At 70.0% G+C, this 57,341-nt stretch carries 49 protein-coding genes and 1 pseudogene (1 of these 50 running past the window's edge); 29 read left to right on the top strand and 21 right to left on the bottom strand.

Annotated elements, in window-relative coordinates:
• Nucleotides 1-569 carry the 3' portion of a choice-of-anchor K domain-containing protein gene (locus tag Q0C38_RS19165; RefSeq protein WP_291298728.1) on the top strand. 184 nt of this gene lie to the left of the window's left edge, so only the last 569 of its 753 coding nucleotides appear in the window; its start codon lies beyond the left edge, outside the window; it ends in the stop codon at nt 567-569.
• Between the two features lie 73 nt (nt 570-642).
• Here the strand turns inward: Q0C38_RS19165 and Q0C38_RS19160 are convergent, their stop codons facing one another.
• The 5 genes from Q0C38_RS19160 to Q0C38_RS19140 form a co-directional block, all read right to left on the bottom strand.
• The gene (locus Q0C38_RS19160; protein ID WP_408870049.1) at nt 643-1,086 is read right to left on the bottom strand and encodes an acyl-CoA thioesterase; all 444 of its coding nucleotides are present in this window, start codon (nt 1,084-1,086) and stop codon (nt 643-645) included.
• An 11-nt stretch (nt 1,087-1,097) separates the two neighbouring features.
• Nucleotides 1,098-2,321: a cell division protein ZapE gene (zapE, locus tag Q0C38_RS19155; RefSeq protein WP_291298732.1), complete on the bottom strand. Its 1,224-nt coding sequence runs from the start codon at nt 2,319-2,321 to the stop codon at nt 1,098-1,100.
• 52 nt (nt 2,322-2,373) lie between these two features.
• Entirely contained in the window at nt 2,374-2,970 is a 597-nt protein-coding gene (locus Q0C38_RS19150; RefSeq protein WP_291298727.1) for a cytochrome c, read from the bottom strand.
• A 2-nt stretch (nt 2,971-2,972) separates the two neighbouring features.
• Nucleotides 2,973-4,181: a sorbosone dehydrogenase family protein gene (locus tag Q0C38_RS19145; protein WP_291298726.1), complete on the bottom strand. Its 1,209-nt coding sequence runs from the start codon at nt 4,179-4,181 to the stop codon at nt 2,973-2,975.
• A gap of 215 nt (nt 4,182-4,396) precedes the next feature.
• Entirely contained in the window at nt 4,397-5,620 is a 1,224-nt protein-coding gene (locus Q0C38_RS19140) for a PQQ-dependent sugar dehydrogenase (RefSeq protein ID WP_291298725.1), read from the bottom strand.
• 340 nt (nt 5,621-5,960) lie between these two features.
• Here Q0C38_RS19140 and pqqA point away from each other — a divergent pair, with 340 nt between their 5' ends.
• The 7 genes from pqqA to Q0C38_RS19105 all read left to right on the top strand — a co-directional run bounded on the left by pqqA (nt 5,961) and on the right by Q0C38_RS19105 (nt 10,665).
• On the top strand, nt 5,961-6,056 hold the full coding sequence (pqqA, locus tag Q0C38_RS19135) for a pyrroloquinoline quinone precursor peptide PqqA (RefSeq protein ID WP_291298724.1): 96 nt from the start codon (nt 5,961-5,963) through the stop codon (nt 6,054-6,056).
• A 66-nt stretch (nt 6,057-6,122) separates the two neighbouring features.
• Complete coding sequence (gene pqqB, locus Q0C38_RS19130; protein ID WP_291298723.1) at nt 6,123-7,043, top strand: pyrroloquinoline quinone biosynthesis protein PqqB; 921 nt, start codon at nt 6,123-6,125, stop codon at nt 7,041-7,043.
• On the top strand, nt 7,040-7,831 hold the full coding sequence (gene pqqC / locus Q0C38_RS19125; protein WP_291298722.1) for a pyrroloquinoline-quinone synthase PqqC: 792 nt from the start codon (nt 7,040-7,042) through the stop codon (nt 7,829-7,831). The genes pqqB and pqqC overlap by 4 nt, the downstream gene beginning before the upstream one ends.
• A gap of 1 nt (nt 7,832) precedes the next feature.
• Nucleotides 7,833-8,108 carry a pyrroloquinoline quinone biosynthesis peptide chaperone PqqD gene (gene pqqD / locus Q0C38_RS19120; protein WP_291298721.1) on the top strand — a complete coding sequence of 92 codons (276 nt, stop codon included), beginning with the start codon at nt 7,833-7,835 and terminating at the stop codon, nt 8,106-8,108.
• Nucleotides 8,105-9,214 (top strand): pyrroloquinoline quinone biosynthesis protein PqqE, encoded by a 1,110-nt coding sequence (gene pqqE, locus Q0C38_RS19115; RefSeq protein ID WP_291298720.1) that lies wholly within the window; start codon nt 8,105-8,107, stop codon nt 9,212-9,214. Before pqqD ends, pqqE begins: the two co-directional genes overlap by 4 nt.
• Nucleotides 9,211-9,642, top strand: a complete 432-nt coding sequence (arfB, locus tag Q0C38_RS19110) for an alternative ribosome rescue aminoacyl-tRNA hydrolase ArfB (protein ID WP_291298719.1) — start codon at nt 9,211-9,213, stop codon at nt 9,640-9,642. Before pqqE ends, arfB begins: the two co-directional genes overlap by 4 nt.
• A 72-nt stretch (nt 9,643-9,714) precedes the next feature.
• Nucleotides 9,715-10,665 carry an NAD-dependent epimerase/dehydratase family protein gene (locus tag Q0C38_RS19105; RefSeq protein ID WP_291298718.1) on the top strand — a complete coding sequence of 317 codons (951 nt, stop codon included), beginning with the start codon at nt 9,715-9,717 and terminating at the stop codon, nt 10,663-10,665.
• A 4-nt stretch (nt 10,666-10,669) separates the two neighbouring features.
• On the opposite strand, the gene Q0C38_RS19100 is transcribed toward Q0C38_RS19105, so the two are convergent.
• The gene (locus Q0C38_RS19100; protein ID WP_291298717.1) at nt 10,670-10,882 is read right to left on the bottom strand and encodes a hypothetical protein; all 213 of its coding nucleotides are present in this window, start codon (nt 10,880-10,882) and stop codon (nt 10,670-10,672) included.
• Nucleotides 10,883-11,225: 343 nt separating this feature from the next.
• Between Q0C38_RS19100 and asnB the strand changes: the two genes are divergently transcribed.
• Nucleotides 11,226-13,154 (top strand): asparagine synthase (glutamine-hydrolyzing), encoded by a 1,929-nt coding sequence (asnB, locus tag Q0C38_RS19095; RefSeq protein WP_291298716.1) that lies wholly within the window; start codon nt 11,226-11,228, stop codon nt 13,152-13,154.
• Here the strand turns inward: asnB and Q0C38_RS19090 are convergent.
• Complete coding sequence (locus Q0C38_RS19090; protein ID WP_291298715.1) at nt 13,138-14,229, bottom strand: GNAT family N-acetyltransferase; 1,092 nt, start codon at nt 14,227-14,229, stop codon at nt 13,138-13,140. The two genes, asnB and Q0C38_RS19090, sit on opposite strands and share 17 nt — an antisense overlap.
• 162 nt (nt 14,230-14,391) lie before the next feature.
• Between Q0C38_RS19090 and Q0C38_RS19085 the strand changes: the two genes are divergently transcribed.
• From Q0C38_RS19085 to Q0C38_RS19025, 13 genes and pseudogenes are all read left to right on the top strand, one after another.
• Complete coding sequence (locus tag Q0C38_RS19085) at nt 14,392-15,192, top strand: YdcF family protein (protein ID WP_291298714.1); 801 nt, start codon at nt 14,392-14,394, stop codon at nt 15,190-15,192.
• A 70-nt stretch (nt 15,193-15,262) separates the two neighbouring features.
• The gene (locus Q0C38_RS19080; RefSeq protein ID WP_291298713.1) at nt 15,263-15,961 is read left to right on the top strand and encodes a response regulator transcription factor; all 699 of its coding nucleotides are present in this window, start codon (nt 15,263-15,265) and stop codon (nt 15,959-15,961) included.
• A 41-nt stretch (nt 15,962-16,002) separates the two neighbouring features.
• Complete coding sequence (locus tag Q0C38_RS19075) at nt 16,003-17,658, top strand: stimulus-sensing domain-containing protein (protein ID WP_291298712.1); 1,656 nt, start codon at nt 16,003-16,005, stop codon at nt 17,656-17,658.
• Between the two features lie 6 nt (nt 17,659-17,664).
• A complete protein-coding gene (locus tag Q0C38_RS19070) occupies nt 17,665-18,174 on the top strand; it encodes an HPr kinase/phosphorylase (RefSeq protein WP_291298711.1) in 510 nt (169 codons plus the stop codon).
• A 571-nt stretch (nt 18,175-18,745) separates the two neighbouring features.
• The gene (locus Q0C38_RS19065) at nt 18,746-19,156 is read left to right on the top strand and encodes a PTS sugar transporter subunit IIA (RefSeq protein ID WP_291298710.1); all 411 of its coding nucleotides are present in this window, start codon (nt 18,746-18,748) and stop codon (nt 19,154-19,156) included.
• 101 nt (nt 19,157-19,257) lie between these two features.
• The gene (locus Q0C38_RS19060) at nt 19,258-19,521 is read left to right on the top strand and encodes an HPr family phosphocarrier protein (protein WP_291298731.1); all 264 of its coding nucleotides are present in this window, start codon (nt 19,258-19,260) and stop codon (nt 19,519-19,521) included.
• Entirely contained in the window at nt 19,511-21,376 is a 1,866-nt protein-coding gene (ptsP, locus tag Q0C38_RS19055) for a phosphoenolpyruvate--protein phosphotransferase (protein WP_291298709.1), read from the top strand. The genes Q0C38_RS19060 and ptsP overlap by 11 nt, the downstream gene beginning before the upstream one ends.
• 53 nt (nt 21,377-21,429) lie before the next feature.
• Nucleotides 21,430-22,698 carry a glucose-1-phosphate adenylyltransferase gene (gene glgC / locus Q0C38_RS19050; RefSeq protein ID WP_291298708.1) on the top strand — a complete coding sequence of 423 codons (1,269 nt, stop codon included), beginning with the start codon at nt 21,430-21,432 and terminating at the stop codon, nt 22,696-22,698.
• A 2-nt stretch (nt 22,699-22,700) separates the two neighbouring features.
• The gene (glgA, locus tag Q0C38_RS19045) at nt 22,701-24,125 is read left to right on the top strand and encodes a glycogen synthase GlgA (RefSeq protein ID WP_291298730.1); all 1,425 of its coding nucleotides are present in this window, start codon (nt 22,701-22,703) and stop codon (nt 24,123-24,125) included.
• Nucleotides 24,118-24,750, top strand: a complete 633-nt coding sequence (locus Q0C38_RS19040) for a D-sedoheptulose 7-phosphate isomerase (protein WP_291298707.1) — start codon at nt 24,118-24,120, stop codon at nt 24,748-24,750. The genes glgA and Q0C38_RS19040 overlap by 8 nt, the downstream gene beginning before the upstream one ends.
• A gap of 168 nt (nt 24,751-24,918) precedes the next feature.
• A pseudogene (locus Q0C38_RS19035) lies at nt 24,919-25,841 on the top strand (IS630 family transposase).
• Between the two features lie 457 nt (nt 25,842-26,298).
• Nucleotides 26,299-29,784 carry a carbohydrate-binding domain-containing protein gene (locus Q0C38_RS19030; protein ID WP_291298706.1) on the top strand — a complete coding sequence of 1,162 codons (3,486 nt, stop codon included), beginning with the start codon at nt 26,299-26,301 and terminating at the stop codon, nt 29,782-29,784.
• A gap of 55 nt (nt 29,785-29,839) precedes the next feature.
• On the top strand, nt 29,840-30,916 hold the full coding sequence (locus Q0C38_RS19025; RefSeq protein ID WP_291298705.1) for a GNAT family N-acetyltransferase: 1,077 nt from the start codon (nt 29,840-29,842) through the stop codon (nt 30,914-30,916).
• A 50-nt stretch (nt 30,917-30,966) separates the two neighbouring features.
• Here the strand turns inward: Q0C38_RS19025 and Q0C38_RS19020 are convergent, their stop codons facing one another.
• Nucleotides 30,967-31,368, bottom strand: a complete 402-nt coding sequence (locus Q0C38_RS19020; protein ID WP_291298704.1) for an IS5 family transposase — start codon at nt 31,366-31,368, stop codon at nt 30,967-30,969.
• 516 nt (nt 31,369-31,884) lie between these two features.
• Here Q0C38_RS19020 and Q0C38_RS19015 point away from each other — a divergent pair.
• On the top strand, nt 31,885-32,775 hold the full coding sequence (locus Q0C38_RS19015; protein ID WP_291298703.1) for a class I SAM-dependent methyltransferase: 891 nt from the start codon (nt 31,885-31,887) through the stop codon (nt 32,773-32,775).
• Nucleotides 32,772-33,896: a glycosyltransferase gene (locus tag Q0C38_RS19010; RefSeq protein WP_291298702.1), complete on the top strand. Its 1,125-nt coding sequence runs from the start codon at nt 32,772-32,774 to the stop codon at nt 33,894-33,896. Before Q0C38_RS19015 ends, Q0C38_RS19010 begins: the two co-directional genes overlap by 4 nt.
• A 149-nt stretch (nt 33,897-34,045) precedes the next feature.
• Here Q0C38_RS19010 and Q0C38_RS19005 read toward each other — a convergent pair whose 3' ends face one another.
• The 5 genes from Q0C38_RS19005 to xrtA form a co-directional block, all read right to left on the bottom strand.
• Nucleotides 34,046-34,750, bottom strand: a complete 705-nt coding sequence (locus Q0C38_RS19005; RefSeq protein WP_291298701.1) for a PEP-CTERM sorting domain-containing protein — start codon at nt 34,748-34,750, stop codon at nt 34,046-34,048.
• Between the two features lie 229 nt (nt 34,751-34,979).
• Nucleotides 34,980-35,699 carry a PEP-CTERM sorting domain-containing protein gene (locus tag Q0C38_RS19000; protein ID WP_291298700.1) on the bottom strand — a complete coding sequence of 240 codons (720 nt, stop codon included), beginning with the start codon at nt 35,697-35,699 and terminating at the stop codon, nt 34,980-34,982.
• Between the two features lie 273 nt (nt 35,700-35,972).
• A complete protein-coding gene (locus tag Q0C38_RS18995; RefSeq protein ID WP_291298699.1) occupies nt 35,973-36,737 on the bottom strand; it encodes a PEP-CTERM sorting domain-containing protein in 765 nt (254 codons plus the stop codon).
• Nucleotides 36,738-37,014: 277 nt separating this feature from the next.
• The gene (locus Q0C38_RS18990; protein ID WP_291298698.1) at nt 37,015-37,791 is read right to left on the bottom strand and encodes a PEP-CTERM sorting domain-containing protein; all 777 of its coding nucleotides are present in this window, start codon (nt 37,789-37,791) and stop codon (nt 37,015-37,017) included.
• Between the two features lie 152 nt (nt 37,792-37,943).
• The gene (xrtA, locus tag Q0C38_RS18985; RefSeq protein WP_291298697.1) at nt 37,944-39,476 is read right to left on the bottom strand and encodes an exosortase A; all 1,533 of its coding nucleotides are present in this window, start codon (nt 39,474-39,476) and stop codon (nt 37,944-37,946) included.
• 344 nt (nt 39,477-39,820) lie between these two features.
• On the opposite strand from xrtA, the gene Q0C38_RS18980 reads away from it, so the two are divergent.
• The gene (locus Q0C38_RS18980) at nt 39,821-40,516 is read left to right on the top strand and encodes a PEP-CTERM sorting domain-containing protein (protein WP_291298696.1); all 696 of its coding nucleotides are present in this window, start codon (nt 39,821-39,823) and stop codon (nt 40,514-40,516) included.
• Between the two features lie 26 nt (nt 40,517-40,542).
• Here the strand turns inward: Q0C38_RS18980 and Q0C38_RS18975 are convergent, their stop codons facing one another.
• The 8 genes from Q0C38_RS18975 to Q0C38_RS18940 form a co-directional block, all read right to left on the bottom strand.
• On the bottom strand, nt 40,543-41,748 hold the full coding sequence (locus Q0C38_RS18975; RefSeq protein ID WP_291298695.1) for a TIGR03087 family PEP-CTERM/XrtA system glycosyltransferase: 1,206 nt from the start codon (nt 41,746-41,748) through the stop codon (nt 40,543-40,545).
• A 5-nt stretch (nt 41,749-41,753) separates the two neighbouring features.
• Nucleotides 41,754-42,806: a FemAB family XrtA/PEP-CTERM system-associated protein gene (locus Q0C38_RS18970; protein ID WP_291298694.1), complete on the bottom strand. Its 1,053-nt coding sequence runs from the start codon at nt 42,804-42,806 to the stop codon at nt 41,754-41,756.
• Entirely contained in the window at nt 42,803-43,639 is an 837-nt protein-coding gene (locus tag Q0C38_RS18965) for an XrtA system polysaccharide deacetylase (protein ID WP_291298693.1), read from the bottom strand. The genes Q0C38_RS18970 and Q0C38_RS18965 overlap by 4 nt, the downstream gene beginning before the upstream one ends.
• Nucleotides 43,640-43,662: 23 nt before the next feature.
• A complete protein-coding gene (locus Q0C38_RS18960) occupies nt 43,663-44,694 on the bottom strand; it encodes an AAA family ATPase (protein WP_291298692.1) in 1,032 nt (343 codons plus the stop codon).
• 298 nt (nt 44,695-44,992) lie between these two features.
• The gene (locus Q0C38_RS18955) at nt 44,993-46,750 is read right to left on the bottom strand and encodes a TIGR03016 family PEP-CTERM system-associated outer membrane protein (RefSeq protein ID WP_291298691.1); all 1,758 of its coding nucleotides are present in this window, start codon (nt 46,748-46,750) and stop codon (nt 44,993-44,995) included.
• Nucleotides 46,751-46,784: 34 nt separating this feature from the next.
• Nucleotides 46,785-47,828 carry a P-loop NTPase gene (locus Q0C38_RS18950; RefSeq protein ID WP_291298690.1) on the bottom strand — a complete coding sequence of 348 codons (1,044 nt, stop codon included), beginning with the start codon at nt 47,826-47,828 and terminating at the stop codon, nt 46,785-46,787.
• Complete coding sequence (locus Q0C38_RS18945) at nt 47,825-49,369, bottom strand: XrtA system polysaccharide chain length determinant (RefSeq protein WP_291298689.1); 1,545 nt, start codon at nt 49,367-49,369, stop codon at nt 47,825-47,827. The genes Q0C38_RS18950 and Q0C38_RS18945 overlap by 4 nt, the downstream gene beginning before the upstream one ends.
• Nucleotides 49,370-49,393: 24 nt before the next feature.
• On the bottom strand, nt 49,394-50,017 hold the full coding sequence (locus Q0C38_RS18940) for an XrtA/PEP-CTERM system exopolysaccharide export protein (protein WP_291298688.1): 624 nt from the start codon (nt 50,015-50,017) through the stop codon (nt 49,394-49,396).
• A 613-nt stretch (nt 50,018-50,630) separates the two neighbouring features.
• Here Q0C38_RS18940 and Q0C38_RS18935 point away from each other — a divergent pair.
• The 4 genes from Q0C38_RS18935 to Q0C38_RS18920 all read left to right on the top strand — a co-directional run.
• Nucleotides 50,631-51,980 (top strand): exopolysaccharide biosynthesis polyprenyl glycosylphosphotransferase, encoded by a 1,350-nt coding sequence (locus Q0C38_RS18935; protein ID WP_291298687.1) that lies wholly within the window; start codon nt 50,631-50,633, stop codon nt 51,978-51,980.
• Between the two features lie 25 nt (nt 51,981-52,005).
• A complete protein-coding gene (gene prsK / locus Q0C38_RS18930; protein WP_291298686.1) occupies nt 52,006-54,171 on the top strand; it encodes an XrtA/PEP-CTERM system histidine kinase PrsK in 2,166 nt (721 codons plus the stop codon).
• A complete protein-coding gene (prsR, locus tag Q0C38_RS18925) occupies nt 54,168-55,640 on the top strand; it encodes a PEP-CTERM-box response regulator transcription factor (RefSeq protein ID WP_291298685.1) in 1,473 nt (490 codons plus the stop codon). The genes prsK and prsR overlap by 4 nt, the downstream gene beginning before the upstream one ends.
• 13 nt (nt 55,641-55,653) lie before the next feature.
• Nucleotides 55,654-57,341: tetratricopeptide repeat protein (locus Q0C38_RS18920; protein WP_291298684.1), on the top strand; the 1,688-nt coding region annotated here is incomplete at its 3' end.

Raw genomic sequence — 57,341 nt, 5'->3', positions numbered from 1 at the left:
GCTGGGGCGACGACGACACCCGCAACTCCAACGGGCTGACGCGTCCGAGCACACTCGTCGCGAACAACGTGAGCTGGAGCTCGGCGCTGCCGGCGAACGACGTGACGCTGGCGAGCCTGACGTGGTTCAACTCCTCCACGCTCAGCAGCAGGACGCCTGACGATTTCAACGTCACCTACAACCTCCTGCTCGACTTCTCGACGCCGAACACGGTGGTGCTGGCCGAGGATTTCCCGGTCGCGATCACGAACACCAACAACCCCGCCGGCGACGAGGTCGATTTCGTCATCTCGACCAACATCTCGCAGCTTCTCGCGACGATCAACGCAGCCCTCTCGCCGTTCAGCCTGATCGCGAGCGACCTCAGGTTCCAGCTGCAGGCAGGCTCTCACGGAAGCTTCAACGCCGTGAGCGGCGAGTGGTTCAACCCGGAGAAGAAGACCTCGACGCTGCTGTTGACGGCCGATGTCAGCGCCGTCGCCGTTCCCATCCCCGAGCCCGCGACGCTCGCCCTGCTCGCCGCCGGCCTGCTCGGGCTCGGCTTCGCGGCCCGACGCCGCCGCGCCTGATCGCGCGACGCCTGGCGTGATTGACGAGGGCGGCCCCACCGGGCCGCCCTTTGCATGTCAGCTCCCCAGCCCGTCAGCGGGGAACAGGCCTCGGCGTGCCGTTCTCCTCGAGGGCGACGAAGGTGAAGGTCGCCTCCGTCACCCGCTCATGACGCTCCGCCTCGCGGTGGCGGCGCCAGGCGCTGATCCGGAATCGGAGCGAGGTGCGGCCGATGCCGATCAACTCCGCCCACACCGCCACCTCGTCACCCACCTTCACGGGGCGGTGGAAGGTCATGGCATCGACCGCCACCGTCGCCACACGCCCCTTCGCTGCCCGGCCGGCCGCGAGCCCGCCGGCGAGGTCCATCTGCGCGAGCAGCCAGCCGCCGAAGATGTCGCCCGAGGGGTTCGTGTCGGCCGGCATCGCCAGGGTGCGCAGCGTCGGCTCTCCCCCCGGCGGCGTGGTGGGCGGCGTGGTGGGCGGCGTGGCGGGTGGCGTGGCGGGTGGCGTGGCGGGCGGGGAGGGTTCGGCCATGCGCGCGGTCCTCAGGTCAGGTGGGGCAGGGCGAGATAGTCCTCGCTCTGCATCTCCATCAGGCGCGAGGCGGTGCGCTGGAACATCGCCGCATTCTCGCCCCGCTCATAGAGCCTGTCGGGGATGTCGGCCGCCGAGGCGATCAGCTTCACGCGGTGCTCGTAGAGCGCATCGACCAGCGTGATGAACCGCCGCGCGCGGTCGAAATTCGCCGGCGACAGGCGCGGGATGCCGTCGAGCACGAGCGCGTGCACGTGGGTGGCAATGGCGAGATAATCGGCTGGCCCGAGCGCGGCACCGCAGAGCACGTCGAAATCCGCCCGCGCGACATGCCCGCGCGCGAGCGGCAAAGTGACGCGACGGCCGAGCACGTCGAGCGTCAGCGGCCCCGCTTCTCCCTCCTCGCCGGTCTCGGCGAAGGCGAGCTCGCCGAAGGCGCGGCCGAGTGCCGCATCGGCCCGCGCATCGGCCGGCGCCCACCAGGTGCGCATGCCGAGGATGCGGTCCCGACGGTAGTCGCGCCCGCCATCGAGCACGATCACCTCCAGCCGCTCCTTGATCACGGCGATGAAGGGCAGGAACCGCTCGCGCTGCAGCCCGTCCCTGTAGAGGTCGTCGGGCACCGTGTTCGAGGTGGCGACCACGACGACGCCGCGCGCGAACAGCGCCTCGAACAGCCGGCCGAGGATCATCGCATCGGTGATGTCATGCACCTGGAACTCGTCGAAGCAGAGCAGCACGGCCTCAGCCGAGATCCTGTCGGCGAGCAGCGGGATCGGGTCGGCCACACCGGGGCTCTGCCGGGCGACGTGGAGCGCTGCGTGCACCTCCTGCATGAAGGCGTGGAAATGCACCCGCCTGCGCGCGGCGATCGGGGCTGAGGCAAAGAACAGGTCCATCAGCATCGACTTGCCCCGGCCGACGGAGCCGACGAGGTAGAGGCCTTGCGGCGCGTCCATCCCGTCCTCGCGCACGCGGCGCTGGCGCGCCCCGTCGGATCGGCCGAGGCCAAGCCGCGCGCGGAAGGCGGTGAGCAGCCCGCCCGTCTGCGGGGCAGCGGGCGCGTAGCCGGTCAGAGCGCGCCAGAGGCCCTGGAGCCGCTCGGCGGCGAATTCCTGCGCCGGGTCGGGCAGGAGTTCGCCGCTCGCGACCTTGGCGCGCCAGGCGGCCAAGGGACCCGCTGGCAGCGGCCCTGCGGCGGCACTGACGGTCTCGGGTGGGGCGCTGGCATCGATCACGGGCCAGCGCCTTATCCCAACATCGCCCGCGCGGCAAATCGGGCCGGTGTCAGCGCTGGATCGCGAGATAATGCGCGAGGTCGGCCAGGTCCTGGCCGGAAAGCCCGTACAGGGCGGCGTTCATCGTCGTGTCGGTGCCGGTGCGGCGCTGCGCCTGGTAGTCCTGCATCGTGTGCAGGAGAAAGTCCTCCCGCTGGCCGGCAAGCCGCGGCATCTGGTTCTGCCCGGTATAGCCGGGCAGGTGGCACACGCCGCAGCGATGCTGGACGGAGAGGGCCGCGCCACGCGCGGCCTTCGCCGCGTCGCGCTCCGGCTGATCAGCGTGGGGCGGGTCGGTGTGCGGCGGCAGGGCAGCGTAGTGGGCCGCGAGGTCCTCGACGTCACGGTCGGTGATGCCCTCCATCGCCGCGTTCATCGCCGGCACCGCGCGGATGCCCTCGCGGAACAGGACCATCTGCAGCGTCAGGAACACCGGCGGCTGGCCGGCGAGAGAGGGAACCAGCGGCGTCGTGGAATTGCCGTCGGCCCCGTGGCAGGCAGCGCAGGGCGCGGCGAGGCTTGCCCCGCGCGCGGCATCGGCCGCCGCGGCGGGAGGTGGGACGAGAAGGGCCGCGGCAAGCGCCGCGGCCCCGAGAGTATCACGCACGATCACTGGCGGCTGATGCGGTAGATCGCGCCCATCTGCTCGTCGGCGACCAGCAGGCTGCCGTCGGGCATCTGCTGGAGGTCGACGGGCCTGCCATGGAACGTGCCGGCGTTGGCATCGAGGAACCCGGTCAGGAACGGCTCCACCGCCGTGACGCGGCCCTGCGCATCGAGCTTCGCGACGACGACGTCGAAGCCCGACTTCGTCTCACGGTTCCACGAGCCGCGGCGCGCGATGAAGATCTGGTTCTCGTAGGCCGCGCCGAAGCCGTTGCCGCGATAGAAGCGCATGCCGAGTGCCGCGGTGTGGGGGCCCAGCATCGCGGCGGGCTGCTCGAACTCGGAGCATGCGCGGGCGGGCACCGCCGGATCGGGCCAGGTGCCGACGCAGAACGGGAAGCCATGGTCCTCGCCGGCGCGGCGGACGCGGTGCAGCGTATCCTCCGGCACGTCGTTGCCGGCCCAGTCGCGGCCGTTGTTGGTGGCCCAGAGCTCGCGCGTCACCGGATGGAAGTCGAAGCCGACCGAGTTGCGGATACCGCGGGCCTCGATGCGCCGGCCGGAGCCGTCGGCGTTGAAGCTGACGAGCAGGGCGAAGCGGTCACGGTCGAACTCGCAGACGTTGCAGGGCACGCCGACGTTCGTATAGAGGCGCCCGTCAGGCCCGAAGGAGGCGAACTTCCAGCCGTGATGCTCCTCGGTCGGCAGGCCGAACGCCGCCGTCATCTCGACAGGCGCGCCCGGGCTGTCGAGCTTGCCCTCGATCCCCTCCCAGCGCAGCACGCGGTTGATGGCGATGACGGTGAGCGCGCCGTCCTTGAAGGCGATGCCGTTGGGCTGCGTCAGCCCCTGCGCGATGGTGCGCACGCGGCGCTGGCCGCCCTCGTCGGTGATGGCGTAGACGCGGCCGATGACGCGGGACCCCACGAACACGGTGCCGCGATCGCCGACCGCCATCATGCGCGCGCCAGGCGCGCCATGGGCCCAGAGCTCGACCTTGAAGCCGGCGGGCACGCGCAGCTTGTCGACCGGGACCTGGTCGGGCGGCGTGACGGTCAGGCGCGGGGCGTGCGGGGCGAGGTTCGGCGCCATGCCGCTGCCCTCGCGGCCCTGCGCCCATGCGGGGACGGGTGCCTGGGCCAAGGCGGGCGCCGCCATGGAAACGAACAGGGCAGCGCAGAACGCGCGGCGCATCGATGGAGTGGGGGGCATCGTTTCTCTCCGTTGGTCTGTTGGCCGACCCGTCCTGGGGGGCAGGGGAAGCGGCACCTGAACGCTGCCGCCGACGGGATGCTGCGTCAACCTCCGAACGGCTCGCCCAATGGCGGTACCGCAATGCCCCGCAACGAACAGCGCGCAACGAAACCGTGAAAAGAAAAAGGCTGGGCGTCGCCGCCCAGCCCTTTTCATCTCACAGCCGGATTCAATCAGTTCGTTGCGGCAGCGGGTTCGAGGCGGAACACGCGGCCGTGGATCTCGTCCGTCAGCACATAGACGAAACCATCGGGGCCCTGGCGCACGTCGCGCACGCGCTGGCCGATGCGCATCGATTCATGCGTGGTCACGACGTTGTCGCTGTTGACCACGATGCGGCGGATGTCCTGCGTGGCAAGCCCGCCGGCGAAGATGTTGCCCCGCCAGTTGGGGAACTTGTCGCCGGTGTAGATCATCAGGCCCGAGGCGCCGATGACGGAGGGTTGCCACACGAGGACCGGGTCGACCATGCCGGGAGCGGAACGCTGCCCGGTGCCGACCTGCGCCGCCCCGGCATAGTCGCGCCCCCAGGTGACGACCGGCCAGCCGTAGTTCGCGGCGGGCCGGATCAGGTTCAGTTCGTCCCCGCCGAGCGGGCCGTGCTCGGTCGCGAAGATCCGCCCGTCGGGGTGGACCGCGAGGCCCTGGATGTGGCGATGCCCGATCGAGAACACCTCCGGCCGCGCGCCCTGCCGCCCGACGTGAGGGTTGTCCGGCGGCGCGGTGCCGTCATCGCGCAGGCGCACGATCTTGCCGATATGGCTGTTGAGGTCCTGCGCGTTCAGCCGCGCCAGCCGGCCCTCGACCATGACCGGCGGGTTGCCGGCGTCGCCGATGCCAAGGAGCAGCGTGCCATCCGGCATCCAGGCGATGCGGCCGCCGTAGTGCTGGAACTCCGGCTTGCCCTGGCTCACCTCGAACAGGACCTGCAGGTTCGACAGGCGCTGGCCGTCGAACGTGGCACGGGCCAGCCTCAGGCGGTTGTCGGCCTGCGTGCCGTGCGCGTAGGTGATGTAGAGCAGGCGGTTCTGCGCGAAGTTCGGATGCGGCGAGACCTCGAACAGGCCCGACTGGAAGATCAGGCCCCGCTCGGCCGCCACGAGCACCGGCGGGGTGCCGGCGATGGGCGTCGGGTCGAGCCTGCCGTTGCGGATCGCGCGCAGCCGCCCCGGCCGCTCCGTCACCAGGGCCGTGCCGTCGGGCAGCCAGGCGATCGACCAGGGATGCTCGAGCCCCTCGGCCACCGCGACCTGGCGGTAATCGAAGTTCAGCAGCGGGTCGCCAGCCGCCTGGAATGTGGTCGGCTGGGCCGCAGCCTGGCCCTGGGCCTGGGCGAGCGGCGACGTGCCAGCGAGCAGCGCCGCCGCGAAGGCGGCGCCTAGGAAGACGGGGTGCATTCTATGATCTCTCCCATTCGTTGCCCCCGGGGTTGGTTGGGTGAACCACACCGGGTTATGCCGAGCGTGCAACAACTGTCGCGTGCGCTGCAATGGGAAAGTGGCGCGGGCGACCGCTCCATCGCACTGATGCAACAAAAACGTCTTCTTCCAGCCGGCAGCAGTCATGACCACCTGGCGTGACGCGCAGTGTTCCACCCGCCAAGTATAGATCACGACCTCGTGCGCAGGTTCCCCGCGCCAGCCGCGCTTGCACTGCCGCCCCCATCTCGCGTCTGGCGTGTCGCGCCGGGATCGCTATATGCTGTACGCGCGGCGAGAGACCGCGAGGGAGAACACGATGACTGAGACCTGGGAAACCCCGGCCTTCGACGAGATCCGCATGGATGCCGAAATCGGCTCCTACGCGGACGACTTGGCCGAAGACCGCGACTGATCCTGCCCTGGCGGCGCGTGGCCCTGGGCGAAGCCTCGAGCCACGCGCCGCCGGAGTTTCCGCATCATGCATGTTCGTGTTCTCGGCTCCGCCGCGGGGGGAGGATTCCCGCAGTGGAACTGCGCCTGCCGCCTCTGCCGCGGCGTGCGCGAGGGCACCGTGCGCGCCACACCGCGCACGCAGGAAAGCACCGCCGTCAGCGCCGATGGGCAACGCTGGGTGCTGCTCAACGCCAGCCCCGAGATCAGAGGCCAGATCGAGGCCTTCCCCGGCCTCCACCCCAAGGCGCCGCGCCACACCCCGATCGGCGCCATCGTGCTGACCAACGGTGACCTCGACCACGTGCTCGGCCTGCTCAGCCTTCGCGAGAGCCAGCCGCTTGCCGTCTACGCCGCGCCGACCGTTCGGCAGGGCTTCACCGAGGGCAACAGCTTCGCCCGCACGCTCGCGCGGTTCCCCGGACAGGTGACCTGGCGCGACATCACCGACGAGGGCGAGATCGCTCTCGCCGACCCTGAGGGAGCGCCGCTGGGCATCACCCTGCGCGCAGCCCCTGCCCCGAGCCGCCCGCCGCCGCACCTGAAGGGCCATGTGGCCGACGATCCGCTCGAGAGCATCGGCATCGCGCTGACCGAGGCCGCGACCGGCAGGCGCATGGCCTACATCCCCGGCACGGCGGCGATCACGCCACCGCTCCGCGCCCTGATGGACGGGGCGGACGCGGTGTTCCTCGACGGCACGTGCTGGACCGATGACGAGCTGATCACCCAGCGCCTCGGCACGGCGACGTCGACGAGCATGGGCCACGTTCCCGTCGGCGGGCCCACCGGCAGCATCGCCACGCTCGCCGGCCTCGATGCGAAGCGGCGCGTGCTGATCCACCTCAACAACACCAACCCGCTGCTCGACGAGGACAGCGAGGCGCGACGCACCGCCCGCGACGCGGGCTGGGACGTCGCGCATGACGGCATGGAGATGGTGCTGTGACCGCAACAACCGATCCGCTTCGCCCGCCCCTGCCGGCGGAGGAGTTCATCGACTGGCTGCGCCGCGAGGGAGCGGCCCGCTATCACGACCACCACCCGTTCCACCATCGCATGCATGCCGGCACGCTCTCGCGCGACGATATCCAGGCCTGGGTGCGCAACCGCTTCTATTACCAGACGCGAATCCCCATCAAGGACGCGCTGATCCTCTCGAAATCCGAGGACCCCGCTTTCCGCCGCATGTGGATCCGCCGCATCCGCGAGCATGACGGCGACGCCGAGGGCGAAGGCGGGCTCGCGCTCTGGCTCAGGCTCGCCGCCGGCGTCGGCCTCGATGCCGAGCGGGTGCGCAGCTGCGCCGACGTGCTGCCGGGCGTTCGTTTCGCCTGCGACAATTACGTGGCCCTGGTGCGCGAGCGCACGCTGCTCGAGGCCGTCGCATCCTCGCTCACCGAGTTCTTCTCGCCCGACATCATGAGCCGCCGCATCCTGGCGTGGGAAACCCACTACCCCTGGGTCGACCCGGACATGATCACCTATTTCCGCAACCGCGTGCGCCAGGCGAAGGTGGACAGCGAGGAGGCGATCGGCTTCGTCGTGCGCCACGCCGACAGCTACGCCAGGCAGCAAGCCTGTGTCGCGGCGTTGATCCGCAAGACCGAGATCCTGTGGCACCTGCTCGACTGCGTCGCACTCGACCAGGGGCGGAAGGCAGGTGCGGCGATGGACACCGCGCCGATGGACACTGCGCCGATGGACACTGCGCCGATGGACACTGCGGCCGAGTGAGATGGCACCCGATGCCAAGCCACGCCTCGCCCCGCGCGCGCGGCTGCGCGAGGACCGGCAAACGGGGAAGCTGCTCCTGCTCTACCCCGAAGCAGGCCTCGCGCTGAACGCCACCGCGGGGGCAACGCTCGCACTCTGCAACGGCGCGCGCACCGTGGCCGAGATCGCCGCCACGCTCGCGGAACGGTTCGGCCGCGACACGGATGCGGTGGTGGCCGAGATCACGCCCTTCCTCGACACGCTCGTCTCGCGCGGGCTCGTGCAGGAGGCAGCATGACGCCAGACCCTCCCGGAACCGCGCCGCGCCCCTGGACGCTGGTGGCGGAGCTCACCTATCGCTGCCCGCTGCGCTGCCCCTACTGCTCAAACCCGCTCGACTGGGCGAAGCGCCGCGATGGGCTGACCACCGGGGATTGGTGCCGCGTGATCGGCGAGGCGGAGGCGATGGGCGTCGTCGGCCTCAACCTGACCGGCGGCGAGCCGCTGCTGCGCGACGACCTCGAAACGATCGCGGCGGAGGCGCGCCGCCACGCGCTCTACACCACCCTCATCACCTCCGGCTTGCCGCTGACGCGCGACCGCCTGGCCGCGCTCGCGCAGGCCGGCATCGATGCCGTGCAGCTCTCGATCCAGGACGTGACGGCAGAGGGCTGCGACCGCATCGGCGGCACGCGGAGCTTCGACCACAAGCTCGCCGTGGCAGAATGGGTGAAGGAGCTCGGCCTGCCGTTGACGCTGAACATGGTACTGCACCGCGCCAATATCGGCCACGTGGGCGAGGCCGTCGCGCTCGCGGAACGGCTCGGCGCCGAACGGCTCGAGCTCGCCAACACGCAGTATCTCGGCTGGGCGTTGCCGAACCGCGCCGCGCTGCTGCCCTCGCGCGCGAGCGTTGCCGCCGCGCGCGATATCGCGGCAGCGGCGCGGGAGCGCCTGCGCGGGCGGATCGACGTGCTGTTCGTGCTGCCCGACTACATGTCCGATCGCCCCCGCCCGTGCATGGATGGCTGGGGCCAGCGTTTCATCGTCGTCACCGCCGATGGGCTCGCGCTGCCCTGCCATGCCGCGCACAGCCTGCCCGGCATCGTGTGGGACCGCGTGACCGACCGACCGCTCGCCGAGATCTGGCGCGACGGTGCCGGCTTCAACGCCTATCGCGGCGAAGGCTGGATGCGCGAGCCGTGCCGCAGTTGCGACAGGCGCACGAAGGACCATGGCGGCTGCCGCTGCCAGGCGCATGCGCTCACCGGCGATGCGACCGCGACCGACCCTGCCTGCGGCCTCTCCCCCGACCATGCGCTGGTCGTCGCCGCGCGCGAGGCGGCATCGGGGCAGGCGCCGGAATTCATCTTCCGCGCGGGGCGCGCCCCCGTCGTTCCATGAGCGAGCCGATCCGCGTCAACGACAGGCTCTCCCTCGACCCGGGCGAGCTTGGCTTCACCTTTATCCGCGCCTCTGGCCCGGGTGGGCAGAACGTGAACAAGGTCTCGACCGCGGTGCAGCTTCGCTTCGATGCCGCCGGTTCGCCTTCGCTGCCCGAATCGGTGCGTGCGCGGCTGATCCGCCTCGCCGGGCGGCGCGCGACGGGCGAGGGCGTGATCGTGATCGTCGCGCAACGCTTCGGCAGCCAGCAGCGCAACCGCGAGGACGCGATCGCTCGCCTCGTGGCCCTGATCGCCGAGGCGGCGATCCCGCCGATCCCCCGCCGCCCGACGCGCCCGACCGCCGGCAGCCGGCAGAGACGCCTTGCCGCGAAAAGCGTGCGCTCGGGCGTGAAGGCAGGCCGATCGCGGCCGGGGATGGAGGATTAGGGGCGCGTGTGCTGTGGTGCGTCTCACATCGCGCCCAGATCATTCCCTTGACGGAAAAAGGCAAGCTCGATCATGTCCCTGATTCTCGTCACCGGTGGTTGCGGCTTCATCGGGTCCCATCTCGTTGCGGCGCTGCTTGCGCGTGGCGACAGCGTGCGGGTGCTCGATGATCTTTCGACTGGAAGCATGAACAATCTGGCACCCGGTGCAGCCCTTGTCCAAGGCGACATCGCCGATGCGGCGACGGTCGCTGCCGCCATGGCGGGTGTGTCGGCCTGCATCCATCTCGCCGCGATCGCCTCGGTCGAGCGTGGGGTGACGGAGTGGCTGGCCACCCACCGCACCAATCTCTCCGGCACGATCGCGGTGTTCGATGCCGCGCGCGCCGCCGGTGGCGTGCCGGTGGTCTATGCCTCCTCGGCGGCGGTCTACGGCGACCAGGTCGTCCTGCCGATCACGGAGGATGCGCCGAAGGTGCCGCTGTCGGCCTACGGCGCCGACAAGCTCGGCTGCGAACAGCAGGCGAAGGTCGCGGGCCACGTCCATGGCGTGCCGACGCTGGGGCTTCGCTTCTTCAACGTGTTCGGCCGCCGGCAGGACCCTGCCTCGCCCTATTCCGGGGTGATCTCGATCTTCTGCAACAGGCTGCTGCGCGGCGAACCGGTGTCGATCTTCGGCGATGGCGGCCAGACGCGCGACTTCGTGCATGTGAGCGATGTCGTCGCGAGCCTGATCGCGGCCCTCTCCGCCGCCAGCACGGCGGCACCGGTGCTGAATGTCTGCACCGGGCGGGCGATCTCGGTCACGATGCTGGCCGAGGCGGTGGCGTCGCTGTCAGGCCCGTCGGCGCGCGGCCTTGCGCCGCGGCACCTGCCGGCGCGGAGCGGGGAGATCCGCCACTCGGTGGGCGACCCGACCCGCGCGCGCGCGGTGCTCGGCCTCGGCGAACCGCGCGGGCTGGCCGAAGGGCTCGCGGATGTGCTGGAGTGGATCGGCGCTGGTCAACCAGGCGTGGCCGCCTGAGTGCTCAGCCGACGGCGATTCGGGCGAGCAGTCCGATAGCGAGCCAGAGCCCGGTGGAGAGGGACACGATCACGACGATTGCCATGGGCCAGGCGAGCCTCTCGGTATCCTGCGTCGCGGCGGCCCGTTCGTGGGCTGCCCAAGCGCGCGGGTCGTCGACCGCGATCGACCTGGCAGCTTGTGAAGAACCGTGGTGCCGCGTCTTAGCCATCCGCATCGGTGAGCGCTCCCGCCTGATGGATACAACCTAGCCTAGTGAATGATTAAAGTTTTGCTAATCACGCTTGCGTAGGTTGTGAGTATGGATGGGCGGAATGGCGGCTGCACCCGTCATTGGTGCACCTGACACGTGGATTCGCTAAGCAGGTACACCCAATTCTGTCGGATTGATGGGCAGCCCCGGCCCTGACTTGGGCTCTGGCCTTGGCTCTGGCCTTGGCTCTGGCCCTAGCTCTGGTCCTGGCCATGGCTCTGGTCCTGGCCATGGCTCTGGGGCTGGCTCTGGTTCTGGCTATGACTCTGGCTTTGGTCCCGGCCCGGCCCGGCAAGGAGAATGCGCGATGTGCGGCGTGGTCGGCCTGTTCCACCCCTTCGACTCGACCGTTCCCGACTCGGCCGAGGTCCGCCGCATGGCCGATGCGATCGCCCATCGCGGGCCGGACGGCGATGGGTTCCATGCCGAACCCCATGTCGCCCTCGGCCACCGGCGGCTCGCGATCGTCGACCTCGCCGGCGGCGTCCAGCCAATGGCGGCCGAGGATGGCACCGTCACCCTCAGCTTCAACGGCGAGATCTACAACCACCTCGTCCTCCGCGCCGAGCTCGAGGCTGCCGGGCACCGTTTCCGCACACGCTCCGACACCGAGGTGATCCTGCTCGGCTGGCGCGCATGGGGCATGGGCGTGCTCGACCGGCTGAACGGCATGTTCGCCTTCGCGCTGTGGGATCGTGGCCGTGGCGAGCTGCTGCTCGCCCGCGACCGGCTGGGCGAGAAGCCGATGCACCTCGCCTGGCTGCCGGATGGGCGCCTCGCCTTCGCCTCGGAGCTCTCGGCCCTGCTCACGCTCCCCGCCCTCTCCCGCAGGATCGACCCGACCGCCGTCGAGGACGTGCTGGCCCTCGGCTACATCCCTGATCCGGCGACGATCTATGCCGCCGTGAGGCGGCTTCCGGCCGCCCACGCCGTCTTGCTGCGCCGTGGATCGAGTGACCGGCCGCAGCCGCGGCGCTACTGGTCGCCCCCCACGGCAGCGGGGCGCGAGACCGCGTCGATCACGGAAGCCGCCGAGACCCTGGGCGGCATGCTCGCGACCGCGACGCGTGATCGCATGATGTCGGACGTGCCGCTCGGCGCCTTCCTCTCGGGCGGCATCGATTCGGGCACCATCACCGCTCTCGCCGCCGCCGCGCGGCGCGAGGAAGGCGGGCAGCCGCTCGACACCTTCACGATCGGCTTCCCGGGCGAGGGAGATGAGCGTGCGCTCGCCGCCGCCGTCGCCGCCCGCCACGGCACCGCCCACCACGCCGAAGCCGACGAGACCGACTATGTCGCGGCCGCCCGTGACCAGGCGCGGCTGTTCGGCGAACCCTTCGCCGATCATTCCTCGATCCCGACGCTCGCCGTGTCTCGGCTGGCCCGCCGGCACGCCACGGTTGCACTGACTGGCGATGGCGGCGACGAGGTGTTCGCCGGCTACCGCCGCTATCGCTGGCACCTGCTTGCCGAGGCCGTGCGGCGCAGCCTGCCGGCCGGGGCGCGGCGGCACGTCATCGGCGCTCTGGCCCGCGCCTACCCGAAGCTCGATTTCGCGCCGAAATGGCTCCGCGCCAAGACGACGCTGACCGAGATGAGCCTCGACAGCGCGATCGGCTACTACCGCACCGTCTGCAAATGCGACGATGACCGCCGGCTCGCCCTGCTCTCGCCCACCCTGCGGGCCACCCTCGACGGGCACGATCCGTCCGCCCGCTTCCCCGCCCTGATGGCCGAGGCCGACCCGTCCGACCCCCTGCTCCAGGCCCAGTACACCGACCTCCAGACCTACCTGCCGGGCGACATCCTGGTGAAGACCGACCGGATGTCGATGGCCGTCTCGCTCGAGGTTCGCCCGCCGCTGCTCGACCCCGACATCGTGGCCTGGGGCATGGCACTGCCCGCCGCGCTCAAGATCCGGCACAACGAGGGCAAGGCGGTGCTGCGCATCGCCGCCGCGAAACTGCTGCCGCCGGCGCTGATGGCGCGCAAGAAGACAGGCTTCGCCGCCCCGCTCGGCGGCCAGCTGCGCGCCCAGGCCGACACCGTGCGGGCACGGCTGACGGGAGAGGCGATGACCGACAGCGGCTGGTTCGACCAGGCGGCGCTCACGCGGCTGATCGATGAGCACGCCTCCGGCAGGCGTGACCATGCCCAGCCGCTCTGGACACTGCTGATGATCGAAGGGTTCCTGGCCGGGACGGAGGCGGAGCAGCCGTTCAGCGCCGCAGCCTGATCGCCCGCGCCACGCCGAGCCCGATTGCCGCGAGGCCCGTGGGGGAGAGGGCGCGGACCCGCGTCTCCCAGGCCAGCGCCTCTGCCCCCGTCGACAGGGTGAGCTTGTAGCGGGCGGGGCCGGCGAGGAAATCGTAGCGCGCGAGGCCGGCGGCAAGCGCATCCTCGACCGCCAGCACGTGCGCGACGAGGCCCGGCCGCGCCTGGGCCACGCCCTCGTCATGGCGGAAGCCGCTCTGATAGGCGTAGGCCACGCCGCCCTGGCGGAAGTTCAGGAGGTAGCCGAGCACAGCCTCGCCGGCCGTGATGCGGCAGGGATCGACCGCGCCGGCGGGCAGATCATCGCGAACCAGGCCGTCCCGAAGCAGTGCGGCATGGAAGCGGCGCATGAAGGGCTCGGCGAAGGCACCTGGCTTGCCGCGCCGCTGCCAGCTCTCGGCATGCAGCACGATCATCGCGTCGCACCAGGCCTCCGCCTCCGCCAGGCTTGCGGGCCGGCTGAGCGCGAGCGGCCCCTCCTCTGCGAAATGACGCATCGAGCGGCGGATCTGGCCGCGGGCATTGGCGCTGCGGGTGGCGAGATAGTCGCCACCGCCGGCCGCGATCGCGGCGAGGTCGACGAAGGGTGCGGGGTCGGATGTGCCGCGCAGCACCACGCCCCCTGCCGCTGCCGCCAGGCCCTCGGGCGTGCCGGGCAGCACGAGGCGGCCCACCCCCCGCACCGACCAGGCCGCGCGCAGCATCGCCGCGGCAAGACCGGGCGGGGCCTCGCGCGCGACCAGCGGGGCATTGTGCTCGACATGGATGCTGTCCTGCGCCGCCCGGCCTGTGGCGCCGAGATGGAGTGCGCCGCCCACACGGTTGAACAGCGCAAGCCCGACGATGCGGCCAGCGATGTGGGCGCGGATCACCACGGGGTCGGGGAAACGCTCTGCCGCAAGGCAGCCGAGCCAGGTCCAGGACTGGAAGAGGGCCAATGGCGCGGCGTCGCTTTCCAGCGCGCGCCAGGCGGCGCCGAGTGCCGTGAGGTCGCAGCCTGCCTCATGCTCGATCACCACCTCGCCCACGCGGGGCATCGCTCTCCCTCTCTCGTGTTCTGCTCCGGCTGCTTTTGCCGGGCCGGCCAAACCACGTCACAATGCGGCGCTCAACAGATATCGCCCAATCGTACCGCCCAACCGTACCGCCCAATCGTACATGAGGGGCCGGACGGCGCCGCGCGCGAAGGATCACCTGCCATGGCGGTGCAGAGCATCGCAACCACCCTGCTGCTGCCGCCGCTGCTGCTCGTGCTCGGCGTGCTCGCCGCATCCCTGCTCGCGCTCGTCGTCAGCCGCCGCCTTGCGCGCGGTCTCGCAGCCGTGACGGCGCTGGCCGCGACCGGCGTGCTGCTGCTCGCCACGCCCTACGTCTCTGGCCATCTCCGCGCCAGCCTGCAGGGGGGGATTCCGCCCGCACCGGCAGGGGTCGAGCCGCGGGCCATCATCATCCTTTCGGCGGAGGCAGCCTGGCGGGTCGATGGCGCTGATGTCGGGCCGCTGACGCTGGAACGGCTGCGGGCAGGAGCCGCCCTCGCCCGCCGCACGGGGCTTCCCGTTCTCGTGACCGGCGGCGTGCCGGGCTGGGGCGCGCCGCCCTTGGCCGACTTGATGGCCGCCTCCCTGCGCGACGAGTTCGGCATCCCCGTCCGCTGGGTCGAGGCGCGGTCGCGCGACACACGCGAGAACGCGGTGTTCAGCGCGCGGGTGCTGGCGGCCGACGGCATCACGGCCGGCCATGTCGTGACGCATGCCTGGCACCTGCCGCGCACCCTCGATGCCTTCGCCCGCGCCGGGTTCATGGCACTTCCCGCCCCGGTGCGGCTGGAACGCACGCCGGATGGACGGGCGACGGACTGGGTCCCCCGCACCGATCACCTGAACCAGAGCTGGCTGATGCTCCGCGAATGGGCGGGCCGCCTCGTCTATGCCGTGCGCGATGGCCGCGCGCCGGCCACGCCAACGGGCATGAATTCACCAGCCGGCCCGGTTCGGCCATAATGGGCGCTCGCGGGCGCCAGACCCCTCAGCCGCGACCACCGCGGGCCAGCACGCCCGACCAGGAGCCACCATGGTGCAGACGATCGCCCTCGTCGACGACGACCGCAACATCCTCACCTCGCTGCAGATGACGCTGGAGGCGGAAGGGTTCGCGGTGCGCACCTTCACCGACGGCGAGGCCGCGCTGCACGGCATCACCGCCAAGCCGGTCGACCTTGCCGTCCTCGACATCAAGATGCCGCGGATGGACGGGCTCGAGCTGCTGCAGCGCCTGCGCAAGCAATCGGCGCTGCCGGTCATCTTCCTCACCTCGAAGGACGAGGAGCTCGACGAGCTGATGGGCCTCCGCCTCGGGGCGGACGACTACATCACCAAGCCGTTCAGCCAGCGCCTGGTGCTCGAGCGCATCCGCGCCCTGCTCCGCCGCAACGAGGTCGCGCGCGGCGAGGGCGGGGCGGCGCCCGCTGGCGTGCTCACCCGCGGCAGCCTGACGCTGGACGAGAACCGCCATCTCTGCACCTGGAAGGGCGGGCATGTGCAGCTGACGGTCACGGAGTTCCTGCTGGTCAAGGCGCTCGCAACCCGCCCCGGCATCGTCAAGAGCCGCGACCAGCTCATCGACGCCGCCTACGGCGAGAACATCTATGTCGATGACCGCACGATCGACAGCCACGTGAAGCGCATCCGGAAAAAATTTCGGGCCGTCGACAACACCTTCGCGCAGATCGAGACGCTGTACGGCATCGGCTACCGCTACCGGGAGGAATAGGGCACCAGCAGGACCAGGACGCTGCGATGCCGGGACGCGACATGACCGTCGCGGACGCAACCGCCACGGTGGGGCGGCGCTTCGCCGGGCCCTCGCGCGCGGGCATCCGCAGCGCCGTGTCGCCGCTGCTGCGCCGCATCCTGCTCGTCAACGCGCTGCCGATCATGCTGCTCGCCGCGGCCCTGCTCTACCTCGACGACTACCAGAACGGGCTGGTCGAGGCGGCGGTCAGCGGGCTCCGCACCCAGGCGCAGATCTTCGCCGGCGCGCTCAGCGAGAGTGCGACGAGCCTCGACAACCCCGAGGCGCCGACGATCAACGCCGATGTCGCCCGCCCGCTGCTGCGCCGGCTGGTGGAGCCGACGCCGGGGGCGCTGGCCCGGCTGTTCGCGCCGGAAGGGTTCCTGCTCGCCGACAGCCGGGTGCTGCCGGGCCCCGGCGGCACCGTCGTGACCGAGCCGCTGCCGCCGCCGCCGCCAGCCCGGAGCCCGATCGGCCGGCTGGTCGAGGGGGGCTATGACGCGGCGCTGGCCCTGGTCGCCCGCGGCAGCTCCATGCCCGTCATCCCCGAGGGCGCGGATTGGGGACCTGACCTGCAGGCGGAGTTCCCGCGCACGCCCGAAGGCGAGATCCTGCCGCTGCTGCGCCGCACCGCCGATGGGCGGCTGATCGTGTCGGTCTCGGTGCCGGTGAACCGGAACCGGCGCACGATCGGCTTCGTGGTGCTGACGCGCGAGGCCCGCGAGGTGGACCAGGCCGTGTTCCAGGTGCGCACCACCATCCTTGCCACCATCGCGCTCGCGCTCGGCATCACGGTCGGCATGTCGGTCTACCTCGCCGCCACGATCGCCCGGCCGATGCGCCGGCTTGCCCGCGCGGCGGAACGGATGCGCGAGGGGCGCGGCCGCTCCGGCTCGGTGCCGCGCGACCTCGTCGCCCGGCGCGACGAGATCGGCGAACTCGCCGACGCGCTGGCCGAGAGCGCCGCCGCCCTCTGGGCGCGGATGGACGGGATCGAACGTTTCGCGGCCGATGTCGCGCACGAGATCAAGAACCCGCTGACATCGATGCGGAGCGCGATCGAGACGCTGCGCCGACTGCCGGACCCCGAGGGGCAGAAGCGGCTGCTCGGCATCATTGCCGAGGATGTGCAGCGCCTCGACAGGCTGATCTCCGAGATTGCGGATGCGAGCCGCGTCGACGCGGAGTTGTCGCGCACGCCGACCGAGCCGCTCGACATCGCCCCGATCCTCGCCACGCTGGTCGAGCTGAACGAGGTGACGCGCGACGACGGCCAGCCGCGGATGGTGCTCGACGCCCCGGCCGAGGGGCTCGCGGTCAAGGCGGTGGAAGGGCGCTTGGTGCAGGTGCTGCGCAACCTGCTGGCCAATGCCGTGAGCTTCAGCCCGAGGGGCGGCACGATCCGGCTCGTCGGCCGCCATCTCGGCACCGCCGTCGAGATCGCGGTGGAGGACGAGGGGCCGGGCATCCCGGAGGCACGGCTCGAACACGTGTTCGAGCGCTTCTACTCCGAGCGCCCGCGCGGCGAGCAGTTCGGCCAGCATTCCGGCCTCGGGCTCTCGATCTCGCGGCAGATCATCGAGGCGCTGCGCGGCACGATCACGGCCGAGAACCTGCGCGACGGCAGCGGCACGGTGACGGGCGCGCGCTTCCTCGTCAGGCTTCCGGCGGTCTGACCGGCGATGGCCACGACCACGCTGCACGCGACCTGCTGCGCCGCGCCGGGGAACGGGGATGGCGATCCGCAGGGCGTCCTGCTCACGGGGCCCTCGGGCAGCGGCAAGTCGGACCTCGCGCTGCGGCTGATCGATGCCGGGTTCCGCCTCGTTGCCGATGACCTTGTCGACCTGGCAGCGGAGGGTGGGGCGGTGATCGCCTCCGGGCTGCCGCGCGAGGGGGCGCTGATCGAGGTGCGCGGCCTGGGCGTGATCCGACTGGCGGCGGCGGCGGCACGGGCGCGCGTGGTGCTCGTCGTGGCGCTTGCCGCCGCCGGGGCGCAGGAGCGGCTGCCAGCGCCTTCCCACGCCACCCTCGTCGGGCTCGCCGTTCCCCTGGTCACGATCGACCCGTCCGGAAGCTCCGCCGTCGCGCGGATCAGGCTGGCGCTTTCCGTCCTGGGCGGCGGGGCGGTCTCGGTCGCGGGGGCCCTGGGTGATGCGCCCTCGTCCCCGGCCGGGCGCGGCGGGCCATGAGGCCGCGGCCCGCCGGTGCCGAGGAGCCGCTTGGTCAGTACACGTGTGGTCAATACCCAGGCCGCGCTGCGGGAATGCTGTTTTTGCGTTTGAACGGCGGGCGCCTCCGGCTATAGGAGTCACCAAAACAGGGGGCATCGGACTGCGGCTCGGATGAAAACGGGCACGACAGTGATCGGTTGCGGGGGCGGTTTCGACGTTGGAGCGGCAGGCAGATCCTGCATTCCGCGTGCGAAAGGGCCCGCGCGCCGGAAAGCGGGACCCCAGAGGGAATCACGGCGGGGATCAGGAAACGCCACGGGCTGAGAGAGCCGCGAGGCATGGTCTGGCGCAAAGGCGCCGGCTGCTTGCGGGCGAGGTTCGCTTGGCGCAGGGTTCGCCCCTGTGCCGGGCCGTGGCCCCGATGGCGAGGCCGCGGCCGGGACTATGGACGCTGGGAACCGACAGGTTGGGCAATTTGACTTCCGTCTGCCTTCCGATGCTTTGCCTTCCCACGGCGCGACGCGCGATGGTCCGGCATGCAATGCGCTGACCTCCTCGCCGCGGCGCAGCGGTAGGCCGGGCCGAGACCATGATCGGGCTCGTTCTCGTCACCCATGGCCGCCTTGCCGAGGAGCTTCGCTTGGCGATGGAGCATGTCGTCGGGCCGCAGGCCGGGGTTGCCACCGTGTGCATCGGCCCCGATGACGACATGGAGGGGCGCCGCGCCGACATTCTCATGGGCATCGCCACCGTGGATCAGGGCGACGGCGTGGTGCTGCTGACCGACATGTTCGGCGGGACGCCCTCGAACCTTGCCATCTCGGCGATGAACGGGCGCAATGTCGAGGTCCTCGCCGGGGTGAACCTGCCGATGCTCGTGAAGCTCGCCGCCGTCCGCTCGTCGGAGCCGCTGACCACCGCCGTCGCCTGCGCCCAGGAGGCGGGGCGGAAATACATCGGCGCCGCCTCGCGCCTCATCGGCGACGAGCACCCGCGGTGAGCGCCGCCCAGAACGAGTCGGGCAGCGCCACTGGAGGCGAGCAGGCAGATGGCGCCGAGGATCCCTTCGCCGTGACCCCCGACCCCTGCGGCCCGGCCCCGATGACGCGCGACCTCGTCATCTCCAACAAGCGGGGCCTGCACGCCCGCGCGGCGGCCAAGTTCGTGAAGCTGGCCGAGACCTTCTCGGCCTGCGTCAACGTCCGCCGCAACGGCAGCATCGTGTCGGCCCGCTCGATCATGGGGCTGATGATGCTCGGTGCCGGCCAGGGCTGCCCGATCGTCCTCGAGGCCGAGGGCTGGGACGCGCGCGAGGCGCTCGATGCGCTGTCGGCCCTGGTCGAGGCCGGCTTCAATGAGGACTGAGGGCAAGCCACCGCCCCGCCGCAAGCCGGCAGCCGAACAGCCCCGCGCCACCGCCGCCGCCAAGCCGGCCGGGCGCCAGGCGAAGGAAACCACGCTCTACGGCCTCGCCGTCTCTCCCGGCATCGCCATCGGCAGGCTCGCGACCGCGACCGAGCAGGCGCCGGCGATCGAGCGGCGCGAGCTGTTCGAGGACCAGGTCGCCTGGGAGATCGAGCGGTTCGACGAGGCCGTCGGCGCTTCGCGCAAGCAGCTCGCCAAGCTCCGCGCCAGGCTCTCGATCCTGCCCGAGGAAGCCAACCGGGAGCTCGAGCCGCTGCTCGATGCCTATGCCCAGATGCTCGGCAACTCCCGGCTCACCCGCAACATCCGCCGCCGCATCGGCGAGCAGCGGATCAATGCCGAGGCCGCCGTCGCCGAGGAGGCGGAGGGGCTGGCCGAGGCGATGTTCGCCGCCGGCACCGATGACCGCGCCACCCGCCAGCGCCGGGCCGACGAGGTGCGCGAGATCGGCAGGCGCCTGGTGCGCAACCTCACCCGCACGCCATGGCGCAACTACTCGCTGCTGCCGCACGGCGCCGTGCTTGCCGCGGAACTCCTGACGCCGGCCGATGCCGCGCTGCTCGAACCCGCACGCCTTGCAGGCGTGATGACGGAGGAAGGCGGGCTCGAGGGCCACACCGCCATCATGCTCCGCGCGCTCGGGCTTCCCGCCGTGCTCGGCGTGCCTGGGCTCATGGATACGGCAGAGCCGGGCACGATGGCGATCGTCGACGGCCGCGCCGGCATCGTCACGTTGAACCCGACGGCCACGACGCTCGCCGCCGCCCGCAAGGCGCTCGCCGCCGAGATGCGCGAGCGCCAGCGCCTCGGCCGCCTCCGCCGCCTGCCGGCGGTGACGCGCGACGAGGAGCAGGTCGAGCTCCAGGCCAACCTGGAACTGCCGATCGAGCTGCCGATGATCGCGCAGTCGGGTGCCGTCGGCATCGGCCTGCTGCGCACCGAGTTCCTGTTCATGAACCGCGACGACGTGCCCGACGAGGACGCCCAGGCCGAGACCTACATCCAGGTCGTCGAGGCGATGCAGGGCGACCCGGTGACCATCCGCGTGCTCGACTGGGGCGGGGAGAAGCAGATCGAGAGCCTGGTCGCCAAGGGCATCGTGCCCGGTGCCGGCGGCGACAACCCTGCCCTCGGCGTGCGCGGCCTCCGGCTGCTGCTGAAGGAGACCGAGCTGTTCGAGACGCAGCTCGCCGCCATCCTCCGTGCCTCGACGAAGGGGCCGGTGCGCGTGCTGCTGCCGATGGTCACGACGCCGGACGAGGTGCGCAAGGCGCGCGAGGTGTATGACCGCGTCGGCCGCCGCCTCCGCCGCCGCGGCCTCGACCTGCCCGAGCACCTGCCGCCGCTGGGCATCATGATCGAGACGCCGGGTGCGGCGCTTGCCGCCGACAGCCTGGCCCTCGAGAGCGATTTCTTCGCCATCGGCACCAACGACCTCGCGATGTACACGCTGGCGGTTGATCGCGCCGAGACGGAGGCGAGCCACCTCTACGACCCGCTGCACCCCGCCGTGCTGCGGCTGATGCAATTCGCGATCGAGGCGGCATTGCGCATCCGCATGCCCGTCTCGGTCTGCGGCGAGATCGCGGGCGATGCCAGGCTGACGCCGCTGCTGCTCGGGCTCGGCATCCGCAGCCTCTCGATGTCCTCGGGCTCGGTCCCGCGGGTCAAGCAGGCGGTGCGGTCGGTCGCGATCGACGATTGCGCCCGCTTCGCACGCTCGGTGATGGAACAATCCGACCCTGGTCGGATCGCGGCACTGGTATCGGGCTTCCAGACGAAGCACGATGGCTGAGCGCCGCCGCCGGGCCACCGGCTCCGGGACGAGCCGCGCAGGGAGGGTACGGCATGACGCAGAGGCCGTCGGGTTCGACGCCCATCGCGCGCGATGCAATGGCCTATGTGCTCGCCGGCGGCCGCGGCAGCCGGCTGATGGAGTTGACCGACCGTCGCGCCAAGCCCGCCGTGTTCTTCGGCGGCAAGACCCGCATCATCGATTTCGCGCTGTCCAACGCGCTGAACTCCGGCATCCGCCGCATCGGGGTGGCCACGCAGTACAAGGCGCATAGCCTGATCCGCCACCTCCAGCGCGGGTGGAGCTTCCTCAGGCCCGAGCGGAACGAGAGCTTCGACATCCTGCCCGCGAGCCAGCGCGTCGGGCATGACCGCTGGTACAGCGGCACCGCCGACGCCGTGTACCAGAACATCGACATCATCGAGAGCTACGCGCCGCGCCACATCGTGATCCTGGCGGGCGACCACATCTACAAGATGGACTACGAGGCGATGCTGCGCGAACACGTCGAGCGGAAGGCCGACGTGACCGTCGGCGTGCTCGAGGTGCCGCGCATGGAGGCGACCGGCTTCGGCGTGATGCATGTCGACACGACCGACCGCATCACCGCGTTCCTCGAGAAGCCGTCCGACCCGCCGGGACTGCCCGACCGGCCCGGGATCGCGCTGGCCTCGATGGGCATCTACGTGTTCGAGACCCACTTCCTGTTCGACCAGCTGCGCCGCGACGCGGCCGATGCGTCATCGAAACATGATTTCGGCGGCGACATCATCCCGCATCTCGTGGCGCACGGCACCGCGATCGCGCACCGCTTCGAACGCTCCTGCGTCCGTTCCGAACACGAGACGACGAGCTACTGGCGCGATGTCGGCACCGTCGATGCCTACTGGGCGGCGAACATCGACCTCACCGCCATCGTGCCGGAGCTCGACCTCTACGACCGCGCCTGGCCGATCTGGACGCATGCCGAGATCACCCCGCCGGCGAAGTTCGTCCATGACGAGGATGGCCGCCGCGGCCAGGCGATCTCCTCGCTCGTCTCGGGCAACTGCATCGTCTCGGGTGCGACGGTGCGACGGTCGCTGCTGTTCACCGGCGTGCGCGTGAACTCCTTCGCCGCCGTCGATGGCGGCGTGGTGCTGCCCGACGTGACGGTCGGCCGCGGCGCGCGCCTGACCAACGTCGTGGTCGACCGTGGCGTGACGATTCCCGAAGGCCTCGTGATCGGCGAGGACCCCGTGCTCGACGCCACGCGCTTCCGCCGCACCGAGAACGGTGTCTGCCTCGTCACCCAGGCGATGATCGACCGCATCGGGGCGTGACGATGCGCGTCATCGCCGTCGCATCCGAGGCCTATCCGCTGGTCAAGACCGGCGGGCTCGCCGATGTCACGGGCGCGCTTCCCGCCGCGCTCGCGGCAGAGGGCATCGCGGTGACGACGCTCCTGCCCGGCTACCCGGCCATCCTCGCCGCACTGGGCGACGCGCGCGCGATTGCCACGCCGGGGCCGGGGCAGCGCATCCTCGCCGGCCGTGCCGGCGGCCTCGACCTCGCGGTGCTCGACGCGCCGCCGCTGTTCGACAGGCCCGGCAACCCCTATACGGCCCCCGGCGGCGGCGACTGGCCGGACAACGCCGCGCGGTTCGCCGCACTCGCGCGCGCCGGTGCCATGCTCGCGCGCGGCGAGGCAGGGCTCGCGCGGTTCGATCTCCTGCACGCCCATGACTGGCAGGCCGCGCTCGCGCCCGCCTATCTCGCCTTTGCGTCCGGCCGGCGTGTGCCCTCCGTCCTGACGGTCCACAACATGGCCTTCCAGGGCCAGTTCCCTCCAGAGACGTTCCCGAGCCTCGGCCTGCCCCCCGAAGCCTTCACGGTCGAGGGCATCGAGTACTACGGCAATGTGGGGTTCCTGAAGGCGGGCATGCACTTCGCCGACAGGATCACCACCGTCAGCCCGACCTACGCCACCGAGATCGCCACGCCGGAGGGCGGCATGGGGCTGGATGGGCTGATCCGCGCGCGGGCTGGTCGGGTGGCCGGCATCGTCAATGGCATCGACGAGACGGTGTGGTCACCGACGACCGACGCCGCGCTGCCCGCGCGCTACGACGCCGCGACGCTCGACCTGCGTGCGGCGAACCGCGCGGCGATCGAGGTCGCGTTCGGCCTGACGGCTGACGCATCGCCGCTGTTCGCCGTCGTCACCCGGCTGACCTGGCAGAAGGGGATGGACGTGCTGGCCGAGGCGGTGCCCGCGCTCGTCGCGGCGGGCGGCAGGCTGGCGCTGCTCGGCTCGGGCGATGCCGCGCTCGAGGGCGCGTTCCTTGCCGCGGCGCAGGCCCATCCCGGCCGCGTCGGCGTGCGCATCGGCTTCGACGAGACGCTGTCGCACATAATGTTCGGCGGGGCGGACGCGATCCTCGTCCCCTCGCGGTTCGAGCCGTGCGGGCTGACGCAGCTCTACGGCCTCCGCTACGGCTGCGTGCCGGTTGTCGCGCGCGTCGGCGGGCTTGCCGATACCGTGATTGACGCCAATGCCGCGGCACTGGAGGCGGGCGTTGCCACTGGCCTCGCCTTCGCGCCGGTGACGACGCCAGCGCTCACGGCGGCGATCATGCGTGCGGCCGCGCTGCATGGCGATGCGGTTGCCTGGGCCGGCATGCAGCGCGCGGGCATGCGGGCCGACCTCTCCTGGCGCCGCCGCGCCGGTGCGTATGCTGCGCTGTTCCGGGGTGTGATCGATGGCTGACGCGAGGGACGAGGCGGGCATGGCGGGCGAAGATTTCGTAATCAAAACGTTGCGGACCACGTCCGACCTTCTCGCCCGCATGGCGGCTGACGCGGCCCTCTGCGCGGCGACCGTGGCAGCGGCCGATGCCGTGGTCGCTGCGTTGCGCGCCGGCAACAAGCTGCTGCTCTGCGGCAACGGCGGCAGCGCGGCGGACGCGCAGCACTGGGCGGGAGAGCTCGTCTCGCGCTTCCATTATGACCGCCCCGGCCTCGCCGCGATCGCGCTTACCACCGATACCTCGATCATGACCGGCATCGGCAATGACTACGGCTACGAGCGGGTGTTCTCGCGCCAGGTCGAGGCGCTCGGCGCCACGGGCGACGTGCTGTTCGCGCTCTCCACCTCCGGCCGGTCGCCCAACATCCTCGCCGCGCTGGGCGCAGCCCGGACCAAGGGCATGGCGACGGTTGGCTTCACGGGCGCTGGCAGCGGCGACATGCCGGCGCTATGCGACATCCTCCTCCGCGTGCCGCATGCATCGACACCGCGCGTGCAGGAAGGCCACGAGGTGCTGGGCCACGCCATCTGCGCGATCGTGGAGGCGACGCTGTTCCCGCGCCCCCCTGATCGACCTGAAACCTGATCGACCGGTATCTCTTCGTGAACGTCCGTTAGAGCGTCTTCAGACCTAATTGAATCAAGGGCCTTCACCCCACGCGGATCGGATCTGTTTCACGCTGCCTGTCGGAGAGGAGGCCGACGGGCATGTGGCCGCTGGCCGCCTTCGGCTCCGAAGGCGTTATCGGTTGATCTGCGGGAACGTGTGGTTGCGGCGATCGCGGCGGGTGTCACGTGTCGCGCTGCGGCGGAGCGGTTCGGTGTTGGGGCGTCGAGTGCGATCCGCTGATGGGCGCTGCACCGGCAGGTGGGTTCGGTGGCTCCCGGGCCTCTGGGCGGCGACCGCCGCTCGGGACGGATCGAGAGCCATGCGCCATGGATCCTCGGTCTGGTGGAGAGGACGCCAGACGTCACCTTGAGCGAGCTGCGCGCGGAACTGGCCGAGGCCGGCGTGCCGGTCAGCATCGCCTCGCTCTGGCGGTTCTTCGCGCCGCGGCGGATCACGCTGAAAAAAAAGTCGGCGCATGCGGTCGAGCAGGATCGGCCCGACGTCCTGACGCGGCGCTGGGAATGGTTCGAGGGCCAACTCGACCTCGACCCGGACCGCCTGGTGTTCATCGACGAGACCTGGGCCTCGACCAACATGGCCCGTACGCGCGGCCGTTCGCCGCGCGGCGAACGGCTGCGCGCCGCCATCCCGCACGGCAACCGGAAGACGACCACCTTCGTCGCGGGCCTGCGCAACAGCGGAATGGTCGCGCCGATGGTGCTCGATCAGCCGATCAACGGTGCTGCCTTCCAGGCCTACCTCGATCAGGTGCTCGTGCCTGAACTGCGGTCCGGGACATCGTCTTCATGGATGACCTCGGCAGCCACAAAGGGCCGGGCGTCCGCACATCCATCGAGGCCGCCGGCGCACGCCTGCTCTACCTGCCACCCTACAGCCCCGACTTCAATCCGATCGAGAACGCCTTCGCAAAGCTCAAGGCCATGCTGCGCAAGGCCGCGGAGCGCAGGCTCGACGGCCTGTGGAATGCCATCGGCCGCATCATCGACACCTTCACCCCCGACGAGTGCACCAACTGCTTCGCCGCCGCAGGATACGACCCAAACTGATCGGAAAAGGCTCTAACGAGGTCGCTGCCGCGCGCGTCCGGTACGGCCGGACCGGACGAAGAGCAGCGCGCCGCGCTTGCCACGTTCTCGAAACGGCCCAGCGGTTCCCTCACTTGACCAAGTTGTGAACGACATTTCGCTGAACTGTGGCTCGCGGCGTGGATGAAAGACGGGTAGTGCCCCGTACACACTTCTGCAACCGAAACGCCTAGCCACCACTCTGACGCAGACAATAGTAGTTCCCTCCAAGACTGTCCAGCCGTAGATCATCGCCCGACCGTTACAATCAACCGAAGACCGCCGCAAATGAAGTGGCAGTCATCGGTGGACCTCTACGCTCGTCAACAACTCTTCGTTAACCACCGTGAACGACCATGCGGGTCCCCGCGCCCTTATCCGGAGTTAAAGAATGACTAACTCATCCACTCCGAGCACAAGCCATGTCGTTGGACTGACGGTGCAGAACGCAGGCACAGGCACGCTCCAGGCAGGCGTGACGACCATGGGCCAGGTATTCCAGCCAGGCGATGTGCCTGCTGGGCAGTCACTCATCGCCAAGATCGGCGCCACGACGGTCCCGGTTCAGGTCGATGTGAAGACGACCCACCCGGATGGGTCGATCAAGATGGCGGTGCTGTCGTTCGAGCGGCCGATGCTCGGCGCGGGGACGAGCGTGGATGTGGTGCTGGAGAAGGCTGCGGCGCCGGCCGCCCAGCCCGTGGTGAACCTCGCCGCCGTCTCCTCCCAGCACAGCCTGATGGTCGAGCTCACGCCCACGGGCCAGCCGAAGATCACGATCGACGTGATGGACGCGCTGCGCGATGCGCTCGCCGATGGCTCGGCGTCGATCTGGCAGAAGGGCCCGCTTGCGACGCAGGCGCGCGTCGAGGTCGATGTGCCCGGCTCGATGCGACTGAAGTTCGACGTGACCGCGTTCAAGGACGGCAACATCTCCGTCGATGCTATGTTCAACAACGACGAGGCGATGGAAGCCGCTGGCGGCCGCGTCGCCTACTCGGTGAAGGCGACGCTCGACGGCAAGGTCGTCATCCAGGAGAGCGTGAACCAAGGCCAGTACCAGAACTGGATGGAGAGCGTATCGTCCGGCGGGCCGCATGGCGGGCAGGGCCTGGGCGCGCAGTCATCCGGCTGGCTGAACATCCAGCATGACATCGAGTACCTGAAGGATACCGGCGCGATCGCGAACTACGACTTGTCGATCCCGGTGTCGCAGCCGGCGCTCTCGAACTACGGCGCGGCGATCTCGGCGAGCACGTGGAGCGACCCGCTCGCGTCGAATGGCGTCATGCAGGCCATGCCGACCACCGGCGGGCGCCCGGACATCGGCTTCACGACCCAGCACAACGTGCATTGGCTGCTCTCGGGCGACGCTCGCGCCGCCGAGTATGCGATGGGGCAGGCAGAAGCGTCAGGCGCCGTCCCCTGGAACTTCTGGGACGATACCAATGATACATGGCTCAACACCGATCACTACGCCAAGCTCTGGACAGATCCGCGGGGCGGCACCGGGCGCGCTGGCGATGGTACTTCGACTGGGCTGACGCAGCAGCGCCCCACCGACACGGGGTGGACGCCCGATCACGCGCACCAGCCCGACCTGTCGTCGGTGCCCTACATGCTGACGGGCGAGCGCTGGATGCTGGACAACCTCCAGGCCCAGGCCTCGGCCGCCGTGATGGGAACGTTTCCCGTTACGCGCATGAACGGCGAAGGCATCGTGACCAATGGAGGCCAGGTCCGCGGTTCGGCCTGGAACCTGCGCCAGGTTGAGAACGCAGCGTGGCTGAGCCCCGACGGCAGCGCAGAGCAGGCCTATTTCGAGACCGTCTCGCAGAAGAACTGGGACTGGCTGATCTCGCAGATCCCGGCTTGGACCGCGCAACAGGGCGAGGCGCACGGCTATCTCCCGGGCGCCTACCCAGGCGGGGCAATGGCCCCATGGCAGCAGGATTATTTTGCCGGCGTCGCGATCATTTCGGCAACGCGCGGCGGCGAAGATGCAAAGACGTTCATCGACTGGATGTCCAACTACCTCGTCGGGCGGTTTACTGCCGGCGACGAAGGCTTCGCGATGCGCGATGCAGTCGCGTACAATATCGCCATCTCGAATCTGACAACGCGCGAAGTCTACAAGACATGGGAAGAGATCGGCGCTGAGACGGTCAGCCGCGGCATGTCCAACACGACCTCGACCACCGGTTGGGCCAGCGGAGAGTACGGTCGTCTTGGTCTTGCGACACTTGCGGGCATCCATGATCTGACAGGCGACTCCGAAATCGCCGCTGTCTACCGATCCTTCCTCTCCCTCAAGCCCGCGTTCACCGACGAGGCTTCCTACGTCGCCAACCCCGCCTATGCGATCACGATTCCTGAAATCTACGATGAGTTCTATCCGCCTGCTGGCAGCACGCCAGCGACCAAGCCCCTCACCCTTCCCGCCCCCGTCACCGCGCTGAACCTCGAAGGCACGAGCGCTGCCAACATGCTCATCGGCGGCGCGGGGGCAGATATCATCCGTGGCCTCGGCGGCAACGACGTCATGAGCGGCGGCGCGGGCAGGGACAGCTTCGTGCTCGGCCGAGGCGCCGGCAACGACCGGATCACCGATTTCGCCTCCGGCACCGACAGGCTCTTCTTCGATGGCATCGACCCTGCCTCGTTGAAGGCCCGCATCGCCACGGTCGACGGCAAGTCCGGAACGATGATCACCTACGGCACGGCCGGCGACAGCGTGTTCCTCACGGGCGCGCGGAGCCTCGCCAAGGGTGACCTCGTGTTCGCGAATGTTCCGGCAGCGGAGTCTGTTGCGGTGCTGGCGCAGGCCGTGTCGGTCGTCACAACCGGCTTCGCACCCGTGTCGCGCAGCTTCGGCACGGGCAACGACACGCTCGTGCTGAGGATCGCGCAGGATGCCTGGCAGGGTTCCGCCCAGTACCAGGTGCTCGTCAACGGCCAGCAGTTCGGCGGCACGCTCACCGCCTCGGCACTGCGGTCGGACGGCACGAGCGACACGCTCACGCTCAAGGGCAATTGGGGCACGGCGAATACCGTCGAGGTGCGTTTCCTCAACGATGCCTGGGGCGGCACAGCCGCGACCGATCGCAACCTCTATGTTCAGGGCATGTCGCTGAACGGGCAGGACCTGCAGGGCATGTCGGCGACGCTCGCCACCACTGGCGGCGTGCTGTTCGCAGCAACGAAGACTGTGACGCCGCAAAACCTCACCTTCGGCAGCGGCAGCGACACGATGGTGCTGAAGGTCGCGCAGGATTTCTGGCAGGGCAACGCACAGTACACGATCGGCGTCAACGGCCAGCAGATCGGCGGCGTCATTACCGCAGCCTCGGTCCGCGCGAATGGCCAGAGCGATACGATCACGATCAAGGGCAACTGGGGCGACAGCGTCCAGCTCTCGGTGAACTTCCTGAATGATGGCTGGGGTGGTTCGGCGACCGCCGATCGAAACCTGCATCTCAACAGTGTCTCGATCAACGGCATCGACGCTGGCCTCACATCAGTGATGGGGACCAGTGGTGCGAGGAACTTCACCCTCGCCAAGCCTGTCGGCATCCCGGAGGCGACCTTCGCGCAGATCCTCGAGGGAACGACCGCCGCGAACACGCTCGTCGGCGGTGCCGGCGCCGATCTGCTCCGCGGCGGCGCGGGGGCCGATGTCATGACCGGTGGTGCCGGGGCCGATACGTTCCTGTTCGCCAGCGGTGCGGGGGCGGATCGGATCACCGACTTCGCCTCAGGCACGGACCGCCTGTTCTTCCAGGGAATCGCGTCGGCGTCGGTCCAGGCCACGGCGACGACGGTGAACGGCACGGCAGGCGTGATGATCGCCTATGGCAGCGCCGGAGACACGGTGTTCCTCGCCGGCGTCACGCAGCTGGCGGCCGGCGACCTCGTGTTCGGCTGAACGCCAGGGCGCGGGCGGGGTTCGCGCGCAACCCCGCCTGCGCTACATCGGCTGCGTGCAGAGCACGTCCTCGACCGCCGCGTCGCTGATCGCGCCCGGCCTGGCCCTGCCAGGCTGGGCCGACCGGCTGCTCGAGCAGCCAGGCGAGGGGAACTTCTTCGCCTCCCGCCTCTGGTTCGACACGGTCCTCGCCAACGCCCTGCCGGACGATGCCACGCCGGTCCTGGCAACCGATGCGGCCCGCACTGTGCTGCTCGTGCTGGTCCGCCGATCCGGGAGGCTCGCAAGCCTCACCGGCCCGTACAGCCTGGCCTGGCGCCCGTTGCATGACCCGGCAGCGGACGTCGCCACACGGCACATCGCCGCGCGCGCCATCGCCCGCGCCCTCACCGGCGAAGGCCCCGTGACGCTCGAGTTGATCGACCCTGCCCTGCCAGCGCTCCCCGCCTTCCTCGCAGGCCTGCGCGCCGGTCGCGCGTTCGCCGCGCCGTTCGATCATGTCGGCAACTGGTACGAACCGCTCGGCGATGCACCGTCGTGGGAGGGCTATCTCGCCGCGCGCCCGCCCACCCTGCGCACGACGATCACCCGCAAGCTCGCGCGGGCGAGGCGCAGCGCCCGGTTCCAACTCCTGCGCGCCCCCGGCCCGGCGCTCGAGGCCGGAATCGCCGCCTACGAGGACGTGCGCGCCCGCAGCTGGAAGCCGGATGAGCCTTTCCCCGCCTTCGACGCCGCACTGATGCGTGCCGCCGCCGCCGCCGGCCTGCTCCGCCTCGGCGTGCTGTGGGAGGCCGATGCCGGCCGCGCCATCGCCGCGCAGTACTGGATCCTCGATCGCACCGAGGCGGGGCTGCGGCGCGCGACGGTGCTGAAGCTTGCCCATGACGAGGCGGCGCGGGCGGCCTCGCCGGGAACCGTGCTGACGGCGATGATGATCCCGCTGCTGATCGAGGAGGATGGCGTGCAGGTGCTCGATTTCGGCCGCGGGGACGACCCCTACAAGCAGCTCTGGGCGGCGACGCGCCGCCAGCGCATCGGCCTCGTGATCGCCGACCCGCTCTCGCCGCGCGGCCTCGTGGCACTCGCCCGGCAATGGGCGGGGCCACTCGTGCGGCGGCTTTCGGGAAGATGAGGCTTGTCTAGGCTCCGGACTCATATCCACCAAGTGACGATTGCTGCGAGTTAGACGGCGCTGAGGAAGACGTCGGCGCGTCGGTCGTCGCGTGTGGCGATGCGTCGGAAGTCCTTCAGGCGGCAGAAGGCGCGCTCGATGAGGTTTCGCTTGCGGTAGGCGCTCCGGTCGAAGGGATGGTGCTGTTTGCGGGTGGGGTTGTTCGGGATCACTGGCACGGTGCCGCGAGCGAGCAGGAAGCTGCGGATGCCGTTGCTGTCATACGCAGCGTCGGCGATGCAGAGCCTGGCTGACGGCCAGGGAGCGAGCAGCGCCAGTGCCACCGGCGCATCGCCGTGCTGACCGGCGGTCAGCTCGAAACCGATCGGGCGGCCGAGGTGATCGGTCAGCGCGTGGATCTTGCTGGTCCGCCCGCCGCGCGAGCGCCCGATGGCTTGCGCGTGCTCCCCCATTTTCCGCCGCCGGCGCTGCGATGGGCCTTCACGTGGCTGCTGTCGAGCAGCAGCTCGGCCGGTGGGCCGCCAGCAGCTGCGAGCGCGCGGAACACGCGCTCCCACCCACCCTTGGCTGCCCAGCGCACGAACCGGTTGTACAGCGTCTTGCGCGGTCCGTAGGCCGCCGGCGCATCCACACCGCCCGCCAGAGCGCAAGACGTGAACGATGCCGCTGATCACGCGGCGATCATCGACCCGCGGCTCGCCGAGCGTGTCCTGAGGCAGCAAAGGCGCAAGCCGGCTGGACCGTGATCCGCAAACGCGGATCACGGTCCAGCGCCGGCGCCTCCAGTAGCGCGATGGCACGCACATGCCTAATGATGGATTGGTCGCCGCGCAGACCGGAAGGGCACGAGGTTTTGGAAAACGGCGAGGCAGCGCGGCTCTTCGATCCGGTCTCGCCGGACGCGATGAGGGTCGCTGTACCCGGGCGCTGGCATTGGACGAACCCTCTGGCAGGATTGAGTGGCGCGCATGAAACCGACCCATCTGGCGAACATGGTCCTCAGGGGCCTCCTTCCGTTCCAGCCGGAGCTTCGGCGGCTCAAGCGTCGGCTTCGGCCATACGCCGACGATCCTGGCAACTCCGCTCTCTGCATCACCCAGGGCCTCGAGCAGGTGGCAGCGCTCCGGCAAGCGGGTGTGCCGATCGCCGGCAGCTCCGTGCTCGAATTTGGCTCCGGCTGGCTTCCACTGATCCCGATGCTGTTCCACATGGCCGGCGCTGACCGACTGGTCCTGACCGATGTCGAGCGGCTGATGGATGATCGCACGTTGGAGATCGCACGAGGGCGCATCACCGCAAGGCTCGACGAGATCGCGGTGGTACTAGAGCAGCCGAGGGAAACCCTGCGCATGCGGCTCGACAGCTTTGCCCCGGAGTACCGCGTGCCGTGGGATACGGCAGCAGAGGCAGCCGCATCGGTCGATCTTATCATCTCGCGCGCGACGTTCGAACATGTGCCTGAACGGGATCTCAGCCTTTTCCTTCGCGACTTCCACCGCATCCTCCGCGACGAAGGAGCGATGTGTCACATCGTCGACAATTCCGATCACTGGCAGCACAAGGACCGTTCACTGTCCCGCGTGGATTTCCTGCGCTACGACGATGATGCAATCGTCTGGCGTCTGGCCCAGATCAATACGCAGGCTTTTCAGAACCGCCTCCGGCACAATGACTATCTCGTGCTTCTCGCTAAGGCCGGCTTCGATGCGATGCTCGCTGATGGAACGCCGGATCCAATCTGTGTCAGCGATCTGCAGCGCTTGCCGCTAGCAGCGCGGTTCCGCGATTATTCCTATGACGATCTAGCGGTCTTGACCTCGCTGTTCGTGGTCGTCAAGCGGACCCGTGAGGCAACTTGAGCGAAACACGCTACCCGGAGCGCGGCGGCGCGAAGCTGGTGCTGCACGTCTTTCCCGGCTTCGGCCTCGGCGGGGCGCAGGCGCGGTTCTGTGCCATCGCGAACCGGTACGGGCCGCGCTGGCGCCATGCCGTCATCGCCCTCGACGGCGTGACGGACGCATCCAGCCGGATCGCGCCCACCGTGCCGCTCTCGCTGCTGCCCTCGCCCGTCAGGTTCGGCGAGGGGGCGCTCAGGCTGCTCAGGATCCGCAACGTTCTCGCCGGTCTCAGGCCCGCGCTGCTCGTGACCAGCAACTGGGGCAGCATCGAATGGGCAGCGGTCGCGCGCACCCTCCCGGGGCTGCGCCACCTCCACACCGAGGACGGGTTCGGTCCCGACGAGGCGGAGGGGCAGAAGCTGCGCCGCGTTCTCGCGCGCCGCCTCGTGCTGCGTTCAAGCCCTGTCGTGCTTCCCTCGCGCACCCTGCTTGCCGCGGCGCGCGACCTCTGGCGGCTGCCCGGGAAGCGGCTGCACTACATCCCCAACGGGCTTGACCTCGCGGCCTTCAACCCGGCCGGGGCCGCCGCCGCGCTGGACCTTCCGGGATCCGGGCCGGTGATCGGCACGGTCGCGCGGCTGCGGCCGGAGAAGCGGCTCGACCGCCTGCTCCGGGCCTCTGCGATATTGCGCGACGAGGGCATCGCCTTCCGCCTCGCGATCGCCGGCGACGGGCCGGAACAGGCAGGACTCGCGGCGCTCGCGGACCGGCTCGGGCTGATGGACCGCACGCGCTTCCTCGGCCACCTGCCCGATCCGGCGCCGGCCTACCGGTGCTTCGATGTCGTCGCGCTGTCCTCCGACACCGAGCAGATGCCGTTCTCCGTTCTCGAGGCGATGGCGAGCGCGCGGTCGGTTGCAGCGACAGACGTGGGCGACGTGCGCGCGATGCTGCCCGAGGCGCAGGGGCGGTTCCTCACGCCGCGCGATGACGCAGCACTCGCTGCCGCGCTGCGGACGCTGCTGGCTGATGCGGCGCTGCGTGCCGGGCTCGGCGCCGCGAACCGGGCCAAGGCCGAGCGCGAGTTCGACCAGGAGGCGATGTTCGAAGCCTACGCGGCGCTGTTCGACGGCCCAGGTTGAGGTGAAAGGCCCAGGCTGAAGTCAAAGGCCCAGGCTGAGGTCGGGCCAACTGGGGTTGCCGGTCAAGGCACGACGAGAAGGGGCGGTGCCGTCGCCGGCACCGCCCCTTTCAGTACGCTGTCAAGAAATCCGACAGTGTGTCGCCAGGCTCAGGCCGCCTTGCGGCGGCGCGCGGCGAAGCCGAGGCCGAGCAGGCCGGCGCCGAGCAGCGCGAGCGTCGCGGGCTCGGGAACCGAGGTGACGCGGAGCTCGGCGATGTCGAACCCGTCCTGCTCGCGGCCCGTCGGCGTCGAGGCGTCGACCAGGCGGAGCGTGTTGAACGCGCCGTCCGTCACCGTCAGCACGAAGCTGCTCTGGCCGTTGGCGGTGGTGACGAAGGACAGCGAGGCGAAGGGGTTGGCGACGTTGATCACCGACCCGATGCCGCTTGCGCTGCCCGAGGCGGCTGCGTTGAGCACCGTGCCGATCAGCTGCCAGCCGCCCAGGTCGGTACCAAGGTAGATCTGCGCCGCTTCGCGATGGTCGACGCCGCCGGTTGTGAGCTCGATCACCGAGCCGCTCGTGATGGTGTTGGTCGTCGGCGCGATCAACAGGTTCAGCGTGCCGCCGAAGCCCATCGAGTACATCGTGTTCGCGTTGCCGTCGAACATGTTGGCGATGGCCACGCGGTCAGGGCGGATGGCGGCGACGGTGGTGTTCACCGCGGCACTGTTTCCCGTGGCGCCGCCCTGCACGTTCTGGATGGTGGTGAAATCGGCGATGCTGTCATGGACGATCGGGCTTGCCTCTACGGCTGTCGACACGAGAGCGCCGGCGAGGGCAGCAGCGGTGACCGTGAGGCGGATGGCGTTCATGTTCTTCGTACCTTTGTATGAAAAATCGATCTGATATGTGTTTTGCAAGACGAATGCCACACGCATAAAGTGTTGATTCGCTTAGGGGTGGTCGCAGGCGCGCCGGCACCCTGTCAAGGAACCCGACATGCGCGATCAACGGGGAGATGACACACCCCAGACGTGCGAAAGGCGGCGCCGTTGCCAGCGCCGCCCCTGCTGAAGTCCCGCGACAGTCACATGACGTCGATCAGGCGGCCCTGTTGCGGCGGCGTGCGGCCAGGCCGAGCCCGAGCAGCCCGGCACCGAGCAGGCCGAGCGTGGCGGGCTCGGGAACGGCCGTCTCGATGTAGGTGATCCTCACCAGCATGTCGTCGTGGTTGTCATCGACGTTGTTGGCATCGTCGAGGAACACGTAGACGCTGTTGCCGGTCAGCCCGCCATTGCCGGCGGCATCCGACGGATCGAACGTCGCGAAGAAGTTCGGCCCCGAGTTCGGCGGACCGATCAGGTTGTCCGGGTTGGCGCCGTTGATCACCGCGTCAGCCGCGATGCTGTTGATCAGGAAGCGGAAGTCGAGCGTGCCGGCACCGAACGTCACCACCGCGGTTTGAAGCGGCGCGGCGAGGCTCGGGGCGATGGTGGTGCCACCTCCGTGCGAGAACAGGACCGTTCCGCCCGGTGCGGCGAACTGGTTGAGGTTGCTGGCTTCGGCGCCGTAGTAGTCGATCCGGTAGTCGCCGGCGAGGCCGGAGATCGTGCTGCCGAAATAGCCGTGGCCGTTGCCCGTCGCCGGGATGCCGAACAGCGGCAGGAACTCGTTGGTGCCGCCAGCGGGCAGGTTGGACGGGATGATGCCCGCGGTTGGCGTTCCCGCGGCCGGCCCAGGGCCGATCGTGATCGGCGCGGCCATGACAGCGCCCGCGGACACGGCAAAGACAGCAAAACCGGTCAGTAGAGCCTTCTTCATCATTGGAACTCCTGGCCAAGAGTTCCCCTCCGCCAGCGGTGATGCATGCTGCATGCCAGCGTAGGACAGCGTTGCTCGCCAGCGCCTTGCGGGCCGGATCCGGATGACGATCCGCCTTACGTAAAGATTGCCGACAGATTGCAGTGAGTTCATCTGATCGTCGTGCCCGCCCTGCCAGGAATTCCGACACCCCCCTGATGATCGGGCCTGGTGTGCCAAGGGCGGCGCTGTTGCCAGCGCCGCCCCTGCGGAAGCCCCGCGATGTGCGGAAGATCAGGCTGCCTTGTTGCGGCGGCGGCGCGCCGCGAAGCCGAGGCCGAGCAGGCCAGCGCCGAGCAGGCCGAGCGTGGCGGGCTCGGGGACAGGAGCGACGCTGGCGGTGATGCGGACCACCAAGTCATCGTGGTTATCGTCGGTCTGGTTGCCGTCATCGAGCCAGAGATAGACCACATCGCCGGTCTGCTGCCGCGACCCGGCGGCGCGATTGTCAGTGATGTCGAAGGTCGCGAAGAAATTCTGCGCGTTCACTGCGGTATCGTCGGGGTTGCCGCCACCAACACCCGGAACGAGCGGATCGGCATTGTTGCGGACTTCGTAGGTGCCGCCATTCCCGCCGTTGATGACGAACTTGAAGGCCAGGCTGTTGCTCGTGAAGGATGCAAGCGGCGCGGCCAGGCTGGTCGCACGATTGACACCGTCAAGCGCGCTGCCGGTATCGCCGGTGCCAGTGAATGTATTGAAGCCCTGCTTGAGCTGGTTCTTGTTGCTCGCCTCGGCGCCGAACAGCTCATAGAGGTACGTCGCACCCGCGGTGCCGACGATGGTCGCGCCGTACCAGCCATAGCCAGGCCCGGCGGCCGGAAGGCCGAACAGCGGCAGAAGCTGGTTCGTATTGGGACCCTCTGTCGGGCCGGGAGATGGGATCTGGCCAGCGACCGGTGCGCCGTTTGTGCCGCTGCCAAGCGAGAGCAGCGCCGCCTCTGCTGCGCCGGCTGAGAATGCAAGGGCAGCAACGCCTGCGAGAAGCGTCCTTTTCATCGTCGAGCCTCCAAGCCAAGTTGGCCCCCGCCGACGATGGTAGTGCACTCTGCGTGCCAGATCGGAAGCCTGTTCTGGATCAGTGCCTTGCGAGTGGGCGTCCTGCGGCGCCCGCCTGTCCGTAAGGAATTCCGACAGTCTGCGCTCGGTCAATCACCCCAAGCGCGTCAAGAAATCCGACAAGGCCGGTCGTGGATGGCCGGATGCTACCTGGACGCGCAAAGGGCGGCGCTGTTGCCAGCGCCGCCCCTGCGGAAGCCCCGCGATGTGCGGAAGATCAGGCCGTCTTGTTGCGGCGGCGGCGCGCCGCGAAGCCGAGGCCGAGCAGGCCAGCGCCGAGCAGGGCGAGCGTGGCGGGCTCGGGAACGGCGGTCGGCGTGAAGGTGAGCTTCACCACCAGGTCGTCGTGGTTGTCATCGTCCGTGATGGTCCTGTTCCCGCCCCGGGTCGGGTCATCGCGCCTCGACCCACGATCGTCGAAGAAGAGGTACAGGACGTTGCCGGACCGCGCCGTCTCACCCGGGTTGCCGGCCGGGAGGGGAGCGCCGTCAGGCTGGCCGAACGTGGAGAAGAAGTTCACGACCGGCAGGTTGTTGCCCGTCGGCGGATCGCTCTCGAGCGGATTGGCGCCGTTGGCAACCGTTGCTGCCGGAGCAAACGTCGTGCTGAACGAGAACGGGAGCAGATTGTTGCCAGCGCCGACCGCGACGTTGAACGTGGTCGCATTGGCACCAACCGGGGTCTGCCAGCCGTTCGTATCGCCGAGCGACCCGCGGACGTTGGCACCGGAAATGATGCGGTTGATCGCACCGGCTTCCCAGCCGAGCAGCTGGAACGTCACGGTGCCGGCGGCGGAGGTGTAGACCTGCGCGCCGTAGAAGCCACCGAGCGGGTTGTTGAAGCCGAGCGGCTGCAGCGCGTCGTTGGTGATTTCGGCGCCGGGGATGATGCCGGCCGTGCCCGTGAGGTTCAGCGTCAGGGCGGCGTGTGCGGCACCCATCGCACCGAACGAGAGAGCAGCGAATGTCGCACAGGAAAGCAGTAGGTTCTTCATAAGATAGCTCCTGAATAAGGGCAAATGCGTTGTGCTTCAGCGTGAAAGCACATCGCGTGCCAGACTCGAAAATCTCTGTTAACCAATGCCTTGCGAGTGAGCAAACGTTGACGGCCGCGCAGCTGTCAAGAATTCCGACTCATTGCCCGGGGTCAATTCCCCTGCGACCGCGCCGCGGCCTCTGCCGCCAGCCCGGCCCCCTGGGCTGCCAGGACCGCCTGGAACACCTGCCGCTCGCGCGCGCCGCCGAGGGGCTGCGCGCGCTCCGTCGGAACCGCCCTCACCACCACCAGCACGGGCGCACCGGCGCCGCCGGCCAGGCTGTTGCGGGCCTGCGCCGCCCTGCTGCCGAGCCCGTCGCCCACCGCCCTGCCGCCGAGCCACGAGGCCGTGGCGGACAGCCCGTCGCCGTCATCGGCCTGCCGCGCCCGCCAGAGCCCGCCCCCGCCGGTTCCCGCAGGACCGATCGGCACGGTGAAGGTGAGCTCGGTATCCGACCCGCCGCGGCCGAGCCGCCAGCGCGCGGCGCTGACCTCGCTCCAGTTCGCCCGTGGCGAGAACACCAGCATCGTCGCCCGGACCCGAAGGCCCTGGCAGTCGAGCCCGCCCTCGACCACTGCGCATCCGTCGGGTGCCGCGAGGCGGAGCGTGGTTTCGACCGGCGCGCCGCCCTGGTAGGCGAGCGTCATCGCCGCCGCTGGCCCTGCCCCGCCAAGCCCGGCCGCGAGCGCGGCGGCACCGGCCAGTGCCATCGGTCGCGCGGGAGGGCCGGGGGGTGCCGGGAAGAGCGGCGCGGCGGGCGGGGCGGCGTCCTCGCGGAACGGCAGGCCGGCGAGGATCAGCAGCAGGATGATCGCCGAGAAGAAGCCCCAGCCGTAGATGACATGGTCGGCCGCGGCCGCCTCGGCGCTGCCGAGATATTCGGCGAGCACGATGATGCCGCCGGCCCTGATCCCGTTGGCGAGAACGGGAACGGCGAGCGCCAGCGCCATGACGATCAGCCGCCGCCACGGGCTGCGGAAGATCACGAGCGCGTAGAGCGCGCCGAAGGCAAGGGCGGCGATGATGAAGCGCAGGCCAGCGCAGGCCTCGGCCACATGGAACAGGCCGGCCGGCGTCTCGATCATCAGCCCGTCGACATAGTGGGTGATGCCCAGGACATCGAGGCCCCAGTCGATCATCCAGGCAGTGATGTGCTGCAGCGGCAGGACGGCGAAGCCACCGAACGGCACGAGAAAAATCAGGTAGGCGAGCGGCCCCGCGAACGCGAGCGCGAACCGCCAGCCGAGCACCGTGAGCACGATCACCTGCGCCAGGCCGAAGGCGGCCAGCTGCCGCCCCTCCATGATGCCGAGACGCTCCGCCGCGAACCAGATGAGCGTGCCGGGGATGGCAAGCAGCGCGAAGACAGGGGCGGGGATGGGTGCGAGCAGCGCCAGCCGCTCACGCCGCTGCCAGAACAGCCATGTGGCGATCGGCGCGATCAGCCAACAATGGTTGTAGGCCGTTGACGTGTTCCAGACGGTGACGGCAGCGGCGATCTCGGTGGAGAAGAGGGCCGCCCAGACGGCCAGGGCGGCGACGAGCGCCACGACGGCAGGCGCCCACGCGACGGGACCTGCGGCCGTGGCCGGCAGGGCGCCATCGGGGGCCACAACGGTCGCGCGCCCACCCAGCATGTTCATGCGGCGCAATGTACCAGCCAGACGGCCGGATCGAAAGCCCGATGAAGGAAAACGGGAACAATCCCACAGAAATAGGCATGACAGGGCATGACGTACTCGCGCGGGGATCACGCGGCTGCCGGTGGGCTCTCGTCGGCCGGGCTGTCTCAGGATTGGTGTTTCTTCTCAACGCACTGATGTGCTCCGGGATGATTGTCGTGTCGGAAAATCTTACAGTCGACGATGCGCGCCGCCGATCTCAAAAAAATGCAATTGATTCATCTCTCTGCGCTATGGCACGTGACCTGCATCACATTTGCCATGGCAGCGGCAGGCGCGGCGCCAACCAACAGGGGTCATTGTCGATGAAGCTGGGTATTCCCGCCGCTCTTGCAGCGATCGCGCTCGCGGCTTCCATTCCGGGCGGCGCTCAGGCCGCCGTGGTGCTCTACAACACGGTGCCCGCCGCCGCGACCTACGTGCCGCAGCAAGCGCAGCCGAACGCGTCGCCCGGTACCTACGGTGTCGAACTGCGCGGCGGCCGCGCCGGCGCCGCCGACTGGGAGATCGGTGCCGGCCGTGGCACCAGCCAGTCCGGCAACTTCAACCAGGGCGAGTTCAACTGGGGCAGCTATCCCGGCTCGCACAGCTTCACGCTGGTCTGGAGAGCGGTCGGCGTCTCGATCAACATCGACGGCACGACGGTGTCCTCCACCCTCGCCCCGCTCGTCGGCAACACGCTGCGGGTGTTCTCGAACCGCGAGGCGACGGTCACCTTCACGTCGGTCGATGGGTTCGCCCCCGGTGCCGCCGGCACCGTCGACGGCAACGGCCCGGCGCCGAACACGGCGTTCTTCGTCACCGATGACAACTGGGGCGGCGACGGCCTGACGGTCACCGGCACGGTCGACATCCTCGGCGGTGGCGGCTCTGCCAACCTGGTACTGTTCTCGGTCGGCACGATGACGTTGCCGGTGCCCGAGCCTGCAACGCTGGCGCTGCTCGGCGTCGGCCTCGCCGGCCTTGGCGTCGCGGCACGCCGCCGGCGCCGCGCCGCCTGAACCACAGGCTGCTTCCTGCGAAATCCTCAGCCGGAGCCCAGCATCGCATCGAGCGGCGCGAGCGTGGCTGACCAGTCGTGGCCAGCCAGCATCGCCGCGCGGCCCGCGGCGCCGAGCGCGGGATGCGCACCATCCAGCACCGCCGCGACCGCCCCCGCGAAATCGGATGGCGCGTCCGCCACCAGCAGGTCACGCCCAGGCACAGCGCGAACGCCCTCGAATGCGCCGGTGGTCGCCACCACGGGGCGGGCCATCGCCATCGCCTCCAGCACCTTGTTCTGGATGCCGCGCGCGATCTGCAAGGGCGCCACCGCCACCGCGGCATGGGCGAGATAGGGGCGGATGTCGGGCACCGTGCCGGTGACGAACACGCCCTCGTGCGCGGCGAGCGCACGCACCGAGGACGCCGGGTTGGCGCCGACGATGTGGAATGACGGGGCCGGGCTGCGGCCGCGCAGGCGCGGCAGGACCGCTTCGGCGAACCACGTCACGGCATCGATGTTGGGGCGGTATCCCATCGCGCCGGTGAAGACGATCGCCGGCGCGCCATCGGGGAACGGGTTCGGATAGGCCCCGGCCGGGTCGAACCGCGCAGCGTCCACGCCGTTGTCGAGCGCCTGCACGTGCCCCGCCTCGGGGGCGAGGCTGTGGAAATGCGCGACCTCGGCAGCCGAGGCGAGCAGCGTGTGGTCGAACGCCTTCGCCGCCGCGCGTTCGAGCGCCAGCAGGGTGCGGGCCTCGCGCGCATGCACCGGCCGCAGCAGGGAGGTGCCGGTCTGCGCGTAGGCCTTGAACTTCGCGCTGTCGACATCGACGAGGTCGAGCACCCGCACCTGCGTCGCCGGATGCCGCGGGTGGCCCATCACGTAGGGCGCCATCGCCGAGGAATAGACGAACACGGCATCGTAACGGCCCGACGCAAGCCCCTTCCGCACCCAGGCATCGAGGGCGGGGTGGAAGAACCACCCGCGGGTCAGCGTGCCGCCAGGCTTCAGGTGCCTGAGCGCGCGGAGATAGGCCCGCGCCCCGCCCGCGACCTGGTGCGCCTCGAGTGAAGCGACGCGCGCGGCAAGGGCCGGCACGTGGCGGAGATCGGCCGGGTCATCGACCAGGCAGCCGACATCGACGGCAAAGCGCCGCGCCAGATGCTCGAGGATATGCCAGGCGCGGATCTTCTCTCCCTTGTCGGGGGGGAAGGGGATGCGATGGCTGAGATAGAGGAGCCGCCGCACGACGCTCAGCCGAGCCCGCGCACCAGGGGCGGGCCGAGGATGTTGGCGAGCCAGAGCGGCATCCGCTTCCAGAGGGCGATCACCGCCTTGTATTTCGGGTTGTTCGGGTTGTTGTCGGGGATCGCGGCCCCCTCGCCCAGGCGGTAGCAGTAGTGCAACTGCTCCGGCTCGAACCCGAAATTCTTCTTGTAGGCGAAGGCGCCGGTGCCTTCCTTGGACCGGCCGAAATCGAACAGCGTGGCCCCACGCTCCTTGCCCGCGCGCCGCATCACCTCCCAGTACATCACCTCGTTGGCGGAAAGCCCGCGCGCGGCAAGCGTTCCGCCCCCGTAATAGGGTAGCACCTGCTCGCGGAAGTGGAAGTTCAGCACCGAGGTGACGGGGGCGCCCTCGTGCAGCACGGTGGTCACGTCATGCGCAGCGGGAAAGGCATCGGCGAGTGCCTGGAAGTAGCGGCGCGGGAACACCGGCGAGCCCAGGTTGCGCACGCTCTCGGCATAGATGCGATGAAGCGTCGCGATGTCGCTGTTCGAGACGGAGGCGAGGCCCTTCTTGAAGCCCTTGCGCACCTCGGCGCGTTGCTTGCGCGGAATGTTCCGTTCCTGGTCCTTCACGTCGTCGCCGGTGATGACGATCTGTTTCCGGAACGTATAGTAGAGGGGCGGGCGGTCGAGGAACCCCTCGTCGGCCTTCTCGATGCGGCGGAACTCAAGCACAGGCGCGCCAAGCTTGCGGCGGAGATCTTCGGCATGCGCGGTAAGTGCCGCCATCGCACCTGGCGTGACGGCCACCGGCCCGCCATAGACGCAGAATGGGGTGGAGGCGAGCAGGTCGCCGAACAGCCGCGTGCGCATCCGCGCGAGCGGCAGCACGCCCGTGATCGCGCCATCCTCCTCGGCATAGGCGTAGTGCGTCGTGTGGCCGAAGGAGCGTTCGATCACGCCGGCCCAGGGCGATAGGTGGAAGAACGTCGCCGCCTCGGTTGCGTGGACGAAACGGTCCCAGGCCTCCGCCGCCCCGGCGGGAGCGTCAGCGAGCGTCTTGACGATGACGGTCATGGATGGATGGCTGCGATCTCGTGCGCGAACACCTCGTCCATCCTCCCCCAGGTGAAGTCGCGCAGGAGGCGGCCGACGCGGGCCGCCATCGTACTCATGCCGGTATAGTGGCGGAAGCGCGACAGCCGTGGCGCCTCTGCCACGCGCGGCTGGGACGGGTCGATCTCCCAGGGGTGGAAATAGAAGATGCCCGCGCGCCGCTCGACCGCGTTCACGCGCCTGAGGCCGCCGCGGAACAGCGCATAGGGAATGAGGCGAAACCAGCCGCCGCCGGAACAGGGCAGGTTGCGGCCACCGAGCCGCACCGTCGTCATCGGCAATTCGACCACCCCTGACGCATCGGGCCGCCAGGGGCCACGCGGCGCATCCGGCGCGCCGTAGAGATCGTGCTTCACCGGAAAGATCGAGGAGCTGTAGCGGTGCCCCGTCTCGGCGAGGATCGCGTGCGCCCAGGGGGCTGACGCCGGGCCGATCGAGAAGGTCGGCGCGCGATAGCCGATCACCGCAACACCGCCCGCATCCTCGAGGGCCGCACGCGCGCGCAGAAGGTCGGCGCGGAACCGCTCGGGCCCGATCGCGTGCACGAGTTCATGCATGTGGCCGTGGCTCGCGAGCTCATGCCCGCCCGCGACGATGCGGCGGACCAGGGCGGGGTGACGCTCGGCCACCCAGCCGAGTGTGAAGAAGGTCGCGCGCACGCCGGCGTCATCGAACAGCGCGAGCAGGCGGTCGGTGTTCTCCTCGACGCGGCGGGGCAGGCTCTCCCACGCCCCGCGCGCAATGGTTCCGGCGAAGGCCTGGACCTGGAACCAGTCCTCGACATCGACACTCATCGCATTCCTGAGCGCAAGGGAGCTCACGGCAGCCTGCCGCCGCCGGCGAAGAGGTCCATCAGCCGGTTGAACACGCGCTCGCGCCTGGCGCTCATCTGTTCGAGCGCCTCGATGCGGTTGGCGAGTTCGGCCATGCGCTGCGTCTCGACGGCCGATGCGCCGTTCACACGGCCCGTCATCAGCGCATGGTCGACGCCGCCGAGCGTGCCGCCGGCACCCTGGACGGTGCCGGGAGCGAGCCCGCCGGAGAGGTCGCCCTCGAGCTCGCGCGCCGTCGTCTCGACCATCTCGGCCGTGATCTCCCGGCTCTGCTCAAGCGCCGCCCCGAGCAGCACGCGCGAGCAGAGGCGGTTGATGCGGCGGGGGATGCCGCCGCTGAAGCGGTGCACGATGTCGAGCGCATCGGCGTGCCAGGCGGGGTTGCCGGTCCAGCCGACGGCGCGGAGGCGATGCTCGACATAGGCGTGGGTTTCCTCGCGCGAGAGCCCGCCGAGATGGAAGCTCGCGAGCACGCGCTGGCGCAGCTGGTCGAGGTCGGGGCTCGCCATCGTGCGGCGAAGCTGCGGCTGGCCGAGCAGCACCACCTGGAGCAGCGCGCGCCCGCCCTCGGTGATGTTCGACAGCATGCGCAGTTCCTCGAGCGCTGGCATCGGCAGCGCCTGCGCCTCATCGACGATCAGCACGTGCCTGCGGCCGACCTGCTCGCCCCCGCGCAGCATGTCGGTGATGCCGCGGAGCAGCTGCGCCTTGTTGCCGTCCGATGGCACGCCGAACCCGTCGGCCACGAGGCGCAGCAGGTCATCGCCCGAGACCTGGGTGGTCATGATCCGCGCGACGGCGAAGGAGGTGGGGTCGAGCTGGGCGCAGAGGCGTTCGATCAGGGTGGTTTTTCCAGCGCCCACCTCGCCGGTGATGATGACGAAGCCCTCGCGCTGCTCGAGCCCGTAGATGAGGTGGGCCTGGGCGCGGCTGTGCACGGACGAGGCGTAGAACAGCCGCGCATCCGGCGTCATCAGGAAGGGGTGGTCGTCGAACCCGTAGAATGCGACGTACATGGGACATGTCCTCGGCAAGGCCGCGGGCTTTGGCCGGAAAAACTCTGGCCAGAACCTTTGGCCAGAAAACCTTTGGCCAGAAAACCTTTTGGCTGCAAAACCTTTGGCTGCAAAACCTTTCGGAAGCCTAATCCGTTGCGCTTCCTTCCATCAGATGGTGTCGGCTGACATCCGCGTCAGCGGTCCTCCGGGTCCACGTGGGGCTGGGTGGTACAGGGCCACCACGGTCCCTCCCTGAACGGCCAGACGCTCCCGCGGGGCCAGACGCTCCCGCGGGGCCAGAAGCTCCCCTTCAGGGTCAGAAACTCTGGCGCAGGCCGGCGGTGATGATGTTCTGCGTCGCCTCGCCGGCATTCGGGTTGCCGGTCCGCGTCACGCCTCCGTCGCGGTAGTTGAAGCGGTAGGTCAAGGCGCCCGACAGCCCCGGCCGGAGCTCCTGCACCAGCGAGGCACCGGCGCCCCAGGTCGTTCCCTCCGTATCCTGCGGGCCGCTCGTCGTGATGCCGTAGTTGGCGAAGCTGATGAGCGTCGTCGTCGGCGCCAGGTCGCGCGACCAGGAGAGGCCGAGATTCGTTCCCTTCGAGGCGAATCCCGGCGTCTGGCCAGGGGCGTTCGCCACGGGCGTGGTGTCGGTCTGGCTGAGCGAGAGCCTGAACGTATCGCGCGTCCAGGTCTGGCTGATCGAGGCGGTGGCGACCTTCTGGCGCGACAGCCCGCTCTGGATGCCGAGGGTGGAATTGGCGAAGCCCGGCAGGACGGGCGCGCCCGTCTGCGCATCGACGGGGTTGCCGAGCGGGTCGAGCGTCGTGGTCCCGAGCAGGTCTCCGGCAGTGAGCGCGGAGCTCGTCAGCTGCTCGGCATATCTCGCGAAGATGCGCGTGCGCACGCCGACGGCCAGCGTGCCGTCGAGGTAGAACGAATTGAACCCGTCGCGATGGCCGTATTTCGCGACGATGACGCTTTCGGGTGTCGGCGTCAGCCTGACGCCGAAGGCCCAGACGAGGTCGTCGATGTCGGTCTTCGGCACGGTGTTGAAGCGCTGGCGCTCCCAGCCGAGCTCGACGAGGCCGGCCACCGTCGGCGTGAAGGCATACCGCGTCTCGGTCAGCGCGATGTCGCGGTAGGCGCCGTCATAGAGGCCGCTGCCCTCGAACTGCGTGGTGCTGAGCGTTCCCTGCATCGCGACGCGGCCCCAGTCCTCGCCGCTGCGGACGACGACGTAGCCCTGGTGGGAGCTGTACTCCGACGGGGTGAAGCTCGATTGCAGCTGCGTATCGTCCGGCAGCGGCGCGTCGGGGTCGGCCCTGTCCTGGTTCACATACGAATAGACATAGCCGACGCGGGCTGAGGCCAGCCCGCCGAAGCGGTGCGTCAGGTACGGCGAGAGCGAGAACGTCGTCGTCTGCACCTGGTTCTCACGCCCGACGGAGGCCTCGGAATCAGGCGTGAACCCACCGCTGAGCGACTGCACGGCGGCGGAGCCGCGGGCGTCGATGAAGAAGAAATCGGGCACGACGATGCCGAGGAACTGGGCGTTGCCGTTATGGTCGATGCGGTTCTGGTCGCTCGTGTTCCAGTAGTAGAGGATGCCGGGGGCGTAGTTCAGCGTGCCCTGCAGCCGCACCGTATCGACGCCGAGCAGGATGCCGGGGCGGACGGTGGTGATGAAATCGTCCTGCCGGTTCGTCGTGCTGAAGCGGATGTTGTCGTTGTAGCTTTGCTCGAGCGATAGGCTGGGCGTTAAGCTCCACCCCCGCGTCGGCTGGCCGGCGACCTCACCCTGCCCGCCCACGGCGTTGAAGGGGAAGCCCACCGTGCCGAGTCGCGTGCGCGAATCGGGGGCGAGGATCGCACCTTGGCCGCCCTGTCCGAAGAAGCCGCCAGGCTGCGATGGCCCCGTCAGCGTACCGCCGATCGCCGGCCCAGGCGGGGGAGTGAGCGATGGCGCGACAGAGGGGGCTGGCAGCGACGGGGTCGGCGCCTCGAGCTGCGCGGCAGCCGGAAAACCAAGGAAAACAACGGCCAGGAAGGTCCCGGTCGCAGCTTTCTGCCGCATCTCGCCGCCGGATGGTTCGCGCGTACGCTTCCCCCTACCCAGCCGGGTAGGTGGAGTAGGCGCTGTAGCCGCCATAGGCGCCGAAGGTGTCATTGGCAGTCAGGACCGCACGGTTGAGGACGAGTTGCAGCGTCGGGCATGAGTCTACCATGTCAAGGGCCGCTTCAACCTCGCTTCGCTGCGTCCGCTCCGCCTCGACCACCATCAGCACCTGGCCGGCGATGGGCGCGAGCGCGCCCGGGTCGCTGGTCGAGAGGCATGGCGGGGTGTCGAGGACGATCAGATGCTCCGGCAGGGCGGCGGCAAGGCGTTGCAGCGCAGACGCCACAAGCTGCCCCGGCGGGATGGCAGGAACATGGTCGGGCACCGGGCCGAACGAGAGCAGCGACAGCCGCTTGATCTCGGTCGGGATCAGCAGGTGGCTCGGCAGGCGCGTCGGATCGGCGGCGAGCACGCGGACGCCGGGCGTGTCAGCATGTCCGAGCAGGTGGCTGATCGACATGTGCTTGCCGTCTACATCGACGAGAACGACCGGCCGCGTCCCGCTGTTGGCCAAGCTCGCGGCGAGGTTCAGCGACATGAAGGTCTTGCCCTCGCCCGGCCGCGCGCTCGTGACCATGATGATGCGCGGCGAGCGCCCATCGGCGGCCCGCGTGGCCTTCACGGTGCGCAGCACGCTGTGCTGGACGACGGCGATCTCCTCCGACAGGCGCGACCGCGCCGTGCCGAGCGGGGCGACGACGAGCCCGGCCTTGCCCATCGTCTCGATCGTGATCGGCGGCAGGCCGCTCGGGGCTGAGGGGGGAGGCGGCGGTGCGGCGCCGAACACGGGCGGTGCGGGTGGGGCCGGAGGCGCAGGCGGAGCGCTCGCGGCAGCCTGCGCTGCGGCAGGAGCGGGCGTGATCGCCGGGGCAGTCGGTGCCGGCGTGGATGGAGGCGCCGGTGCTGGTGATGGTGCTGGCGCGAGCGCTTCCGGCGGCGCGGCGGGAGCGGCTGGCTGCGGCGAGACGGACATGCCCGCCATCGCCTCGACGGCACGCTCCACCAGATGGGCGCGGGATTTCGGGGCTGCGTTCACGTGACGAGCTTCGCCACGAGCGCCGGCAGGCGCGCGACAAGCGTCGGCCCGCCGGCAAGCACCGCGCCAAACGTGACCAGCAGGAGCGCGATGCCACCGACGAACACGATCGCCGCCGCCACCTGGCGCTTAGGCGCGAGGGCTGATGAGATCCCGCCGAGGACCGGAAGCCCGAGCGTGCGCAGATCGTGCGTGGTGTAGAAGCCACGGTCGAGCTGGATCAGCAGGAACACCAGCACCGCCCCGGCGCCGAGCCCTGCCACGAGCACGCCGGCGGAGAACAGCACGCGGTTCGGCCCGACCGGCACGGTCGGCAGGAGCGGCGGCTCGACCACCTCGATGCGCATCCGGTCGCTCTCGTTGCGCGCGGCATCCGCAAGCTGGAGGGATTCGCGGCGGCCGAGCAGCTCCTCGTAGTTCTTGCGGATGATGCCGTAGTCACGATCGATGTTCTGCATCTCGGCCGCGACGTGTGGGGCGGCGCGTGACAGGCGCTCGAGACGCTCGACATCCGCCGTCTCGTCGCGCAACTGGCGCTCGAGCGAGGCGACCACGCCGTCCTGGTCGACGAGCCTGATGCGGAGCTGTTCATAGATCGGGTTGGGCAAGCCGCCCCGCTGCGTGCCGGACGGCTGGCGCGGCGCCGGCGCCGCGCTGCCGCCACCGCCGGCACGGATCTCGGCGATGATCGCGCGCTGCGCCACCACCGCCGGGTGCTGGTCGGTCAGGCTGAGGCGAAGCTCGCGCAGCTGACGCTCGGCCTCTGCGAGGCGCGGGTTGCCGCCGCCCGTCACGCCCTGCACCTCGGCCATCGTCTGCGGTGTCGCGTCGAGCTGCTGGCGCAGCACCTCGCGGCGCAGGGTTGCGTCCTGCATCTGGCCGCGCAGGTCGATCACCTTCTGCCGGGCCTGCTCAAGCTTGCTCGCCCCGCCGAGCTGGGCGGAGGGAAGGATGTCGACATATCGGACCATGAACTCGGCGCGTCGCTGTTCCGCCTCGCGCAGCTGCACCTCGTAGGCGCCGATCTGCTGGTTCAGGAAGTTGCTGGCAGAGCGCATCTGCTGCCGATCGCTGGTCGCGGCTGATTCGAGGAACAACGCGACAACGGTCTGCACCACTGAATAGGCGAGGCGCGGGTCGCTGTCGGTGTACTCGATCTGGAACAGCTGGCGCGTCTGCGGGATGATGCGGATGCTCTTGGCAAGGCCGTTGAGGAGCGACTCGCGCGAGGCGGCGTCGAACACCCGGAGGTCGAGGTCTGTCTTGGCGATCACGCGCTCGAGATTCGGGCGGGACAGCAGCGTGCGCTGCAGCATATCGACCTGCGTGGCGGGCGAGCTGTTCACCGCGAGCCCGCGCAGCAGGGTGCCGAGGAGCGCCTCCGGGTCGGCGTAGACACGTGCGTTCGCCTTGAACTGGTTCGGCATCAGGTAGACGGCCGCCCAGCCCGGCAGGCAGATCAGCCAGGCCAGCAGCAGCGCCTTCCAGCGGTGCCGCCAGCCTGCCGCCGCGTAGCGCCGAGCAAGGGCATTCAGGTTCATGGGCTCAGAACCAGCATCATCTGATCAAAACCAGCCCTGCGGGATCACGAGCGTGTCGCCCGGGCGCATCTGCACGTCCTGCGTGATGTCGCCGTCGCGGATCAGGTCATTCAGCCGCACGCGGATGGTCTGCGCCGGCGCATCGGGGTTCTCGCGGCGGATGATCTCGGCGCGGTTGCCGGAGGCGTAGCGCGTCAGCCCGCCTGCGCGGATGACGACGTCGAGCACGCTCATGCCCTCGACATAGGGGATGGTGAGCGGCTGCGCGGCCTCGCCGATGATGCGCACCTGCTTGCCGGGCATGCCGGTGAACGCAGTCACCATCACCGAGACGGTGGGTTCGCGCACATAGGCGCGCAGCCTCGTCTCGATGTCCTTGGCAAGCTCGGTCGGCGTCTTGCCGGCGACATCGATGTCGGGGACGAGCGGCAGCGACATCCGCCCATCGGGCCGCACGGGCAGCGCAGCACTCAGCTCCGGCATGCGGTAGACATCGACGCGCAGCGTGTCGCCCGGGCCGATGACATAGTCTGGGGCGCGCGATCCCGTCAGCGGCACTGACTGGGGCGGCGGTTCGCCGCCCGAGCAGCCGGCCAGGACGGCGAGCACGGCACTTGCGGCGATGATGCGTCGCAGGCGAACCTTCACCACGTTCATTGTCCCTCGGGTTTCGAGACCATTGCCATTGTCCATCCGACACATCCCACCTTGCATGCCGGGCGGTTCGATCCGGACCCATCGAAGGCGCCGCGACGCGGCCGCGCCCCAAACGGGCCCGCTCTCCTCCCGATCACCGCTCGGCCCATGGGCCGACATGGCCCGGGACCAACAGACCGAACCTCGGGACATTTTTTCCGAGGAGCCTGTTCATAACAGTGGCGGCCAGCCAACGACAACAGGATTCCAAAGCAGACATTCAATTTTAGAGATTTCACCCGCCGATCGATATCAAGCGTCACGTTTTCATCGAAATGCCTGATTCGCAGAGTCAGTGCGCAACCATGCATCGCATCCACGCCCTGATTACGCCAGAGAATGGTTGCGTTTTTGGAAACCCAGCCCGGGCGGGCGACGATGGCGCCACAGACAGAGGAATGACGCACGAGAAGCGCTTGATGATGATCAATAAGTACACACTTCATTAATTATTGGGATGGACAGCCGTATGCGACTTGGTGTTTAAACCGTTGAGATGGGATGCCGGCACCCCCCCGGCTCAGGCGAGGCACGGGGCGGGGCTGGATTTATCGGGGGCACACCCATGACGAAGCTGTTCGGTCACAGCGTGCGCTCGCAAACCATTCTCCTTTACCTTGTCGAGACGATCGTCTGCTTCCTGACGGTCTACGCGCTGCTTCGCCTCGGCATGGGCATGGGCATGCCCCCGGTCACCTTCGCCAATGGCATCGCCTGCGCTGCCGTTCTCGCCGTCTCGGCAAGCCTCGTTGCCGGCGCCTCCGGCCTCTACCAGACCGATGCCTGGCACCGCCTGGGCCGTTTCCTGCTCGGCTGCGCCGTCACCGCGGGGCTGCTCTTCCTCGTCGCCCAGGCGGTTCTCATGGTGCTCGCGCCAGGGATCGATGGTGCGGCGCACTGGAGTGCCCTCGGCATCGTGCTCGGCGGCCTCGTCGCTGCGATCATGGCGACGCACCTCGCCTTCGCGGCCGCCGCCCGGCAGGGCCTGCTGCGTCACCGCATTGCCATGCTCCGTGCCCCCGATGGCACGGCCCCGGTCGAGCTTTTCGCCGAGGCGGGCGAGCCGTTCGAACTCGCGCTCGACGCACCGCTCACAGCGATCGATGGCCCGGGCCTTGCCCCCGAGGCGCTCAGGGCGGCGCGCGTCCGCACCGTGGTGGTCGCCGATCCCGAGGCGGTGCCCGCGGCCCGCCGGATCGGCTGGCAGCGTGCCGGGCTGCGCGTGCTCAGCGCCGCGGAATTCGCCGAGCAGCGCAGCAACCGCGTCGACCTGTCGCTGCTCGCGCCCGGCTGGCTCGAGGCGCTGCCGGCAGGCCGCGCCGCCGGTGTGCAGGAAATGCTCCGCCGCGGCATCGACATTGCGGGCAGCCTGGCGCTGCTCGTCCTTACCCTGCCTCTCCTGCTGCTGACCGCGCTCGCGATCCGCCTCGACAGCCCCGGCCCCGTCCTCTACCGCCAGGAGCGGGTGGGCCGGAACGGGCAGGTGTTCACCCTGCTGAAGTTCCGCTCCATGCGCGCCGACGCCGAGGCGCCCGGCACGCCCCGCTGGGCTACCACGCGGGATGACCGCGTGACGCGCGTCGGCCGCTTCATCCGGCTTACCCGGATCGACGAGATCCCGCAGGCGATCAACGTGCTCCGCGGCGACATGGCGCTGGTGGGGCCGCGCCCGGAGCGCCCGGCCTTCGTCGAGCAGCTCTCGCGCGCCATCCCGCACTACCAGGACCGCGACAGCGTGCGCCCCGGCATCACGGGATGGGCCCAGGTTAACTATCCGTACGGAGCTTCCGTCGATGATGCGCGGATGAAGCTCGCCTATGACCTCTATTACGTGAAGCACCGCTCGCTGTTCCTCGATCTGCTGATCCTGGTCGCGACGGTGCGCGTGGTGCTGTTCCAGGAAGGGTCGCGGTAGCCGCGGAGGCGACCGCGCCGGCGATGTGATCCCCCTCGCCTCATTCACGCTGCACGCGGCCGCTGCCGTCTTCTGCCTCGGATGGAGCATCGTCACCCTGCTCGCCGGGCGGGGGAGCCGACACGCCACGGGGCTTGCCGCCGCGCCGATCGCGGCAGCGCTCTGGCTCGGCCTGGTCGCAGCCAGCCCCGCCACGCCGCTCGACGGACTGGCCGGTGCCGCCGAGGTGCTGCGCAGCGTCGCCTGGTTCGTGCTGCTGCTGCTGCTCTACCGCCGCGCCGGCGGGGCGCGGATGGCCGCGCCCGTCACCCGCTTCGCGATCGGCGGCGGGGTGCTTGCCGCGGCGGCGCTCATCTCCCTGGTGCCAGGGCTGACGCAGGCGATCGTGGTGCCCTCGCTCGGCTCGCCGGCGCTGCTCGCGCGCCTCGGCCTCGCGGTCGCGACCGTGCTGCTGGCCGAGAACCTCTACCGCAATGCCGACGAAGCCGCGCGATGGCATGTGAACCTGCCCTGCATCGCGCTCGGCTCGGTCTCGATCATCGATATCCTGCTCTATGCCGATGCAGTGCTCGGGCGCAGCTTCTCGCCGGCGATGCTCGATGCCCGCGCGGTGCTGACCGCGCTGGCGATGCCGCTGTTCGCGATCGCGGCCGGGCGCGGGCGGCGGCTCAGGCGCCCGATCCAGCTGTCGCGCGATGTCGCCTTCCATGGCGCGACACTTGTCGTCGCTGGAACATTCCTCCTCGGAATCGGCGCCGCCGGCGAGATGCTGCGCCAGCTCGGCGCCGACTGGAGCCGTGCCGTCCAGATCAGCCTCGGCGCCGCCGTGCTCATGGGGCTTGCGGTCGCTGCCGCCTCGCAGACGGCGCGCTCGCGCGTCCGCCGCCTCGTGGTCGATCACTTCTTCGCCGCCCGCTACGACTATCGCCGCGAGTGGCTCCGCTGCGTCGACACGCTCTCGGCCGGCGAGGAAGGCGTCGAGGCGCCGGTGCGCGCGATCCGCGCCATCGCCGACCCTGCCGACAGCCCTGCCGGCACGCTCCTGCTGCGCGATCCGCTCGAGGGCGCCGAGGCAGGGGCGGCCGCCACGCCGCGCTATGTCTGGGCCGGGGCGTGGAACATGCCTCAGCGGCCGACCCTGGCGCTGCCGGCCGCCCATCCGCTCATCCTCTCGCTCAGGGGCGGCAACTGGGTCGCGCTGCTCGAGGGCAGCATGGCAGAGGTCGACGACGCGGCGCTGAACGACCTTGGCCTCGGCCAGGCATTCGGCCGGCTTTGGCTTGCCGTGCCGCTGCTGCACGACCGCGAAGGGCTGGTCGGCGTCGTGCTGCTCGGCACCCCGCGTGCCGCCTTTCCGCTCGATGTCGAGACGTTCGACCTGCTCCGCACCCTCGGCCAGGAGGTGGCGATGTTCCTCGCCGAGCGGCGCGCGGCCGAACGGCTGGTCGACCAGCGCCAGCTGCAGGACTACGCCAAGCGCTTCGCCTTCGTCGCCCACGACGTCAAGACGGTGTCGAGCCAGTTGTCGCTGCTTCTCGCCAACGCCGAGGACAACATCGCCGACCCGGAGTTCCAGCGCGACATGCTTCTGACCGTGCGTGCCTCGGCCGAGCGGATCAATGCGCTGATCGCCAGGCTTCGCCAGCCCGAGGCGGAGACGGGCGCGCCACGCCAGGCCGCTGCACCGCTGCCGACGCCCGCGCCGGCGGAGACGATCGACCCCGTCGCCAGGCTCGCCACGCTGACAGCGGGACGCGCGCACCCGATCGTGATCGCGCCCGCCGCCGAGGGCGTGGGTGCCGCGGCGATCGACGCCACACGGTTCGACGCCGCCGTGACGCATCTGCTCGACAATGCGATCGAGGCCTCGTCCCCCGGTGTCGCGGTGTCGCTCGCGGTCAGGCGGCAGGACGGGCGGATCGCAATCGACATCACCGACCAGGGGCCCGGCATGAGCCCGGAATTCGTGCGGGACCAGCTGTTCCGCCCGCTCGCCACCTCCAAGCCGCAGGGCAGCGGCATCGGCGCCTGGCAGGCCCGCGAACTGCTGCGCGAGGTGGGGGGCGAATTGTCGGTGCTGACCAGCCCGGGCGCAGGGACTACAATGCGGCTGTGGCTGCCGCCGGCGAGCGTCACGACGGCTTCAGGGCCACCGCATGAAGGAACGCCACAAGAGAGGCTTCGCGCATGAGCAAGCCAAAGCTTTTGGTGATCGAGGATGATGCCGCGCTCTGCGCGCAGTACCGGTGGAGCTTCGCCGGCTGGCGCGTGGTGATCGCCAATGACAGGGCGGAAGCGGAAGCCGCCGCCACGCGCGAGGAGCCCGCTGTCGCGCTGCTCGACCTCGGCCTGCCGCCCGATGCCGAGGGCGTGAGCGAGGGGTTCGCGACGCTCGAGCGCCTGCGCCGCATCGCGCCGATGCTTCCCGTGATCGTCTCCTCGGGCCAGGACCAGCGCGAGAACGCGCTGCGCGCCATCGCGCTCGGCGCCTATGATTTCTGCCCGAAGCCGGCCGATCTCGCGGTGCTGCGCACCGTGCTCGACCGCGCGCTCAGGCTCCGCGAACTCGAGGAGGAGAACCTCCGCCTCGCCGCGGCACCGCGCCCCTCGCCGGTGCGCGACATCGTCACCGGCGACGATGGGATGTTGAAGGTCTGCCGCACGGTCGAGCGGCTCGCCTCCGTCTCGGTGCCGGTGCTGCTGCTCGGCGATAGCGGCACGGGCAAGGAAGCGCTCGCCCGCGCCCTGCACGAGATGGGCCCGCGCGCCAAGAAGGAGTTCGTCGCGATCAACTGCGCCGCGATCCCCGAGACGCTGCTGGAAAGCGAGCTGTTCGGCCACGAGAAGGGTGCCTTCACCGGCGCGGTGCGCCAGGTGATCGGGCGGATCGAGGCGGCCAACGGCGGCACGCTCTTCCTCGACGAGATCGGCGACCTGCCGCCCTCGCTCCAGGCCAAGCTGCTGCGCTTTCTCCAGGACCAGACGTTCGAGCGCGTCGGCGGGCGAAGTGCGATCCGCGTCGATGTGCGCGTCGTCTCCGCCACCAACCAGCCGCTCGAGGCGCAGGCCGGCGAAGGCCGGTTCCGCGGCGACCTACTCTATCGCCTCAATGGCGTGACGGTGCGCATCCCGCCGCTGCGCGAGCGTGGCGAGGACGTGATGCTGCTCGGGCGCTGGTTCCTGGCGCGCGAGAGCATGAGCCTTGGGCGCAAGAACCGCGGCTTCGATGCCGGGGCGATCGCTGCCATGACGACGCATGCCTGGCCCGGCAACGTGCGCGAGTTGCAGAATCGCGTTCGCCGCGCGGTGCTGATGGCCGATGGCCCGCTGGTGACGGCGGAGGATCTCGAGCTAACGCCGCCGGCTGCCGCCGTGCGCCACGCCGAGGGAAAGGGAGTGGCAGCTGGGGGGGCGGACGAGGGCGGCCTCGATCTCCGCACCGCCCGCCTCAGGGTCGAGCGCGATCTCCTCGAGCGTGCGCTCGGCCAGGCCAAGGGCAGCATCTCCGCTGCCGCGCGCCTGCTCGGCGTCAGCCGTCCGACACTCTATGGTCTGCTCGAAACCCACGGCATGGCGACGCATCGCCACGGCACGGAAACCCCAGGCGAGCATGGTCCTGATGATGCCCCACCCCACGATGCGACGCTCGACGCGGTCTAGCGGAGGACATTCCATGCGCACCGACATCCAGTCACCCACGCCACGACACCAGGGCCGGTTCCGGATCGGCCTGCTCGCCGCCGCCGCGGCGCTGATGCTCTCGGCCGGCCCCGGCCACGCCTCGGTCGATCGGGCGCGTGCCGCGCAGGCGCGCGGCGACCTGCGCGCCGCGCAGATCGAGTACCGCAACGCCGTGAGGAACGACCAGAATTCGGCCGCGCTGCGCGCCGCGCTGGCGCAGGCGAGCCTCGATGTCGGCGACACCGACACGGCGGAGAAGGAAGCCCAGGCAGCGCTCGAGCGTGGGTATGACCGCGCGGCCGGCACCGCCTTGCTGCTGCGCGCCTATCTCGGCCGCGGCCGGTTCCAGGACGTGCTGCGCGACTTCCCCGAGCCTGACGCGAATGCGCCGCCTGCGCTCGCCGGCCACGTGCTGGCCGGCCGCGGCCTCGCCCAGCTCGGCCTCGACCGGCGCGACGATGCGCGCGCCTCGATCGCACGCGCCGTCTCCGTCGCGCCGAACACCGCACAGGTGCAGATTGCCGCCGCCGTCCTCGCACTCGCCGGCAACGACAGGCCGGCGGCGGAGGCAGCGCTTGACCGCGCGCTTGCTGTCGATGCGAACAACACGGAGGCGCTGCTGCGCAAGGGCACGCTGCAATTCGAGCGCGCCGACGTGCGGGGCGCGATCGCGACCTTCACGAAGCTGATCGAGGTGATGCCGGGCAACGTCATCGGCCGCACCCGCCGCGCCGACGCGCACATGCGCCTCGGCCAGGACGCCGAGGCGGTGCGCGATGTCGAGGCCGCGCTGCGCATCGCCCCCGGAACGACGACCGCCCAGTTCCTCCGCGCGATGCTGCACGTCCGCGCGCAGGAGTGGCAGCCGGCCGACGTGATCCTCCAGCGGCTCGGCAGCGGCCTCGTGAACTTCGCCGATGGCCTGCTGCTGCTCGCCACCGTGAAGCAGGGCCTCGGCCAGATGGAGCAGGCCGAGGATGCGGCACGCCGGCACGTCGCGCGCCGGCCGGAGGACCCGCGCGGGGCGAAGATGCTCGCTGCCCTCGAGATGGCGGCGGGCAGGCCGGATGCCGCCGCCGGAACGCTCGACCGCCTGGCCACGCGCGGTGCCGCCGATGCCGAGGCACTCGACATGCTCGGCCGTGCCCACCTCGCCTCTGGCCGTGCCCGCGATGCGGCCGAGGCCTTCGGCAAGGCGGCAGCCCTGGCGCCCGACAATGTCGGATTGCAATCGCGGCTGGCGACCGCACGGCTTGCGGCGGGCGACCCGGCCGGGGCGACGGAGGCGGCGGAAGCGGTGCTGCGGCGCGACCCGAGCCAGACGAACATGCAGCAGATCCTGTCCGCCGCGGCCCTGGCCAGGGGCGACCTTGCCGTTGCGTCGCGCGAGCTCGAGAAGGTGCCGGCGGCGCAGCGCGATGGCGAGCTCGCCGGCATCATCGACGGCACGATCCGCCTCGTGCGCGTCGACCTTCCCGGCGCCCGCAGCACCTTCGAGGCGGTGCTGCGCAACCACCCCGAAAGCGTGCGCGCACGGCTTGGCCTCGCCCGGGTCGCCGCGATGCAGGGCAACGGCGACGAGGTTGATCGCCTGTTCGCCGAGGTGCTGGCGCGCGAGCCCGGCAACGGCGAGGCAGCAGCACGGCTCGCCGCCGCCGCACGCTCGGGCACGCCGCGCGC

This window comes from Elioraea sp., from assembly GCF_022842375.1.
Lineage (GTDB): Bacteria > Pseudomonadota > Alphaproteobacteria > Acetobacterales > Acetobacteraceae > Elioraea_A.
Note: the sequence above shows the minus strand (reverse complement) of the source record. Positions and strands in the feature narration are given on the sequence as shown.

Coding starts and splice junctions, on each gene's coding strand:
- Q0C38_RS18995 (WP_291298699.1), bottom strand. CDS start 36,737: ATGAAAAGGACGCTTCTCGCAGGCGTTGCTGCCCTTGCATTCTCAGCC.
- glgA (WP_291298730.1), top strand. CDS start 22,701: ATGCGCGTCATCGCCGTCGCATCCGAGGCCTATCCGCTGGTCAAGACC.
- pqqB (WP_291298723.1), top strand. CDS start 6,123: ATGCATGTTCGTGTTCTCGGCTCCGCCGCGGGGGGAGGATTCCCGCAG.
- Q0C38_RS19090 (WP_291298715.1), bottom strand. CDS start 14,229: ATGCCCCGCGTGGGCGAGGTGGTGATCGAGCATGAGGCAGGCTGCGAC.
- Q0C38_RS19040 (WP_291298707.1), top strand. CDS start 24,118: ATGGCTGACGCGAGGGACGAGGCGGGCATGGCGGGCGAAGATTTCGTA.
- Q0C38_RS19015 (WP_291298703.1), top strand. CDS start 31,885: ATGAAACCGACCCATCTGGCGAACATGGTCCTCAGGGGCCTCCTTCCG.
- Q0C38_RS19070 (WP_291298711.1), top strand. CDS start 17,665: ATGGCCACGACCACGCTGCACGCGACCTGCTGCGCCGCGCCGGGGAAC.
- xrtA (WP_291298697.1), bottom strand. CDS start 39,476: ATGAACATGCTGGGTGGGCGCGCGACCGTTGTGGCCCCCGATGGCGCC.
- Q0C38_RS19075 (WP_291298712.1), top strand. CDS start 16,003: ATGACCGTCGCGGACGCAACCGCCACGGTGGGGCGGCGCTTCGCCGGG.
- Q0C38_RS19020 (WP_291298704.1), bottom strand. CDS start 31,368: ATGGGGGAGCACGCGCAAGCCATCGGGCGCTCGCGCGGCGGGCGGACC.
- Q0C38_RS19140 (WP_291298725.1), bottom strand. CDS start 5,620: ATGCACCCCGTCTTCCTAGGCGCCGCCTTCGCGGCGGCGCTGCTCGCT.
- asnB (WP_291298716.1), top strand. CDS start 11,226: ATGTGCGGCGTGGTCGGCCTGTTCCACCCCTTCGACTCGACCGTTCCC.
- Q0C38_RS18990 (WP_291298698.1), bottom strand. CDS start 37,791: ATGAAGAACCTACTGCTTTCCTGTGCGACATTCGCTGCTCTCTCGTTC.
- Q0C38_RS18935 (WP_291298687.1), top strand. CDS start 50,631: ATGACGAAGCTGTTCGGTCACAGCGTGCGCTCGCAAACCATTCTCCTT.
- Q0C38_RS19145 (WP_291298726.1), bottom strand. CDS start 4,181: ATGCCCCCCACTCCATCGATGCGCCGCGCGTTCTGCGCTGCCCTGTTC.
- Q0C38_RS18945 (WP_291298689.1), bottom strand. CDS start 49,369: ATGAACCTGAATGCCCTTGCTCGGCGCTACGCGGCGGCAGGCTGGCGG.
- ptsP (WP_291298709.1), top strand. CDS start 19,511: ATGAGGACTGAGGGCAAGCCACCGCCCCGCCGCAAGCCGGCAGCCGAA.
- glgC (WP_291298708.1), top strand. CDS start 21,430: ATGACGCAGAGGCCGTCGGGTTCGACGCCCATCGCGCGCGATGCAATG.
- pqqA (WP_291298724.1), top strand. CDS start 5,961: ATGACTGAGACCTGGGAAACCCCGGCCTTCGACGAGATCCGCATGGAT.
- Q0C38_RS19065 (WP_291298710.1), top strand. CDS start 18,746: ATGATCGGGCTCGTTCTCGTCACCCATGGCCGCCTTGCCGAGGAGCTT.
- Q0C38_RS18955 (WP_291298691.1), bottom strand. CDS start 46,750: ATGCGGCAGAAAGCTGCGACCGGGACCTTCCTGGCCGTTGTTTTCCTT.
- Q0C38_RS18970 (WP_291298694.1), bottom strand. CDS start 42,806: ATGACCGTCATCGTCAAGACGCTCGCTGACGCTCCCGCCGGGGCGGCG.
- Q0C38_RS19000 (WP_291298700.1), bottom strand. CDS start 35,699: ATGAAGAAGGCTCTACTGACCGGTTTTGCTGTCTTTGCCGTGTCCGCG.
- arfB (WP_291298719.1), top strand. CDS start 9,211: ATGAGCGAGCCGATCCGCGTCAACGACAGGCTCTCCCTCGACCCGGGC.
- prsR (WP_291298685.1), top strand. CDS start 54,168: ATGAGCAAGCCAAAGCTTTTGGTGATCGAGGATGATGCCGCGCTCTGC.
- Q0C38_RS18980 (WP_291298696.1), top strand. CDS start 39,821: ATGAAGCTGGGTATTCCCGCCGCTCTTGCAGCGATCGCGCTCGCGGCT.
- Q0C38_RS19060 (WP_291298731.1), top strand. CDS start 19,258: ATGACGCGCGACCTCGTCATCTCCAACAAGCGGGGCCTGCACGCCCGC.
- pqqD (WP_291298721.1), top strand. CDS start 7,833: ATGGCACCCGATGCCAAGCCACGCCTCGCCCCGCGCGCGCGGCTGCGC.
- Q0C38_RS19160 (WP_408870049.1), bottom strand. CDS start 1,086: ATGGCCGAACCCTCCCCGCCCGCCACGCCACCCGCCACGCCACCCGCC.
- Q0C38_RS19105 (WP_291298718.1), top strand. CDS start 9,715: ATGTCCCTGATTCTCGTCACCGGTGGTTGCGGCTTCATCGGGTCCCAT.
- Q0C38_RS18960 (WP_291298692.1), bottom strand. CDS start 44,694: ATGTACGTCGCATTCTACGGGTTCGACGACCACCCCTTCCTGATGACG.
- Q0C38_RS19080 (WP_291298713.1), top strand. CDS start 15,263: ATGGTGCAGACGATCGCCCTCGTCGACGACGACCGCAACATCCTCACC.
- pqqE (WP_291298720.1), top strand. CDS start 8,105: ATGACGCCAGACCCTCCCGGAACCGCGCCGCGCCCCTGGACGCTGGTG.
- Q0C38_RS19100 (WP_291298717.1), bottom strand. CDS start 10,882: ATGCGGATGGCTAAGACGCGGCACCACGGTTCTTCACAAGCTGCCAGG.
- Q0C38_RS19005 (WP_291298701.1), bottom strand. CDS start 34,750: ATGAACGCCATCCGCCTCACGGTCACCGCTGCTGCCCTCGCCGGCGCT.
- Q0C38_RS18965 (WP_291298693.1), bottom strand. CDS start 43,639: ATGAGTGTCGATGTCGAGGACTGGTTCCAGGTCCAGGCCTTCGCCGGA.
- Q0C38_RS19085 (WP_291298714.1), top strand. CDS start 14,392: ATGGCGGTGCAGAGCATCGCAACCACCCTGCTGCTGCCGCCGCTGCTG.